This is a genomic window from Cupriavidus necator, from assembly GCF_013141915.1.
Taxonomy (GTDB): domain Bacteria; phylum Pseudomonadota; class Gammaproteobacteria; order Burkholderiales; family Burkholderiaceae; genus Cupriavidus; species Cupriavidus necator_B.
On the sequence record NZ_SROX01000002.1, the window covers coordinates 1 to 57,671 of the forward strand.

Sequence of the window (57,671 nt, forward strand, 5' to 3'; positions counted from 1 at the left end):
CCCCGGAACGCTCGTGATGAACTGAATCTCTCTGCAATGGAGGCAACGTGACCACCCCCGCCACTACCCCAGCAGATCTGCTGCCGTGCCCGTTTTGCGGCGCAGGCGAAACTGTTCTGCACGTCAACAAGGGGACATGGAACGGCCAGGGATATGGCGAGCCCGTGAGTATCGAGATTCGCCATTGGTGCCCGCAGGAACCTGGGCAGCCATCCCGCCCAATCTTGCGCATCGGCCGCGACGAAGCATCGGCCATCGCCGCGTGGAACCGCCGCGCCACCCCCTCACCGGGGAAGGCGGATGCAGAGATGGAGGAACGCCCGAGCCTCAGCAACCCGCTGACCGCATACGGCATGCTGGTGCGCGCGCTGCGCATGGTGGCTAACACCAGCCTTTACGAAATGGCCCAAGCCCATGGAGTCAAGCCTTCCGATCTGTCAGCCATGGAATTTGGGCGCAAGCCTGTGACGATTGAGGACGTAGCGATGGCGGATCGATTCTTCGCTGACCGCGGCGTGCAAGGGACCATTTGGCCTTTGACCGCTGCAATGCATGCCGACGCCGCCATCCAGCAGGAGCGGGACAAGCAGTGACCCGCACAGCCCAACGCCTGTATTTTCGATTTACAACGTATCGCCTGTGAATGCAGCAAGCAGCAGAAGAGATCATCGAGACGACCCGCCGGGCATGGCTCGGCGCAGAAACTGGTACGGACAAATGACACTTGCCTACAACGCCATGATGTTCGCCCGCGAGGTCCACAAGGACCAGCGGCGCAAGTACACGAACAACCCATACGCAGACCATCTGGCGGAGGTTGCCGGGATCGTGGCCACTGTCGGTGAAAACGACGATGTGTGGCTGGAGCAAATGATCGCGGTCGCGTGGCTTCATGACTGCGTCGAAGATCAAGGCATCACGTCGACCGAGTTGCTGGAACGATTCGGACTGAAAGTAACGGAAGGCGTGTGCTTGCTGTCCGACCTTGAGACTGGCAACAGGGCCGAGAGGAAGGCCGCATCCCGCGCGCGCCTTGCCGCTGCTCCTGGCTGGGTCCAGACCATCAAATGCGCCGACCTGATCAGCAACACGTCGAGCATCGTCATGCATGATCCGAAGTTCGCCGTCGTCTACCTGGAGGAAAAGCGCCTGCTGCTAGACGTGCTGACGAAAGCCGATCCTCGGCTAGTTGCGATCGCGCGGGAGCAGGCCGGTTATGAGGTGGAGTAACTCCGGACGCCGGTTCGATTCCCGATCCGGAATCGAATTGACCGGCCTGAACTTCCAGCCGCCGTGGCATTCAACTTATTTGGGGCCGGGTGGATGCGCGGGCCAAGGGCTGGGGCGGCTTTGCGGCGATGGATTCAACTTGCGGCGATGCATCATTGAAGATACTAACGGCCACAGGGTGTTAGCAACGGGGCTTCGGCCTCGTTTTTCATGGCTCGCCCAAGTTTCGCCCAAGTATTCGGGCGAAGTAGCGAAACCATAATCAGATCAAAGACTTACGCGGATTGACGTGGCGGGTTCGATTCCCGCCGGCTCCACCAGTATTCAGTCCGATGCAGTACCAGCAGGACCAGAAACCCGCGACAGCCCCGGCTGCGCGGGTTTTTCTTTGCCTGGCGGCGCCACCATGGCACCGGCACAAGCGCCATCCCCATATTTGGGGATGCCAGGTGCGTCAGGCAGGCCCATCATGCGATACGGGCGATCCGCGACTCGCCCGCTGCCACTTGAAGCCCTCGTCCACCCTGGCCGAGGGCTTTTTCTTTGGCGCCGGGTCTCCATCGGTGGAAAGTTCCGACCCAAAAATAGGGCAAGCCTTATCGCTTCATGCGTGTGCTGCTCATATCGTAGCGGCAGACGTTGGCATAAAGATGGTTGCCAGCGGCCGCAACCCATGACCCCTGCTATGAACGGAACACACTTTCTTCGAACGCTGCGTCGCTGGCTCGTCGTGTTGGCGTGCATTGCGGCGCCGCACTATGCCTGCGCCGCGTGCAGCTCCACCCCCGCGATGCCCTATTTGCAGACGCTCGACACCATGGCGGTCGCCGCCAACCTGGCGGTGGGCAGCACGATTCCGGGAACCGTGCGCAGCTACCAGATCAGCGGCGCCTGCACCTATGTGCAACCGTGGGTAGTGCCGGGCGCGCCCATCGTCTCGTGCTATTACGGTTCGGGTACCGAGGTCATGCCCGGCGTCTACTCCACCGGCGTGCCGGGCGTCGGTATTCGCCTGCGCAATGCAGCCGGCCAGCCGATGACTAATGCTTCAGGCGTCTGGTGCGACACGCGTTCGGCAAACCTTGGCTTTCTCAATCCCGATCTGACCTATTCCATCGCGGTAACGATCGAGTTCGTCAAGACCGGCGCGATCTCCACCGGCAGCCTGGATCCCTCCCAGACCCGATTTGGTTTTGGCGTCTACAACGGCTCCCTGGATGGCGCGTTGGGGGCAACCAGCAACAATTACATCGGCTTTTCCGGTGTGATCGCGCTGCGCGAAATCGCCTGCAATATCAACTATCCCACCACCGTCAACTTGCCCACCATCAGCGCCAGCACGCTCGCAGGCCGGGCCGTGAGTGGCAGCACCCCGTTCGCCATCCAGTTGACCTGCAACGACAATGCCATTGTCGGCATGACGCTGGACGGCGCCGCGGGCACCCCGGTGATTTCGGCCGCGACCGGCATCCTGGGCATTGCCAATGCCGGCACTGCCGGCATTGCCAGCGGCGCGGGCGTGCAAATCGTCGATGCCAGCGGAACGAGACCGGTACCGCTGCAGACGCGCAATGCCATGGGCAACATCCTGGGCCAGCTTCCTGCAACGTACCGCTTCGGCGCCCGCTATGCCGGCCTCGGCGGCATCCCTTCGCCGGGCCAGGTGACCAGCGCGATGATCTTTACGATGGACTACCAGTAGCCGCAACGAATCGCGCATCGGCAAAAAATTGCCGGCGCACGATTCACCGCTACAGCGCGGGCGAAAGACTACAATAACCGGTTGCAGTCATTGAAGGCTTTCGCGATGTCCGACCATCCCCGCTTCACCATCAACCGCTCCATGATCGCCCTGGTTCCGGAACAGCCGTTCCTGGAATGGATCCAGGCAGTCGATCCCCAGCCCGTGGCCGGCCTGACGCTGGAGCAGGTGCGCGAAGACCAGAGCGTGTTCCTGCTGCCCGAGGAACTGGCCGATACGCACGAGAACGCCGTACATTGGGTCGAGAAGCGCTGGCAGGCGTTCTTCGAATTCATGCTCGGCGAATGGTTCGACGATTCGGCGTGGCCCGAGGAACTATCGCTGCAGATGTTTCGCGAGTGGTTCAGCGTGCGCTATCACTCGATGGTGTTCGACATGGCGCCTGACGTACCGGTGATGCACGACGACTGGGACGACGAGGACGATTCGTCCGAGCTGCTGCACTGATCTCCCGGCCGCCCCTCAAAGGAAGCGGTCAAGTATCTTGCGGCTGTGCTTGTCCAGCGCCATCAGGTCGCGGATCAGGTAATGGATGCCGTGCGTGTCCGAGACCAGCAGCGTGCTGCCGGCCAGGCGCCGGATCGCCTCTTCGCCGCGCAGCACCAGGTCGGTCTGGCCGCGGTCGGTCTTCACCGTCCACACGCTGGGCGTGGCGTAGGTCGACACACTGACGATACGCTCGATCTCCGGCATGAACTCGCGCGAGGCCAGTTCCGCCTCGATCATGTCGCGCTCGGCGATCGGCAGGTCTTCCAACCGCGGGATCCATACCACCTCATGCCCGTCGGTGCTCATCATGCCAATGCCGCCCCGCGGCGCCGAGATCGGGAAGGCGCGCACCGGAACCACGCCCTCGTGGACGGTGCCGTCCTCGGCAATCAGCACCAGGCGGCCGAAAGGATTGCGGTCGAGCGTAAACACAGGGGCCGGCGCGGCGGCGGCGATGTCATTGGGCATGGGCGGTCTCCGGGATCTCGATGGCCTCTTCTGCGTCGTCGTCTTCGGTATCGACATTGCGCGCCTGCGCCTGGTAAAGCTTGTAGTACGCGCCTTCGCGCAGCAGCAATTCGTCGTGGCTGCCCACTTCGACAATCTGGCCGCGGTCCATCACCACCAGCCGGTCGGCCTTGCGCAGCGTCGACAGACGGTGCGCAATGGCAATGGTGGTACGGCCCTGCACCAGGTTGTCGAGCGCCTTCTGGATTTCCTTCTCGGTGGCGGTATCGACCGACGAGGTGGCCTCATCCATGATCAGGATGCGCGGGTTGATCAGCAGCGCGCGCGCAATCGAAATGCGCTGGCGCTCGCCGCCCGACAGCGCCTGGCCGCGTTCACCGACCAGCGAGTCATAGCCGTGCGGCAGCCGCAGGATGAACTCATGCGCGTGGGCGGCCCGCGCGGCGGCAATGATCTCTTCACGCGTCGCGTCCGGCTTGCCATAGGCGATGTTGTCCGCGATCGTGCCGAAAAACAGGAACGGCTCCTGCAGCACCAGGCCGATATGGCGGCGGTACTCCGAAACCGGCAGCGAGCGGATATCGACACCGTCGACACGGATCGCGCCCTCTGACACATCGTAGAAGCGGCAGATCAGGTTGACCAGGGTGCTCTTGCCCGAGCCGCTGTGGCCGACCAGCCCGATCATCTCGCCCGGCGCGATCGACAGGTTCAGCCCGCGGATCACCGCGCGGTTGCCGTAGCGGAAGCCCAGGTCACTCATGTCGATGGCGCCCTCGACCCGATCCAGCCGGGCCGGCCGCGCCGGCTCCGGCACGCTCGACACATGGTCGAGGATGTCGAAGATGCGCTTGGCCCCGGCGGCGGCCTTCTGCGTCACCGAGACGATGCGGCTCATCGAATCCAGCCGCGTATAGAAGCGGCTGATATAGGTCAGGAACGCCACCAGCACGCCCACCGTGATGGCACTGTGCGAGACCTGCCAGATGCCGAACACCCATACGATCAGCAGCCCGATCTCGGTCAGCAGCGTTACGGTCGGCGTGAACAGCGACCAGACCGCGTTGACGCGATCGTTGATCGCGAGGTTATGCTTGTTGGCTTCGCGGAAGCGCGAGACTTCGCGCTTCTCCTGGGCAAAGGCCTTGACCACGCGGATGCCCGGGATGGTGTCAGCCAGGACGTTGGTGATTTCGGACCAGATCCGATCGATCTTCTCGAAGCCGTGGCGCAGGCGATCGCGCACCAGGTGGATCATCCACGCGATAAAGGGCAACGGCACCAGCGTCACCAGGGCGAGCCAGGGGTTGATCGACACCAGGATCGCCGCTGTCATCACGATCATCAGCACATCGGTGGCGAAATCCAGCAGATGCAACGACAGGAACACGCAGATGCGGTCGCTTTCTGAGCCGATGCGCGCCATCAGGTCGCCGGTGCGCTTGCCGCCGAAATATTCCAACGACAGCTTTAGCAGGTGTTCGTAGGTGGTCGTGCGCAGATCGGCGCCGATACGCTCCGATACCCGCGCCAGCAGATAGGTGCGCGCCCATCCCAGCGACCAGGCCACCAGCGCCGCCCCGAGCAACCCGGCGAGGTAGAGGCGCACCAGGCCATAGTCAATCGGGACGCCGTTCTGGAACGGAATCAGGACCTTGTCCATCAGGGGCATGGTCAGGTATGGCGGCACCAGCGTGGCGGCGGTCGACAGCAGCGTCAGCAAGAAGCCGCCCAGGAGCGGCCAGCGGTAGGGCCGGGCAAAGCGCCAGAGCCGCAGCAGCGCCCAGGTCGACGGCGGCGTCTCGAGTTCGCGGCTGCATTGGGGACACTGTTCCTCGTCGGGCGGCAGCGGCGCCTTGCAGGTCGGACACAACACCTCTCCCGCCGCGGCGGCCGGACGCGAAGCGGCGGCGTCGCGCTGGGCCTCGAACTGGTCCGCCAGCCGCAGGGCCGCCGGATTGTAACCAAGCGTATATCGCCAGCTGGCGAGCCGGCCTGCCGGGCCGCTCAATTCCAGCGTGCCCACCCCTGCGTGATCGGTGTGCGACAGGCGTAGCGTGGGGGCGATGTTCCATTCCCGCACATTTTTTTCACCGGGGGCGCGGGCAACCATGCGCTGGTCCGTCACAACCAGCCACCCTTGGGTAAAATGCAGCCTCGCGTCGAGGTCCAGTGCCAGTCCGGCCAAGACAGTCTCGCCGGGTCGGAGCCACGATCCGGCTTCAGCCCGCCAGGGGTCATCGGCGGCAAGGGCAGTAGGGACAGGCAGGGCGGACTGGGTCATGGATGGCGCGGCGTGCGTCCGGGAGTTGCGGACATTTTGAAACAATTTAGGCCGGGCACGCGCTGGCGGCCCGTGAATTCGCCCGCAGTATACATAACGATGAACATGCGGGTGGCCTGATGCGTTGCACAATCACTTTTACACCAAGAAAGTCAACCCGCTCTGTGCTGTAACGTTACTGAAAGGTTAGGCTTCCATTTCTCGGGCGTTCCGCCCACTGCCTCAAGCTAATTCAATGAAAAAGAAGGACATTGAGATTTTCGATGTCATGTCGCTGCGCGGCCCGAATATGTGGACATATCGGCCCGTCTTGGAGGCATGGGTCGATATCGGGGAACTGGAGGACTTTCCCTCCAACACGATTCCGGGGTTTTACGAGCGCCTGTCGGCCTGGCTGCCGTCGCTGATCGAGCATCGCTGCAGCATCGGCGAGCGCGGCGGCTTCCTGCAGCGGCTGAAGGAAGGCACCTGGCCGGGCCATATCCTGGAACACGTGACGCTTGAGCTGCAAAACCTGGCGGGCATGCCGGGCGGCTTCGGCAAGGCACGCGAGACGCCGGTGCGCGGCGTCTACAAAGTGATCGTGCGCGCCTGGCACGAGGAAGTCACCCGCGCCGCCCTGTTCGCCGCGCGCGACCTGGTCATGGCCGCGATCGAAGACCGTCCGTACGACGTGCCGGCCACGGTGGACCACCTGCGCCGCCTGGTCGACAAGCATTGCCTGGGTCCCAGCACCGCCTGCATCGTCGACGCCGCGGATGACCGCGACATCCCTGCGATCCGCCTGTCGGACGGCAACCTGGTGCAATTGGGCTACGGCGCGCGCCAGCGCCGCATCTGGACCGCCGAAACCGACCGCACCAGCGCCATCGCCGAAAGCATCTCGCGCGACAAGGACCTGACCAAGAGCCTGCTGGAATCCTGCGGCGTACCGGTGCCGGAAGGCCGCCTGGTCGAATCGCCGGAAGACGCCTGGGATGCCGCCGAGGACATCGGCGTGCCCGTGGTGGTGAAACCCTATGACGGCAACCATGGCCGCGGCGTGTTCACCAACCTGATGACCCGCGAAGAAGTGGAAACCGCCTACGGCGTGGCCATCGAGGAAGGCAGCGGCGTCATCGTCGAGCGCTTCATCCCCGGCAACGAGCACCGCCTGCTGGTGGTCGGCGGCCGCCTGGTCGCCGCTGCCATGGGCGAGACCGCCAGCGTGGTCGGCGACGGCAAGTCCACCATTGACGAACTGATCGAGCTGCAGATCAATTCCGATCCGCGCCGCGGCAGCACCGAGGACCACCCGCTCAACTGCGTGCGGCTCGACTCCGCCGCGCGGCTGGAACTGAAGCGCCAGGGCATGGACGGCAGCACGGTGCCGCCGCAGGGCCGCCCCGTGCTGATCCAGCGCAACGGCAACGTCGCCTTCGACGTCACCGACCGCGTGCACCCCAGCGTCGCCGCGCATGCCGCGCTGGCCGCGCGCGTGGTCGGACTGGATATCGCCGGCGTGGATCTGGTGGCCGAGGACATCTCGCGCCCGCTGCACGAACAGCGCGGCGCCATTGTCGAAGTCAACGCCGGCCCCGGCCTGCTGATGCATATCAAGCCCGCCGAGGGCACGCCGCGCCCGGTGGGCCGCGCCATCGTCAACCACCTGTTCCCCGAGTCCGAAGACGACCAGGGCCGCATCCCGGTGGTCGGCGTGACCGGCACCAACGGCAAGACCGTGGTGGCACGCCTGGTGGCGCGCCTGCTGCAGCTGTCGGGCAAGCATACCGGCCTGGCCTGCAGCGATGGCCTGTTCCTGGACCGCCGCCAGGTGGAAAGCGGCGACCGGTCCAACTGGGAAGCCGCCCACCGCATCCTGATGAACCGCGCGGTCGAGGCCGCCGTGTTCGAGAACGACAGCGGCAGCATCCTGTCCGAGGGCCTAGCCTATGACCGCTGCCAGGTCGGCGTGGTCACCAACTTCGACCAGCCCGACCATCTCGGCGACTATTACGTCGAAGACGAAGACCGCATGTACAACGTGCTGCGCACGCAGGTCGACGTGGTGCTGCAGAATGGCGCGGCCGTGCTCAACGCGCGCGACCCACGCCTGGTGGAGATGGCCGAACTGTGCGATGGCGACGTCATCTTCTTTGGCCTGACGCCGGAGCTGCCTGCGATCGTGTCGCACCGCGCCGCGGGCAAGCGCGCGGTGTACGTGCGCGAAGGCAAGATCGTGCTGGCCAGCGGGACCAGCGAGACCGCGCTGGTGGACGTGGCCGCGGTGCCGCTGACCTATGCCGGCCGCGTCGCGTTCCAGGTCGAGAATGTGCTGGCCGCCGTGGCCGCCGGCTGGGCGCTGGGCATCTCCAATGACCTGATCCGCGCCGGCGTGGTGACCTTCGATGTCGGCCAGGTCGACGTGCCGGGCCGGTTTACGCTGTTCGAGCGCAACGGTGCCACGGTGGTGATCGACGACGCCCACAACGCCCCCGCGCTGGAAGCGCTGGCGACCGCGCTGGACCGCTTCCCGGCCGAGCGCCGCATGGTGGTCTACGGCGCCGGCGCGCAGCGCCGCGACGAAGACCTGGTGCGCCAGGGCAAGGCCCTGGGCCAGCATTTCGACCGCGTGTTCCTGTGCGAGGACCGCAGCGTCAAGCGCGCCCTGGCCGACGCCGAGGCGCGCGCGCTGCTCAAGCAGGGCCTGTACGAAGGCCGGCGCGTGACCAAGATCATCGACGAAGGCACGCGCGCCAGCGCCATCGAAACCGCCCTGAGCCAACTGGTACCGGGCGACCTGCTGGTGTTGCAGTGCGACGAGGCTGCTACCGGCGCGACCGTCGACCTGGTGCACCACTGGATGGGCCAGCCTGCCCGCCGCGCCTGACGCCCCCAGCCCAACCGCGCATAGAAGACACGGAAACCGTTCTATGGAAGTCTCCCGTATCCGGGCCCTGCGGGGCCCGAACCTGTGGTGCCGCCACACCGCCATCGAGGCGATCGTGGCCTGCCAGGACACCGCCAACATGCTGTCGGCGCTGCCCGGCTTTGAAGACCGGCTGCGCGCGCGCTTCCCCGAAATCGGGCCGCTGCGCCCCGACGAGGAATCGGGCGAGCTGTCGCTGGCCCACGTGCTCGAAGTCACGGCGCTGCGCCTGCAAGCGGCCGCCGGCTGCCCGGTGACGTTCAGCCGCACCGCGCAGACGGTCGAGCCCGGCATCTACCAGGTGATCGTGCAGTACAGCGAGGAAGAAGTCGGCCGGCTCGCCTTCGAGCTTGCCGAAGCGCTGTGCAACGCGGCCCGCCACGACACCGCGTTCGACCTGGCCGACGCGCTGCACCGCCTGCGCGAGCTCGACGAGGACGTGCGCCTGGGGCCGAGCACAGGCTCCATCGTCTACGCGGCGGTCGCGCGCGGCATCCCGTACCGGCGCCTGACGCAGGGCTCGATGGTGCAGTTCGGCTGGGGCAGCAAGCAGCGCCGCATCCAGGCTGCCGAGACCGACCGTACCAGCGCCGTGGCCGAGTCGATCGCTCAGGACAAGGAACTGACCAAGACCCTGCTGCACGCCGCCGGCGTGCCGGTGCCGCTGGGCCGCTCGGTGCGCAGTGCCGAAGAGGCCTGGGCCGCGGCGCAGGAAATCGACGCGCCGGTGGTGGTCAAGCCCCGCGACGGCAACCAGGGCAAGGGCGTGGCGGTGCGCATCCGCACCCGCGAGGAAGTAATGACCGCCTACGAGGTGGCCTCGGACATCAGCTCGGACGTGATCGTCGAGCGCTATATCCCGGGCCACGATTTCCGCCTGCTGGTGGTCGGCAAGCAACTGGTCGCGGCCGCGCGCCGCGATCCCCCCCAAGTCATCGGCGACGGCATGCATACCGTGCGCCAGCTGGTCGAGGAAGTGAACCGCGACCCGCGCCGCGGCGAAGGCCATGCCACCTCGCTGACCAAGATCCGCTTTGACGACATCGCGCTGGCGACGCTCGCCAAGCAGAACCTGACCGCCGATTCCGTGCCCGCCAACGGCACCCGCGTGGTGCTGCGCAACAACGCCAACCTGTCCACCGGCGGCAGCGCCACCGACGTGACCGACGACGTCCACCCCGACATCGCCGCGCGCGCTGTCGCGGCCGCGCAGATGGTGGGCCTGGACATCGCCGGCGTCGACGCGGTCTGTGAAACCATGCTCAAGCCGTTCGAGGAACAGGCCGGCGGCATCGTCGAAGTCAACGCCGCGCCGGGCCTGCGCATGCACCTGCAGCCGTCCTACGGCAAGGGCCGCGCGGTCGGCGAGGCCATCGTCTCGACCATGTTTGCCGACGGCGACGACGGCCGCATCCCGGTGGTGGCGGTCTCGGGCACCAACGGCAAGACCACCACGGTGCGGCTGATCACCCATATCATGGCCAGCAGCGGCTTGCGCATGGGCATGACCGGCACCGACGGCGTCTATATCCAGGGCGAGCGCATCGATACCGGCGACTGCAGCGGCCCGCGCAGCGCGCGCAATGTGCTGCTGCACCCCGACGTGGACGCCGCCGTGTTCGAGACCGCGCGCGGCGGCCTGCTGCGCGAGGGCCTGGCCTTTGACCGCTGCGATGTGGCGGTGGTGACCAACGTCGGTGAAGGCGACCACCTCGGCCTGTCCTACATCAACTCGGTGGAAGACCTGGCAGTGCTCAAGAGCGTGATCGTGCAGAACGTGGCGCCGCACGGCATGGCCGTGCTCAACGCCGCCGATCCGATGGTGGTGCGCATGGCCGACGCCTGCCCCGGCAGCGTCACCTTCTTCGCGCACGACCCCGACCAGCCGGCCATGGCCACGCACCGCGCGCAGGGCAAGCGCGTGGTGTTCGTCGACGGCGCCGACATCGTCGCCGCGGAGGGCGACGCCGAAGTGCGCATCGCGCTGGCCGAGATCCCGCTGACGCGCAACGGCACCATCGGCTTCCAGGTCGAGAACGCGATGTCGTCGATCGCCGCCGCGTGGGCGCTGGGCGTCGACTGGTCGGTGATCCGTCGCGGGCTGGCCACCTTCGTCAACGATGCGCAGACCGCGCCCGGACGCTTCAATGTGTTCGACTACCGCGGCGCCACGCTGATCGCCGACTATGGCCACAACCCGGATGCGATCCTGGCGCTGTGCAACGCGATCCAATCCATTCCGGCCAGGCGGCGGGTGGTGGTGATCAGCGGCGCGGGCGACCGCCGCGACGACGACATCCGCCGCCAGACCCAGATCCTGGGCGGCGTGTTCGATGAAGTTGTGCTGTACCAGGACCAGTGCCAGCGCGGCCGCGCCGACGGCGAGGTGCTGGCGCTGCTGCGCGAAGGCCTGCAGGGCGCGCAACGCGCCAGCCAGGTCGAGGAAATCCACGGCGAGTTCCTCGCCATCGATACCGCGCTGTCGCACCTGCAGCCGGGCGACCTGTGCCTGGTCCTGGTGGACCAGGTGGAAGAGGCGCTGGGGCATATCGCCGGTCGCATCGCGCAGGGGTAAGTCCTTCCGCAGTGCCGCGGGGCGCTCCCCTCTCCCATAAATGGGAGAGGGGAGCGCCCCGCGCAAGGTGAACTTCCTCAGCAACAAAAAAGCCGGTTCCAGGGAACCGGCTTTTTTTGCGCACAGGCAAGCTTGATCTCAATGCCTTCCCGGCAACGACAACCTCCGCTCCAGCCTGTGCTGCAGCCCGGACAACCCCGTGCTCAACACCCAGTAGATCACCGCCACCGCCAGGTACAGCGGCAACGGCTGGTACGTCGCCGCGATCACCTCCTGCGCGGTGCGCAGCAACTCCGTCACGGTAATCACCGACACCAGCGAGGTATCCTTGATCAGGCTGATCAGGCTGTTCGACAGGCTCGGCACCGCCAGCCGCAGCGCCTGCGGGCCCACCACATAGCGTAGCGCCTGTGCCGGCGTCAACCCCAGGCTGTATGCGGCCAGCCATTGGCCGCGCGCCACGCCGACGATGGCGCCGCGCATGCTTTCCGACAGGTACGCCCCCACATTCAGGCTCAGCGTCAGCACGCCGGCCGGGGTGGGCTCCAGCGCGATGCCAACGCCCGGCAGCCCGTAGTACACCACAAAGATCTGCACCAGCAGCGGCGTGCCGCGCATGACGCTGACATAGGAGCGCGCCACCGCCTTGAGCGCGCGGCTGTGGCTGATGCCCATCAGCGCCACCACGGTGCCTATCATCAGCCCGAACAGCATCGACCACAATGCAAACTTGATGGTCAGCAGCGTGCCCTGCAACAGCACGGGCAGGGAATCGATGACGAGCTGGAGAGCGGACATGGGCGTGGCGGCGGACAATGGGTAAGAAAACAAAGCGGCGCGGCAGCCATGCAGGCCGCCGCGCCGCGACATGATACCGCCCGGCTCGCTGGCCGGCTTACTGGATCGGCTTACTTGATCGGCTTGCCAACGGGCTTGGTCACGTCGGTGCCGAACCACTTCACCGAGAGCTTGCCGAGCGTGCCGTCCTTGCTCAGGTCTTCCAGCGCACGGTTGATGGCTTGCGCAAACTTGGGGTTGTCCTTGCGGAACGGGATCGCCACCTGCGTGGTGGCGCCCGCCACGATGGCGCCCGGCCGCAGCGGCAGGTTGGCGGTCTTGACCAGGTAGGCGACCATCAGCCGGTCATTGAGCGCGGCGTCGACACGCTGTGCCGCCAGGTCGCGCAGGTACTCAGGCGCGCCGGGATAGGTCTTGACTTCGATGCCGGCCACTGACTTGGCCAGGTCGTTGTAATTGCTGCCCAGGCTGACGCCGAGCTTGTGGCCCTTCAGGTCTTCCAGCGACTTGAACTGGCGCTTGTCGTCCTTGCGCTGGATCAGCTGCGCATCCGAGTAGACGTAGGGCGTGGAGAAGTCCAGCACCTGCTGGCGTTGCGGCGTGACGTTGACCTGGTTGACGATCACGTCAAACTTGCCCGCCTGCAGGCCGGCGATGATGCCGCTCCATTCGGTGGTGACGAACTCCGGCTTGACGCCAAGCTTGCCCGCCACCGCCCGCGCCACGTCCACGTCGAAGCCTTCCAGCTCGTTCTTTGCGCCACGGAAGCCGAACGGGGGATAGGTGCCCTCCAGCCCGATCTTCAGCACGCCGGCCTGCTTGACGGTGTCGAGCAGGTCGGCGGCATGGACCGCGGTGGCCGCCAGGCCGGCGCCAGCCACCAGGGAAGCGGCCAGCAAGGATTTGAACCAGCCAGTACGAAGCGATCGCATATGTTCTCCAGTCGATGCGGATAGGCAATATGGGGCAGCGCCGGCAGGCCTCTTTTGGGGGCCGCCGGTCGGTTGTGCTGCTATGAGCCTATATCGGGCTCAACACTACCGCAAACCCTATCGAAGGCAAAATATCGATTCATCATGGCTAAATAACCGCGAGGCCCGGTTCCCCCGCCCGCCGCCCTGCCCTACTGGTAGGCCTTGTCGTTGGGCGCCGCGAACAGCGCCTTCATGTCGGCCGACAGCGGATAGTTCATGTTGATGCCGCGCGGCGGAATCGGCGACATGAACCACTTGTTGTACAGCTTCTCGGCCCGGCCGCTGGTCTGCAAGTCGGCGATCACGCCGTCGGCCAGCTTCTTGAACGAGGGGTCGTCCTTGCGGAACATGCAGGCGTAGTTTTCGGTCTGCAGCGGCGCGCCCACCACCACCCAGTCGGCCGCATTCTTGGCCTTGGTGCGCTCGCCATACAGCAGCGGCTCATCCATCACGAACGCCGCGGCACGGCCGGTTTCCAGGATCAGGAAGGACTGGCCGTGATCCTTGGTGCTGATCAGGTTCATGTTCATCGCCTTCTCGCCGTTCATCTTGACCAGCAGGCGCTCGCCGGTGGTGCCGGCGGTGGTGACCACGTTGCGGTCCTTCAGGTCGGCAAACTCCTTCACGCCCGAATCCTTCTTGGTCAGCATCTTGATGCCGTAGACAAACAGGCTGTTGGAGAACGCCACCTGCTTCTGCCGCTCCAGGTTATTGGTGGTGCTGCCGCATTCGATATCGATGGTGCCGTTCTGCACCAGCGGGATCCGGTTTTGCGAGGTGATCGGCGTCAGGCGCACCTGCAGGTTCGGCATCTTCAGTTCGCTTTTTACCTTGTCGACGATCTGCAGCAGGATCTCGTGCGAATAGCCCATGACCTCCTTGCCGTCGGTGTACGAGAACGGGATCGACGATTCACGGTAGCCCAGCGAGATCACGCCGCTGTCCTTGATCTTCTTCAGCGTGTCGCCGTCGGCGGCCTGGGCAGCGCCGGCGGCCAGCAGCAGCGTGGCGGCCGCGAGTGCGCGGCGGGTCGTGGATCGGTGGGGGTGCAGCGTTTGCATGTGGCGCTCCTTGTCGTGGGGCTTGGTCATCGAGGCATGTTTCGTGGACAGCTTCAGGTACTGCGGACTTACCGGTACGGCAACAACCCATGCTCGGCCGCGGCGCTATGCGCGCGCGGCATCGAAATCTTCTGCGTCGATGGCGGGGCGCCGCCCCGCCAGGCGGTCGGCCAGCAGGCCGGCACTGCCCATCGCCAGCGTAAACCCGAGCGCGCCGTGGCCTAGGTTGAGCCACAGCCCCGACACCCGCGACGGACCCACCAGCGGCAGGCCGTCGGGCGTGGCCGGACGCAGCCCGGCCCACGGCTGCAGTTGCGCAAGCGGCTGGTCCGGCACGATGCCGGGGAACAGCGCACGGGTCTGGGCCACCAGCGTGCCGACCCGCTCCGGGTCGATACGGGTGCCGCCGCGCACCAGGTCGGCCATGCCCGCCACCCGCAGTGTATTGCCGATCCGGGCATAAACGATCTTGTTGGCGAAATCCGTCACGCTGATATGCGGCGCGTGCGCACCGCTGGCCAGCGGCACCGTGATGCTATAGCCCTTGAGCGGCCACAGCATCGGCCGCACGCCCAGCGGACGCAGCAGCGGCACGCTGCCGATGCCGCCCGCCACGATGACCACGTCGGCGGGGACGATTTCCGCCTGCGTGCGCACGCCGGTGACGCGCCCGCCCTGCTGCACCAGCCCTTGCACGACGGTGCCAAAGCGCATCGACACGCCCGCATGGGCTCCGTCTCGCAGCAACCGTGCCAGCGACAGGCAGAAGCGATGGCAGTCACCCACCTCCTCGCTCGGGGTGTGGATGGCGCCGGCAATCTGGTCGCGGATGCCGGCCAGCGCCGGCTCCAGCGCCACGCAGGCAGCGCGATCCAGCGCCTGCTGCTCGCAGCCGAGGCTGGCCTGGTAGTCCAGCAGCCGGCAGGCCGAATCGAACGCAGCCGCGTCGCGGTGCACCACCAGCTTGCCGCGCCGCGCAAAATTGAAGCCGGCGCCGCCGTCGTCATGCTGGTGCCGGGCAACAAAGGCCTGCATCAGGTCGCGCGAATAAAAGCCCAGCCGTAGCAGCTTGCGTGTGGTGGCCTCACTGGTGGCGGCGTTGCAGGCGGCCATGAAGGCGGCCAGCCAGCGCCACTGCGCCGGATCCGCCGTGGGCCGGAAGCGCATCGGCGAATCGCGCCGCAGCAGCCAGCCCGGCACCTTGGCCATCACGCCCGGGCCCGCCAGCGGCGCCACGTAGCTGTAGCTCAGCTGCCCGCCGTTGGCAAAGCTGGTTTCTTCGCCCGGGCCGTCGTGGCGTTCCAGCACCGTCACCTGGTGCCCGTCCTCGGCCAGGCGCCATGCCGTCGTCATGCCCACCACGCCCGCGCCCACGATCACCACCCGCATTGCCATTCCTTTGCCTGCATCCATCAGACAGAGCGTAGTGCAACCGCGCCGGCTTGCCCAATGCGAATACGTGCCAGAATATGTCCTCAGGCTATGGGCGCCTGCCCGCCTTTTGATTGACTGAGATGCCATGCGCTTGCGCCAGATCGAAGTGTTCCGCGCCGTGATGCTGACCGGCACCGTCAGCGAGGCCGCGCGCCTGCTGCACGTGTCGCAGCCGGTGGTCACGCGCGTGCTGCAGCATGCCGAGGCCTCGCTTGGCTTCCGCCTGTTCGAGCGGGTGCGCGGCCGGCTGCAGGCCACGCCCGAGGCCAACGCGCTGTATGGCGATGTCGAAAGGCTATATGGCGAGATCGAACGCGTGCGCCGGGTCTCGGAAAGCCTGCGCCACAAGGGCGCCGGCCGGCTGCGCGTGGCGGCCACCCCGAGCTTGGCCAACCCGCTGCTGGTGCCGGCGGTGCGGCGCTTCTGCGCGCGCCACCCCGACACCCAGGTGCAGGTGCTGACGCACCATACCGACGAAATCGTCGGCGCGCTGCTGGCCAACCAGATCGACCTGGGCTTCGCTTTCGCCCCGCCCCGCCACGAAGCGATCTCGAGCGAGCCGGTGGCCAGCGGCCGCATGCTGCTGGCGGTGCCGCGCGCGCAGCCGCTGCCCGCCGGCGGGCGCCGCCGCACGGTGCCGATGCAGCGGCTGATGGAGCGCGCCTTCATCGGCTATGACGACAACAGCTCGCTCGGCCTGCTGGTGCGCCAGACCCTGGCCCGGCATGCGCTGGAACCGCGCTCGACGCTGGAAGTGCAGACCTACTCGCTGGCGCTGGCGCTGGTCGACGCGGGGCTGGGCATGACGCTGCTGGACCAGTACACCGCGCTCAGCGCCAGCGCCGAGCGCGTCGCGCTGCATGACGTAGCGCCGGTGCTGCCGTTCGAGATCCAGATGCTGCGCGCCAGCCACCGCGCCGGCTCGAGCCTGGCCGACGACCTGCGCGACCAGTTCGCGCAGGCCGCGGCAGCGCTCGCCGCAACGTTGCCGCAGCGCCTCGAAGCGCCCACGGCAAGCTTCGACGCCACGCCCGCCAGGCGCCGCGACTGAGCGGCGGACCGATTGACAGCCGCGCGCGCCGTGCACCATCATCAAGCCGCCTGCAGGCACAACCTGCCAGCGCCATCCTGCCTATGTTCGTCCTGACCCTGATCCTGCTCGTCCTAGTCAGCGCCTTTTTCTCGATCTCCGAGATCGCGCTGACCGCTGCCCGCCGCACCAAGCTGCAAGTCCTGGCGGAGCGCGGCGACGGCCGCGCCACGCGCGTGTTGCGGCTCAAGGAAGAGCCGGGCAATTTCTTCACCATCGTGCAGATCGGGGTCAACAGCGTCGCCATCCTGGCCGGTATCCTCGGCGAGAAGCATGTGTCCGACCTGCTGCTGGAAGCGCTGTCGCCCTACATGCAGGTGGTGCACGCGCAGCGAACCGCCAACATCGGCTCGTTCCTGATCGTGACACTGCTGTTCATCCAGTTTGCCGACCTGATCCCCAAGCGCATCGCCATGACCTTTCCCGAGGCCTGCGCGCTCGCCGTGATCGACCCGATGCTGACGCTGCTGCGCGTGCTCAGGCCGCTGGTCTGGATCTTCAACGCCGCCGCCGATGCCATGCTGCGGCTGATGCGGCTGCCGACCAAGCCGGTCGACCAGATCACCACCGAGGACATCGCCGCGATGGTGGATGCCGGCGCCGAGGCCGGCGTGCTGCACAAGCATGAGCTGCACCTGATCGAGAACGTATTCGAGCTCGATTTCAAGGGCATCACCGCGATCATGACGCCGCGCGACGAGGTGGTCTACCTGAGCCTGGACGAGCCCGCCGACAGCGTGCGCCGCAAGCTGGTCAACCAGCCGCACGCGCAATACCCCGTGTGCGGCCACGATCTCGACGACGTGCAGGGCTATATCGATTCCAAGGACATCCTGCAGTTGCTGCTGGCCGATGAAAGCGCGGCGGTGATGGGTAATATCGGCCGCCACCACGACAAGAACGTACTGGTGATTCCCGACACGCTGACCCTGTCCGAGTCGCTGACCCGCTTCCGCGAGATGCACCAGAGCTTTGCCGTGGTCATGAACGAGTACGGGCTGGTAGTGGGCATCGTCACGCTGGACGATATCGTCGGCGCGCTGATGGGCGACATCCTCTACTCCAGCGAAGACGAGCAGATCGTGCGGCGCGATGACAGTTCGTGGCTGGTCGATGGCCTGACGCCGCTGGTGGACCTGAAGAAAGCGCTGGAGCTGGATGCGCTGCCCGGCGAGGACTATGTCGATACCGCGGCCGGGCTGGTGATCTATGCGCTCAAGCGTATCCCGAAGAAGTCGGAGTCGATCACCGTGGCGGGCTATCGCTTCGAAGTGCTGGACATCGACCATCACAAGATCGACCAGTTGCTGGTGTCGCGCCTGCCGCAAACATCGGAGGCTGAAGCGGCGTCGCCAGCGTAGCGTCGCCGGCCAGACGATAGCGCTCGAGCGTATCCGGCAGCCGGAACCACGCTACATAGCCGAACGCCGCCACCACCGCAACGGCCGCCACCGTGCCGAGCCGCGACGGCGCCACGGAGTCCTGTGCCGCCGGCCCGTGCAGCGTGATGTAGGCCGCGCCAAGCAGCGCGATCCACGCCAGCCCGAGCGCATAACCCGCGGCCACATCGGAAAGCCAGTGCATGCCCAGGTACAGCCGCGACACGCCGATCGCCGCCACCGCCACCACGGTCAGCGCCAGCACCGGAATGCGCACGCGCCATGGCTGGCGCAGACACATCAGGAAGGCCAGGAAGCCGTACGTGACCATGCTGCTGGTGGCGTGGCCGCTGGGGAAGGAATACGACTCCAGGCCGCTGTAGATACTGGCCGGACGCACGCGCGCCATGGCCAGCTTGAGCGCCATCACGCAGGCGCGCGCGCCGAGCAGCGCGCCGGCCCAGTACAGCGCCACGACCCACGCGCGGCGCCAGCACAGCCACGCGAACACCGCCACGCCCACCGCCACGGCAACGCGCCCGCCGCCCAGTTCAGTCACGGCCACCATCGCCAGGTCGAGCCAGTCGGAGCGCAAGGCGCGCAGCCCCGCGAACACGCGCTGGTCAAGGCGCACCACCTGCGCATTTTCTGCGACCTCGCCGGCCAGCCAGAACAGCGCGCTGCCGCATCCCAGCAGCACGGCGCCGGCCAGCAGCACCAGCAGCAACTCGGCCACGTCGCGCTCGAGCACGCGCAGCGTGATCGCGCCCAGCCGCCGCGGCCGCGCGGCCACGCGCGCCGACAGTGCGCCGGCGCCCCACACGCGCCAGCGCTCCAGCCAGCGCACGAGCGGCCGCAACAGGGCCACCAGCAGCGGCACCAGGCTCAGCAGCAGCAAGGTCACCAGCGCAAACAGCGCGAGCAGGCCCAGCGCCGCGCCCGGCGTGAGCCAGTGCTGGGCGAAGGCGCCGGCGCGCGCCGGCATGTCAGTCACCGGATGCCTCCGCCGCGCCGACGATGCGGGCGATATTGGCGCGGGCCGGCGCCTCGCAGTCGGCGAAGGCCGCGGTCAGGAACAGTTGCGGGCGCTGCGCAAGGTGGCTCAGGAATGCCGCGCGCCGGCGCATGAATTCGGCCAGCAGCGCATCGCCCTGCAAGCCGGTGCGCGCCGCCAGCAGTGCGCGGTTCTCGGCAAAGACGTCCCGGCTGTGGCTGTCGAACACCTTCGGCGGCGCGGCCAGCCGCAGCAGGTCGAGATCGAGCACGGTGTCCGCGCCCTCGGCGCTCGGGCGATGGCCACGCGTATCCAGCACGATCCGCGCGGCACGCTCCAGCAGCGCGCGCGCCTCGCCAGGCGCGACCGTTTCGATCAGGGCGGCCGAGGCAGCTTCCTTGTGCTCGCAGCCTGCCACATAGACCGCGTCGTGGCACAGCACCGCCAACGCCTGCGCGCGGTCCAGCGCCACGCCGCGCGCATGGGCGGCCTCGAACATCTCGAGGATATGGCGGCGGTCGTGGTAGCGGCGGTACGGCGTGTCGTGCAGCGCCAGCACGTCTAGCACCGCCTGGCGCGGCAGGAAGTCCAGGCAGGCCAGTGCCGCGGGCCAGTCGGGCGCGAAGCGCGGCACTTCGCCCCGCGGCGTGGCCACCGGTTCGCTGAACACATCGGCGCGGCGCACCCACAGCAGCGACGGGTCACGCATGGCGCGGTAGACCACCACCGGCGCCAGGTCGGCCTCGAAGCGCCCCACCCCTACCGCCGTGTAGGCGCCGCCCTTGTAATGCCGGTACGGCATGCCGGCGACGAGATTGGGATCGGTCGGCAGTTCGGACGGGTCGCCGTGAAAGGCCGGCGCGGTCGCCGGGCGGTCGGGTGGCTGGGTCATGGTGCGGCATCCTGCGTTGCGGATCGCCATGATAGTGCACCAGCCGGCGCGGCCGATGGCGTCCGCCGCGCGGTCCGGCTACCGTGCCAAAGGCGGCGAACACAATAGCGAGCGCGGAAAAAACAAAACCGACGCGCACTGTCGTGGGCGTCGGCCTGAGTCTTACTACACTGTTGTTGCCTGCCGGTGGTCGAGACCGGGCAGCTTCTTGTCTGGCGGAGAGGGTGGGATTCGAACCCACGGTACCGTCGCCGGTACGCCTGATTTCGAGTCAGGTACATTCGACCACTCTGCCACCTCTCCGGTAACTGCTTTGCCGTGTGGCGAAACCAAGATTATAGCCACACGGCACTGGCCCGTGCAAGAGGCCGGCAGCAGATTTTTTACAGTTCGGGTTCCAGGCGGGTGACGCCGCCCATATACGGCTGCAGCGCGGCCGGCACCGTGACCGAACCGTCGGCGTTCTGGTAGTTCTCCAGGATCGCCACCAGCGTGCGGCCCACGGCCAGGCCCGAGCCGTTCAGCGTGTGCACCAGTTCCGGCTTGCCCTGCCCGGTGCGCATGCGGGCCTGCATGCGGCGCGCCTGGAAATCGCCCATGTTCGAGCACGAGCTGATTTCGCGGTAGGTATTCTGCGCGGGGATCCACACTTCGAGATCGTAGGTCTTGGTGCTGCCGAAGCCCATGTCGCCGGTGCACAGCACGATGGTGCGGAACGGCAGCTCCAGCTTCTTCAGGATGGCCTCGGCGTGGCCGGTCAGCTGCTCCAGCGCGTCGAAGGACTGGTCGGCCGGCACCACCTGGACCAGCTCGACCTTGTCGAACTGGTGCTGGCGGATCATGCCGCGGGTGTCCTTGCCGTACGAGCCGGCTTCGGAGCGGAAGCACGGCGTATGCGCGACAAAGCGCAGCGGCAGCTTCTCGCCGGCGACGATGGCGTCGCGCACGATATTGGTCAGCGGCACCTCGGCGGTGGGGATCAGGTAGAAGTTCTCGATGCGCTCGCCTTCCTCGCTGCCCACCTTGCGCGGCACCTTGAACAGGTCTTCCTCGAACTTGGGCAACTGGCCGGTGCCGCGCATCGACGCGGCGTTGACGATGTACGGCACGTACATCTCGGTGTAGCCGTGTTCCTGCGTATGGGTGTCGAGCATCAGCTGCACCAGCGCGCGATGCAGGCGCGCCATGCCGCCGCGCAGCATCGAGAAGCGCGAGCCGGTGACCTTGACCGCGGTGTCGAAATCGAGCCCCAGCTTTTCGCCTACGTCGACATGGTCGCGCACGGCGAAATCGAACTGGCGCGGCTCGCCGACGCGGCGCACCTCGACGTTCTGGGTTTCATCGTTGCCCACCGGCACGCTGTCGTGCGGCAGGTTGGGAATCGACAGCATCAATTCGGCCAGGTGCGCCTGGATCTCGTCCAGCCGCGCGGCCGAGGCCTTGAGGGTGTCGCCGATGCCGCCCACTTCGGCCATCACGGCCGAGGCATCCTCGCCCTTGCCCTTGAGCATGCCGATCTGCTTGGACAGGCTGTTGCGGCGCGCCTGCAGTTCCTCGGTCTGGGTCTGCAGTTGCTTGCGTTCGGCCTCGAGTGCCTGGAACGCCGCCACGTCGAGTTGGAAGCCGCGCGTGGCAAGGCGTTGCGCCACGGCGTCGATGTCTTTGCGGAACAGCTGGATGTCGAGCATGTTGCTAAGGTGAAGTGCAGGGCCAGCGACATGCCGGCGGACCCGCCATTTTACTGCACGCACGTTAGCAGGCGATCAATCCGGTTCGCCCGACTTGCCACCCTTGCCGCCGTCCTTGGGCTTGGCGGCACGCTGTTCGCGGTGCCAGGCCTGGTCGAGCTCGCGCAGGTGGCGCAGTTTCTCGGCAATCTTGCCTTCCAGCCCGCGCGGCACCGGCTGGTACCAGCCCTGCGCCTTGAGATCATCCGGGAAGTAATGTTCGCCGGCGGCATAGGCCTCGGGCTCGTCGTGCGCGTAGCGGTAGGCGTGGCCGTAGCCCAGCTCCTTCATCAGCCGGGTCGGGGCGTTGCGCAGGTGCACCGGCACCGCGCGCGACTTGTCCTTGGCGACGAAGGCACGGGCGGCGTTGTAGGCGTTGTAGCCGGCATTGGACTTGGGCGCCACCGCCAGGTAGATCAGGGCCTGGCCCAGCGCCAGCTCGCCCTCGGGCGAGCCAAGGCGCTCATAGGTCTCGGCCGCGTCCAGCGTGATGCGCGCCGCGCGCGGGTCGGCCAGGCCGATATCCTCCCACGCCATGCGCACGATGCGGCGCGCCAGGTAGCGCGGGTCGGCGCCGCCGTCGATCATGCGGCAGAACCAGTACAGCGCGGCGTCCGGGTCCGAGCCGCGCACCGACTTGTGCAGGGCGCTGATCTGGTCGTAGAAGGCATCGCCGCCCTTGTCGAAGCGGCGCAGGTTTTCCGACAGCGCACTGCCCAGCAGCGCGGTATCGATCTGTGCCGCGCCGGCTGTGCGCGCGGCGCGCGCGACGATCTCGATGTTGTTCAGCAGCTTGCGGCCGTCGCCATCGGCCGAGGCCACGATCAGCTGCAGCGCCTCGTCCTGCCAACTCAGTTTTCCCTGCTTGCCGCCGAGTTCTTCGCTGGCGCGCAGCGCCAGCTGCGTCAGCTCGGCATCGTCCAGGCTCTTGAGCACGTAGACCGCCGCGCGCGACAGCAAGGCGCCGTTGACCTCGAACGAAGGGTTCTCGGTGGTGGCGCCGATAAACGTGAACAGGCCGCTTTCCACGTGCGGCAGGAACGCGTCCTGCTGGCTTTTGTTGAAGCGGTGCACCTCGTCGACGAATACCAGCGTGCGGCGGCCATGGGCGCGGAACTGCTCGGCGCGCTCGACCGCCTCGCGGATGTCCTTGACGCCCGACAGCACCGCCGACAGCGCGATGAACTCGGCGTCGAACGCATCGGCCATCAGCCGCGCCAGCGTGGTCTTGCCCACGCCGGGCGGGCCCCACAGGATCATCGAATGCGGCTCGCCCGACTCGAACGCCACGCGCAGCGGCTTGCCCGGGCCCAGCAAATGCTGCTGCCCGATCACCTCGTCGATGGTGCGCGGGCGCAGGCGCTCGGCCAGCGGTTGCCGGGAACGGTCGGGAGTATCGGAAAAAAGCGAGTCCGCCACGGTAGTCAGAACCTGTCTATACGCAAGATGCAGAGCGCCACAGTGTAGACCATTGGTGCGCCTCGCTTGCGTTGGCCCCTAGGCGGCAAACGCCACCACGTCCTCGATCTCGACGCGGATGCCGATGCGCTCGCCCACGGCGTGGTTGTGGTGCGAGGGCACCAGCGCCAGCACGCGGCCGCCGCTGGCCAGGCGCAGCGTGTACAGGATCTCGGCGCCGCGGAAGGCCTTGTGCACCACCTCGGCGCGCATCGGGCTGGCGTCGTCGTGGATGATGTCATCGGGACGCACCAGCACTTCGACCGCGGCGCCGGCCGGCAGGTCCAGCGGCACGGCTGGGCGCAGCAGGCCCAGCTCCAGTTCGATCTCGCCGGCAGCGCGCAGCCGCCCCGCCATCAGCACGCCCTGGCCGATAAAACCGGCGACAAAGCGCGACGCCGGCCGGTGGTACAGGTCGTGCGCGCTGCCCCATTGCTCGATCACGCCGTCGTGCATCACGCCGATCTCGTCGGCCATGGCAAAGGCCTCGTGCTGGTCGTGCGTGACCAGGATGGCGGTGGTGCGCTGCGCCTTCAGGATCGCACGCACCTCCAGGCTGAGCCGTTCGCGCAGGTCCACGTCGAGGTTGGAGAACGGCTCGTCGAGCAGCAGCAGTTCCGGGCGCGGCGCCAGCGCGCGGGCGAGCGCGACGCGCTGCTGCTGCCCGCCGGACAGTTCGTGCGGGTACTGGCGGCCAGCGCCGTCCAGGCCCACCAGCCGCAGCACCTCATCCACCCGCGCCGCGCGCTCGGCCCGGCTGGCGCGCGTCAGGCCGAAGCCGACGTTGGCCGCCACGTCCAGGTGCGGAAACAGGGCGTAATCCTGGAACACCATGCCGATGCGGCGCTGCTCGGGCGCCAGCAGCGTGCCCGATGACGACACGGTCTGCCCGTCCAGCACAATGCGCCCGTCTTGCAGCGGCTCGAAGCCGGCAATGGCCCGCAGCACCGTGGTCTTGCCACAGCCGCTGGGCCCCAGCAGGCAGGCGATATGGCCGCGCCCCACCGCGAACGACAGGCCCTTCACCACGGCATGGCGGCCGAAGGCGTGGCGGATACGCTCCACCTCGATCACGGCCGGGGCGGCCGGGACCACGGGGACCGCGGCGCCCGGGGCAGTGGCTCGTGGAGCCGGACGGCTGCCGGTCTCGACGCCAGGCAATCGTGAATAGGAATCGGTTCGCATGTGCGCATTATAGGGAGATGGCGGGCACCCGCGGCCCGCGTCCACCCTGTGGCGGCGCGCCGGCGGCGACGGCATTGCTAGAATGCGTCAGCCCGCACACCGCGCCGCCAGGCAACGGGACGGCGGGCGGCTCTCTGCTCACCGTTCCCGCGCATGCTTCTGTCAAGCCGCCGCCGCTTCCATCCATTGACCGTCGCCACCGTGGCCATGGCGCTGCTGATCGCCGTGCCGGTGCTGGTGATCGCCTCGGCCGTGCTGCTGCCCGCGGGCGATACCTGGCGCCATCTGCTCGACACGGTGCTGGCCGAGTACGTGCTAAACACCGTCTGGCTGCTGTGCGGCGTCGCCGCGGGCGTGCTGCTGCTCGGCGTGAGCACCGCCTGGCTGGTATCGACCTACCGCTTCCCCGGACATGCCGTGATGGAATGGGCGCTGGTGTTGCCGATGGCGATGCCGGCCTATGTCATCGCCTACGCCTACACCGACGCGCTGCAGTTCGCCGGGCCGGTGCAGGGCTGGCTGCGCGAACTGACCGGCTGGCGTGCGCGGGAATACTGGTTCCCCGAGATCCGCTCGCTGGGCGGCGCGATCGCGCTGTTCTCGCTGGTGCTGTACCCGTACGTCTACCTGACCGCGCGCGCCGCCTTCCTGCAGCAGACCCAGAACACGCTGGAGGCCGCGCGGCTGCTCGGCCACAGCACCTGGAGCCGGCTCTGGCGCGTGGTGCTGCCGCTGGCGCGCCCCGGCATTGTCGCCGGCACCACGCTGGCGCTGATGGAAACACTGGCGGACTTCGGCACCGTGGCCTATTTCGCCATCCCGACCTTCTCCACCGGCATCTACCGCGCCTGGTTCTCGCTGGGCGACAAGAACGCCGCGGCGCAGCTGTCGGCCTGCATGCTGCTGTTCGTCGCCGCCATCCTGCTGATCGAGCGCGCCAGCCGCGGCCGCGCGCAGGTGTTCGGCAACCAGCGCCGCGCCGCGGCCTGGACCCTCGACGGGGCGCGCGGCTGGCTGGCGCTGGCGGCATGCCTGGTGCCGGTGCTGCTGGGCTTCCTGGTGCCCGCGCTGATGCTGTGCCGGATGGCCTTTACCGATGGCGACGCTCAGTTCGGCCCGCGCTTTGCCGGCCTGGTGCGCAACAGCTTCCTGCTGGCCAGCGCCACCGCGCTGGCCGCGGTGGCGGTCGCGCTGACGGTGGGCTATGCCGCGCGCGCGGTCAACGGCAAACGCAGCTGGCTGATGCGCGGCCTGACGCGGCTGTGCGGCATGGGTTATGCGCTGCCGGGCTCGGTCATCGCGGTGGGCGTGCTGGTGCCGGTAGCGCGGCTGGACAATGCGCTGTCGGCCTGGCTGCAGCAGCAGTTCGGGGTCTCGGTGGGGCTGCTGCTGACCGGCGGCATCGCCGCGCTGGTCTATGCGCTGCTGGTGCGTTTCCTTGGAGTGGCGCTGCAGACCGTCAATGCCGGGCTGGGCAAGATCACGCCCAGCATGGACGCCGCCGCGCGCAGCCTCGGCCACGGCCCCGGCGCCACGCTGCGCCGCGTGCATCTGCCGATGCTGCGCGGCAGCCTGCTGACCGCGGCTCTGATCGTCTTTGTCGATGTAATGAAGGAGCTGCCGGCGACCTTCGTGATGCGGCCGTTCAATTTCGACACGCTGGCGGTGCAGGCCTACAACCTGGCCGCGGACGAGCGCCTGACCGAGGCCGCCACCGCCTCGCTGGTGATCGTGGCGGTCGGGCTGCTGCCGGTGATCGTGCTGTCGCGCACGATCCGCCGCCAGGCGCAGCGCTGAGGCCGTGCGCGCACCGCGCTAAAGTCGCGCCGCCTGCGGGCCGATAGCCTCTTATGGCCCGGCCCCCGCCCGGGCGCGACCCGCGGCATGACCGCCGCGCAAGAGCCTATGCTGCGATATCACATCCTGCTGTTCAAGTTGAACCGGCTCAGCCGCAACAAGCTGAGCGGCGTGGAAGAAGTCTCGCTGGCCGGACAGCTGGCCGAGATGATCGGCTCGGCCGACAGCGCCGCACGCGTGATCGACGACCTGTTCGACCATGCCAACCCGCAGGTGCGCCGCATCGCCCTCAATGCGGTCCGCCGCGCGCGGCAACTCGCTGCGCCCGCGTTGCAGCCGGCGCTGGTGCGCCGCATGGCCGATGCCGAAGCGGCGGTACGCCACGACGCCGTCTGGATCGTGCAGGAAACCGGCATGGACGGCGCCGAACTGCGCGCCGCGCTGCGCCGCCTGGCCGGCAAGGTGCAGCTGCCGTGGGACGCCGAGCGCGCCCGCGCCAACCCCGGCGATCCGGCGCTGGCCGCGCAGGTGCGCGCGCGCATGGCTTTGGACAAGCTGCTGGAAAAGAGTGCGGCAGAGCGCAACCAGGCGCTCGCGGCAATGGCGCTGGGCGCAACCGCGGACCAGCCCTATGCCGAAGGCACGGTCGGCCACAAGGGTCTGCTGCAGCGGGCGCTGGTACGGCGCCAGGCGGGGCGGCGGCTCCACAGCAGCGTCAAGCTGACGTTCCGCAAGGTCGAGACGACGCAGGTGACGGGGAACAAGCGGTTTTTGCTATGACAGCGACGTCTGGCTGCTGATAACTCAGCAACCGCTTGTTTGCTCCCTCTTCCGCGTGCGGGAGAGCAACCGTGTCAAGTCGGGATCTGGTTTTGCCAAGGCTGCCGCTATTGCCACCGCCGGCCCTCTCCCCCGCCCCTCTCCCGCAAGCGCGGTCAGGGGAGAAAACACACGCAGCTTGTCTTTACTTGAACCCCGGCCGATCCACCAGCTTCTGCGCCTGCGGCTGGTACTTGCCCAGCTCGGCCACGTTGATGGTGTCGGACTTGAACTCGCCCAGCGCTTCGAGCACGGGGTTGCTGACCTTCACGCCCTTCACCACCGGCCATTCGTTGTTGCCGTCGGCAAAGTAGCGCTGCGCCTCGTCGCTGGCCAGGTACTCCAGGAACTTGACCGCCGCTTCCTTGTTGGGCGCGTGCTTGAGCATGCCGCCGCCCGAGACGTTCATGTGCACGCCCTGGCTCGACTGGTTGGGCCACAGCACGCCCAGCTTGTCGGCCACGGCCTTGTCTTCGGGCTTGGTCGACTTGAGCAGCCGCGCGATGTAGTAGGTGTTGGCAATGGCCACGTCGCACTCGCCGGCGGCAACCGCCTTGAGCTGGTCGGTGTCGCCGCCCTTGGGCACGCGCGCCAGGTTGGCGGCCACGCCGCGCGCCCATTGCTCGGTGCGGGCCTCGCCGTCGTGGGCGATCAGGCTGGACACCAGCGACAGGTTGTAGACATGGCCGCTGGAACGCGTGCAGACCTTGCCCTTCCACTTGGGATCGGCGAGGTCTTCATAGCTGGCGATATCGCCGGCCTTGACCGCGGTCTTGTTGTAGGCGATCACGCGGCCGCGGGCCGAGAAGCCGAACCACTCGCCATTGGGATCGCGGTAGTTGGCGGGGATGCGCGACTCCAGCACCTTCGACTTCACCGGCGCGAACACGCCGGCCTGCTGGGCGCGCCACAGCCGCCCGATATCCACCGTGATGAACACGTCCGCCGGGCTGTTGGCGCCTTCATTGCGAATGCGTTCCAGCAACGGGTCTTCCTGGCCTTCGATGCGGTTGATCTTGATGCCGGTTTGCCTGGTGAAGTTGGCGTACAACGCCTCGTCAGTCTGGTAATGCCGCGCGGTGTAGAGGTTGAGTACCTTTTCCTGGGCCGCGGCCGCAAGCGGCAGCGTCAGCAGGGCCAGCGCCGCGGCGCGCGGCAGCAAGGTTCGGAGGGTGGTTTTCACGCGGTGGCTCCCCAGCATGGTTTGGGCAGCCGCCGGGCACCGCCAAGGCCGCCCGGTGATTGGATTCCGGTTAGCGGAAAACAATATTGATTCTTGTTCAGGCGGTCAAATTACATTTCTGTCATGTTGGGCGGCGCTTGCGCAGGGTCAAGATGACAGCTCAACACCGGCATGCCGGCGGGCTCAGCCGCGGCGCACCCACACCACCTTGCCGGCCTGGATCCCGAGCGTGCGCCGCTGCGGGTTGTAGTCCATGGTGCCGGGAAACTGCTGGCCGTCGCGCTCGCCCAGGCGCCATGCACAGCCTTGCAGCAAGCCGATGGCTTCGGCCTCGGGCTTCCCGACCAAGGCGTCGTCGGCAAGCTTGTCGGCAGCGCAGCCCGCCGGCGTGCCGCGCGAGCCTTGCGGGCCAGACGCCGGTGCGGGGGCTGCCGGCTCTGTCGGAGCGGCCGCGCATCCGGTCAGCAAAGCGCCGCCGGCGGCCAGCCACAGCAGTTGATGGGTCCGGCTGCGGATCATGGCAAGCATCGCGCTCATGTGTGCTCCTGTCAGGGTTGGTGAGGCTGTGGATTCTGGGACACATGGCGTCCGGCGCGGTTCAGTTTCTTTTCGGCCAGATCTGAAACTTTTGGTGGATGGGCGCCGGCCCGGCACTTTTACTGTCTGGCTTGCGCTTGACCTGGATAAACCGCGCTATAACCCAGGCGTGCTATCAAGGTTCACGCAGGCCCGGCCGGCGCCAGGCCCGTTTGCCCAACCCGTACCCAATGGGAGAAACGCATGCCCGCAATGATGAAAGCCGCAGTCTTTGTCGAGCCCGGCCGGATCGAACTGGCCGACAAGCCCATCCCCGATGTCGGCCCCAACGATGCGCTGGTGCGCATCACCACCACCACGATCTGTGGCACCGACGTGCATATCCTCAAGGGCGAATATCCGGTCGCCAGGGGCCTGACGGTAGGCCACGAGCCGGTCGGCGTGATCGAGAAGCTGGGCAGCGCGGTGGCCGGCTACCGCGAAGGCCAGCGTGTCATTGCCGGTGCGATCTGCCCCAACTTCAATTCCTACGCCGCCCAGGATGGCGTGGCCTCGCAGGACGGCAGCTACCTGGTGCCGCAGGGGCTGTGCGGCTGCCATGGCTACAAGGCCACCGCGGGCTGGCGCTTCGGCAACCTGATCGACGGCACGCAGGCCGAATATGTGCTGGTGCCCGATGCGCAGGCCAACCTGGCGCCGATCCCCGACGGCCTTACCGACGAGCAGGTGCTGATGTGCCCCGACATCATGTCCACCGGCTTCAAGGGCGCGGAAAATGCCAACCTCCGCATCGGCGACACTGTCGCGGTCTTCGCCCAGGGCCCGATCGGCCTGTGTGCGACGGCCGGCGCGCGGCTATGCGGCGCGACCACCATCATCGCCATCGACGGCAACGACCACCGGCTCGAGATCGCGCGCAAGATGGGCGCAGACGTCGCGCTCAATTTCCGCAACTGCGACGTGGTGGACGAAATCATGAAACTGACCGGCGGCCGCGGCGTCGATGCCTCGATCGAGGCGCTCGGCACCCAGGCGACCTTCGAGCAGGCCTTGCGCGTGCTCAAGCCCGGCGGCACGCTGTCCAGCCTGGGGGTGTACTCCAGCGACCTGACCATCCCGCTGGCTGCCTTTGCCGCCGGCCTCGGCGACCACAAGATCAACACGGCCCTTTGCCCCGGCGGCAAGGAACGCATGCGCCGGCTGGCCAATGTGATTGAATCGGGTCGCGTCGACCTTGGATTGCTGGTGACCCACCACTACAAGCTGGAGGATATCGTCGCGGCGTACGACCTGTTCGCCAACCAGCGCGATGGCGTGCTGAAGATCGCGATCAAGCCGCACTGAGCCGGCGCGCGCCAGCCTCAGCCTTTGGCGCGGTCGGCCAGCTTCTTCATCGCATCGGCCGGCAAGGGGCCGTGGCAGGTGCGTTCGCCACCGGCTTCGCTGACCACCAGCCATACGTGGCCCGGCTTGTCTTTCGGGTGCAGCAACCACGCCGGGCCGCGCGCATTGCTGCTCGGCGGCAAATCTTCCAGCACGCCGGTGCTGGCCGATTGCAGCATCACTGCGCATTCGCCGGCGGGCACGAGGGTGGCCTTGAGGAAGGCCGGATTGCCGAGCACCTCGGGCAACGCCGAGTCCGACGCGCGCAGGAAGGAATCGACGTCGAACTTGCTGGCGCCGCCGCCACTGCTGGCGCATGCCGCCAACGCGAGCACCCCGGCGCCTGCCAGCACCGCCGCGCCAAGGCGGCGATACGTCGGGCCCGATCCTGCTGACACCTGCTGCGCATCCATCATGGCGGCCCTCATTGCTTCATCACATCGGCACCCTTGGGCACCGTGAACCGGAATGCATCGGCTGCCAGCGGCGGGTTCTTCTGCATGCCGGTGAAGGTCAGCAGCGTGGTGTTGCCGAACGCGTCGCGCAGTTCCATGGCCTCGAGATTGCCGGCCTTGAAGCCGATGCCGATGCGCTCGAACTGCGTGTCCTTGGCCTTGGGCGTCAGTTCGAGCCATTCCACGCCATCGCGCGTCGGTCCGTTCTTGACCACGAAGTTCTTGTCGAGGTCGTTGCTGCCGAACAAGATCGCCGCCGGGCTGGAACCGAGCGCGCCGTCGAGCTTGCGCTCGGTGACCTGGTTCAGGTCCTTGTCATAGATGTACAGGGTCTGGCCGTCGGCCTGCAGCAGCTGCTCGTAAGGCTTGGTATAGCGCCAGGTGAACTTGCCGGGGCGCGCGAACACGAAGGTGCCGCTGGAAGTGCCGGTGACCTTGACGTTGTCGCCCTGCCCCTTGACCTGGCGCTGAGTGAATTCGCCGCGGGCGCTTTTCACGCCGGTGACAAAGCTCTGCAGCTGGTCGGTGGCGGCGGCATGGGCCGGCGCCTGCAGGGCAAACATCGCCAGCGCGGCGCAAGCCGACACGAGGATGCGGTTTCGCATGGTTCGGGTCCTGGTAGTTGTAGGGATGTTGCCGTGCTCAGTCGGGCACTGGCAACCTGTCCTTTTAGAGCAGCCGGCTGCGCGGGGATTCCGCGCGCCGCGCGTCGCCGGGTAACGGGATATTACGAAGGCTGCGCGAGCGGCGCTCAGTCATCTTCGCGCGCGGCGCCGCCGCCCTGCACCAGGATGTCGCGGTTGCCGTTGCCCGACATCGCCGAAACCAGCCCGGCCTTCTCCATGTCCTCGAGCAGCCGCGCGGCGCGGTTATAGCCGATGCGCAGGTGGCGCTGCACCAGCGAGATCGACGCGCGCCGGTTCTTCAGCACCACCTCGACTGCCTGGTCGTACAGCGGATCGGCTTCGCCGCCGCCACCGCCGATGCCGGCCCCGCCACCAAACCCGTCGCCACCGCCGGCGTCATCGCTCAGGCCGCCTTCCAGGATGCCCTCGATGTAGTTGGCCTCGCCGGATTCCTTGAGCTTTTCCACCACGCGGTGGACTTCCTCGTCGGAGACAAAGGCGCCATGCACGCGCACCGGCAGGCCGGTGCCCGGTGCCAGGTATAGCATGTCGCCCATGCCCAGCAGCGCTTCGGCGCCCTGCTGGTCGAGGATGGTGCGCGAGTCGATCTTGCTGCTGACCTGGAACGCAATCCTGGTCGGCACGTTGGCCTTGATCAGCCCGGTGATCACGTCCACCGACGGGCGCTGCGTCGCCAGCACCAGGTGCAGGCCGGCGGCGCGCGCCTTCTGCGCGATGCGGGCGATCAGCTCTTCCACCTTCTTGCCGACCACCATCATCAGGTCGGCCAACTCGTCGATGACGATGACGATGGTGGGCAGCTTGTCCAGCGGTTCCGGCGCGTCCGGGGTCAGGCTGAACGGGTTCGGGATCTTCTCTTCGCGGGCCGCGGCCTCGTCGATCTTCTTGTTGTAGCCGGCCAGGTTGCGCACGCCCAGCTTGCTCATCAGCTTGTAGCGGCGCTCCATTTCGCCGACCGCCCAATTCAGCGCATTGCCGGCCTGGCGCATGTCGGTCACCACCGGGCACAGCAGGTGCGGGATGCCCTCGTAGACGCTCATTTCCAGCATCTTCGGGTCGATCAGGATCAGGCGCACGCTTTCGGCCTTGGCCTTGTACAGCAGCGACAGGATCATCGCGTTGATGCCCACCGACTTGCCCGAGCCGGTGGTGCCGGCCACCATGCAGTGCGGCATGCGCGCGAGGTCGGCCACCATCGGCTTGCCGGCAATGTCCTTGCCCAGCGCCATGGTCAGGCTCGACGCGCTCTCGTTATAGACCTGCGAACCCAGGATTTCCGACAGGCGCACGGTCTGGCGCTTCGGATTGGGCAGCTCCAGCCCCATGTAGTTCTTGCCCGGGATGGTCTCGACCACGCGGATCGACACCAGCGACAGCGAACGCGCCAGGTCGCGCGCCAGGTTCACCACCTGGCTGCCCTTGACCCCGGTGGCGGGCTCGATCTCGTACCGGGTGATGACCGGGCCCGGATAGGCCGCCACTACCTTGACCTCGACGCCGAAGTCCTTGAGCTTTTTCTCGATCAGGCGCGAGGTGAATTCCAGCGTCTCGGCGCTGACGGTTTCCTGGTGCGGCGGGATCGGGTCCAGCAGCGACAGCGGCGGCAGGTCCGAGTCCTGGATATCGGCGAACAGCGGCTGCTGCTTCTCGCGCTCGACGCGCTCATGCTTGGGCACCGCCTGCGGGCGCACGATCTGCACCGGCGCCGCCTCTTCGATGCGCACGCGCTGGACCTCGACGGTTTCCTTGCGCTCGGTCTTGGCGGCCTCGCCGATGATGCGGTCCTGCTTGCTCTCGCGGCGGGCCTTGAAGCCGAGAAACAGGGTCTCGACAAAGCCGCCTATCTGCTCGGCCACGGTCAGCCACGAGAAATGGAAGAACAGCGACAGCCCGATCGCCAGCAGCAGCAACAGCAGCAGCGTCGCGCCGGTAAAGCCCAGCGCCACCTGCAGCCAGCCGCCGAGCAGGTCGCCCAGCACCCCGCCCGGGGCGCGCGGAAGCGCGGCACGCAGCGGGTACATGCGGATTGCCTCCAGGCCCATGCTGGAGAACAGGGTCAGCGCAAAGCCGATCCAGCTGACGGTTACGCCCTGGCGGTGCAGGCCGTGGTCGGTGCGCTCGGGCAGCTCGGCGGTCAGCGTGCGCCAGCCGCGCCAGCAGCGGCGCACCAGCAGCACCGCCAGCCAGTAGGCGGAAAAGCCGAAGATAAAAAACAGAACGTCTGCCACCCAGGCGCCGACGCGGCCACCCAGGTTGTGGATATCGGCAACCTGGTTGGCGTGCGACCAGCCGGGGTCGGTCTTGCTGTAGCTGGCCAGCACGCACAGGAAACCCAGCGTGACGGCCAGCAGCAGGAACCAGCGGACTTCGCCCAGCAGTTTGCCGATGCGGGATGGCAAGGCTGAGGGATCGGTGCGGGTGGTCGTGGTAGCTCGGGCCATGCCTGGTGAGACTCGCGTGTTAGGTGATTCCGGGTGGGTGTTGGACCGATGCCGCCTTCGGTCAGTGGTCGCTCGCCAGGTGACCGACAGGCATCGTGGCGGCCATTTTAACGTGGCCCGAGACTATCGCGCCCATTGGAATTTGCAACAGTGAGCAAATGCGGCTCCTCTTATAATGTCGCTTTCGAGCAATGCCGGTGGGCACCGTGCCGCACCGGCCACAGGAACGCATCATGGCAAAACACGCAAAAGTGCTGATTCTCGGTTCCGGTCCCGCCGGCTACACCGCCGCGGTCTACGCGGCCCGCGCCAACCTGGAACCGGTGCTGATCACCGGCCTGGCCCAGGGCGGCCAGCTGATGACCACCACCGACGTCGAGAACTGGCCGGGCGATGCCAAGGGCGTGCAGGGCCCCGAGCTGATGCAGCGCCTGCTGGCGCACGCCGAGGAATTCAAGACCGAAATCATCTTCGATCACATCCATACCGCGAAGCTGGTGGATGAAAAAGGCCAGCCGGCCCGTCCGTTCACGCTGATCGGCGACGCCGGCGAATATACCTGCGACGCGCTGATCATCGCCACCGGCGCTTCCGCGCAGTACCTGGGCCTGCCGTCCGAAGAGTCCTTCATGGGCCGCGGCGTGTCGGCCTGCGCCACCTGCGACGGCTTCTTCTACAAGAACCAGGAAGTCGCCGTGGTCGGCGGCGGCAATACCGCGGTGGAAGAGGCGCTGTACCTGTCGCATATCGCCAGCAAGGTCACCGTGATCCACCGCCGCGACAGCTTCCGCGCCGAGCCGATCCTGGTCGATCGCCTGCTGCAGCGTGAAAAGGAAGGCCGCGTGGTGATCCGCTACGACAGCGTGCTGGACGAAGTGCTGGGCGACGATTCCGGCGTGACCGGCATCCGCGTGCGCGGCGCCAAGACCGGCCAGACCGAAGACCTGAAGCTGGCCGGTGTCTTCATCGCCATCGGCCACAAGCCCAACACCGACCTGTTCACCGGCCAGCTGGCCATGGAGAACGGCTACCTGGTGACCAAGTCCGGCCTGCAGGGCGACGCCACCGCCACCAGCGTGCCGGGCGTGTTCGCCGCCGGCGACGTGCAGGACCACGTCTACCGCCAGGCCATCACCAGCGCCGGCACCGGCTGCATGGCGGCACTGGACGCGCAGCGCTTTGTCGAAGCCTTGAAGTAAGCACTATCCCTTCCGCCGGCCGGGCCGTCGCCCGCCCGCCGGCGCGTCCCCCCGGCGCCGCCCCGCCCGCGGGCCCGCCAGTCGATATAATCGGCGCCGAGCCTCCGGAGATTTTTTCAATGACGCACGGCGCCCGCAAACCCGACCGACCGCCGCAACGCCTCGGCCTGAACGACCTTGCCAGGCTGCGCGACACCCTCAAGGCCGATACCGAGCGCCGCGAAGCCGAGCGCATTGCCGCCGAGCAGGCGGCCCAGCGCGCGCGCGCCGAAGCCGATGTCTTCCGCACCAGCGTCGGGCAGGTCAGCCAGCTGCGCGACCGCAACCGCGCCCACCATCCCCCCAGCAAGCCCGCGCCGGTGCCGGTGCAGTCGCAGCGCAACGACCAGGCCGTGCTGCAGGCGTCGCTGTCCGACGAGTTCGATGTGGAAAGCCTGCTGGAAACCGACGAGACGCTGTCGTTCCGCCGGCCCGGCATCGGCATGGACGTGGTGCGCAAGCTGCGCCGCGGCGAATGGGTGCCGCAGGACAAGGTCGACCTGCACGGCCTGCGCAGCGACGAGGCGCGCGAGGCGCTGGCCGAGTTCCTGCGCCGCTCGGTGCGCAACGGCGTGCGCTGCGTGCGCGTAATTCACGGCAAGGGCCTGGGCTCGCCCGACAAGCTGCCGGTACTCAAGGGCAAGGTGCGCAGCTGGCTGGTGCAGAAAGAGGAAGTGCTGGCCTTCGTGCAGGCGCGCGAAGCCGAAGGCGGCGCCGGCGCGCTGATGGTGCTGCTGCGCCCGCCGCGCACCTGACGCCGCGCCCGGATGCACGTTCCGCTCGAGTTGCTGATGGGGCGGCTGCCCCTGATCCTCCACATCATGGAGGTGATCGGCGTGCTGGCCTTCGCGGTCTCGGGCGTGGTCGACGCGCGCAAGCAGCGCCTGGACGTGGTCGGCACCTTCGTGGTGGCCTTTGCCACCGCCTTTGGCGGCGGCACCTTGCGCGACGTGCTGCTGGACCGACGCCCTTTTTATTGGGTCGACCACGAAGGCTATGTGCTGCTGATCTTCGCGATGTCGTTCGGCGCATCGTTCGTGCTGCGCGTCGTCAGCCGGGTGGCTTCGGACCGGACCATGATCGTGGCCGATGCCATCGGGCTGGGGCTGTTCTCGGTGACCGGCGCCTCGCTGGCGCTGGTGGCGCAGATGACACCCACCGTGGCGGTGATGATGGGCATCATCTCGGCCGTGTTCGGCGGCGTGGTGCGCGACGTGCTGTGCAATGAAGTGCCGATGATCCTGCGCGACCGTTCGCCCTATGCCACCTGCTCGTTCATCGGCTGCTGGATCTATATCGGCCTGACCTGGGTCGAGGTCCGGCAGGAGGCGGCGTTGCTGACCGGCGCGCTGGCGATCATCGCGATGCGCCTGGCGTCGGTGCGCTACGGCTGGAAGCTGCCCAGCTAAGCCGCGCCTGAAGCGTCGGCTCCAATGAAAACGCCGCCCTGCAAGGCGGCGTATCGCTGAGCTGGCCGGTGGCTCAGACCGCGGCTTCGTCCTGCTCGCCAGTGCGGATGCGGATCACGCGCTCGATCTCGGTGACGAAGATCTTGCCGTCGCCGATCTTGCCGGTGTGGGCGGCCTTGACGATGGCATCCAGCACGGTGTCCAGCTGGTTCTCGGCCACCACCACTTCGATCTTGATCTTGGGCAGGAAGTCGACCACGTACTCGGCGCCACGGTACAGCTCGGTATGCCCTTTCTGGCGGCCAAATCCCTTTACTTCGGTCACCGTCAGCCCGGTCACGCCAACGTCAGCCAGGGCTTCACGCACCTCGTCGAGCTTGAACGGTTTGATGATGGCGGTAATCTGCTTCATGACTGGCCCCTGTTTATCGTTTGTTCACGCGCCTGAAGGCGCATCGCCGCGGACGCGGCGCTCTCCGGGTGGCATTTTAACAGTCATTGGCGCCGTGCATCCCCCGCAATCCCTCGCCTGGCGCGGCCTGGGCGTTGGACAGCGCGCATCCCGGCGCGCGGCAATGTCGTTCGCGCCTGTGGACAACCTTGTGGAAATCCCTGCGGAAATGCTGTGCAAAGCCTGTGCATAGCAGGTGCTTGCCCATGATCACGCCGCGTTGAGGAAGCGGCGGCGGTAATCCGAGGGCGCCACGCCGATCCGGCGCAGGAAGGCGCGCCGCAGGTTATTGGCGTCGCCAAAGCCGGCCAGCGCCGCCACCCGCTTGAGCGGGTGACGCGAGCCTTCCAGGAGCCGGCGCGCGGCGTCGATGCGCGCCGCCTCGACAAATTCGGCCGGCGTCACCCGGCATTCCTGGCGGAAGACCCGGGCGAAGTTGCGCGTGCTCATGCCCGCACGTGCGGCCAGCGCATCGACCGAGAGATCGTCCGCAAGATGCTCGACCAGCCAGTCCTGCACCTCCCGGATGGCATTGCGCTCCGCCGTCTGCGCCGCCAGGTGGGCGCTGAACTGCGACTGGCCGCCGGGCCGCTTGAGGAACATCACCAGTTCGCGCGCCACGCGCAGGGCCACCACGCGGCCGAAATCCTCCTCGACCAGCGCCAGCGCAAGGTCCAGGCCGGCGGTCACGCCGGCGGAGGTGTACACGTTGCCATCCTTGACATAAATGCGGTCCGGCTCGACCTGGACCCCGGGAAACATGCGGGCCAGCTGATCGGTGGTGTTCCAGTGCGTGGTGGCGCTGCGCCCGTCGAGCACGCCCGCATGCGCAAGCATCATCGCGCCGGAGCAAACCGAGCCGATGCGTCGCACCGTGCGGGCCTGCCGGGCCAGCCATGCGCCGATAGTTGCATCCTGCGCCTGCTGCCAGAGCGCCGGGCCTCCGGCGACGAGCAGCGTGTCGATGTCGTCACTGGCGGTCTCGAGCGTCGCGTCCGGCTCGATGCGCATGCCGTTGGAGGCCCTCAGCATGCCCGGCCCCGGCGCGATGATCTCGAACTGGTAGGCCCCGGGCTGACCGGCCTGGCGCGCGCCTTCGTGAAAGACATCGAGGGGGCCGGCCAGATCCAGCATCTGGAAGCCTGGAAAGGCGACGACGGCAATTTTCATGGAGGGTATTGGCAAAGACCGCCCCGGGACCTCGGGATGGCGGGATATTGCAAGTGTAGGCAAATTCAGCCAACGGTGCATCGCTCCAAAGACATCGGGTCGAGGGCCACCCATGACGGAGCCCGCCCAGGGTCCTTTCGGGTGGAGTGGCGCGGCGCGGCGGCCGTGTTGCGCAAGTTTCGATACAACGGCCGCAGTCTAGGCAGGAACTACCGCGCCGCTACTGGCAGCAAGCGCCGTGCCGTTGTCCGGATTTGACGCCTATATCTACTATCGGCCAAAACCCGCGGCAAACCATAATTCCCTTCACCAGCCGCTCCCCTGCCGACGGGATTGGCGGCCCCTCTATCCCGCCCGTCCCTACCGGGCTTACCGACACGCCATACGCCATGACGCCTGCCACCCACCCCGCCACCACGCTGCCGATGCCCCGCAGTTCGGTCAAGCATCTCCCGGTCAACCTGTTCGCCGCCGTCATGGGCCTGTCCGGGCTGTCGATGGCCTGGCGCGGCGCTGTCACTGCCTTTGGTGCCAATCCGGCCATCGGCGACGCCATTGGGGTGGTTGCGGTGCTTGCCTTCGTGGCCCTGGCCGCCGGCTACCTGGCCAAATGGAAGCGCTACCCCGAAGCCGTGCGTGCCGAGTTCAGTCATCCGGTCGCGGGCAACTTCTTCGGCACGGTCGCCATTGCCATCCTGCTGCTGTCGTCCGTGGTTGGCGTGCACCATGCAGGGCTCGGGCAGGCAATCTGGACGGTGGGCACGGTGATCACCGTGGCGCTGTCTTTCCTCATCGCCGGCCGGCTGTTCCGCGGCCGCACCGAACCGGCCAATGTGGTGCCCGCCTGGCTGATCCCGGGCGTGGCGACGCTGGATATCGCCGTGGCCGGCGGCACCATGCCGATGGCCTGGGCGCATGAGGTCAACCTGTTCGCGGCCGCCGTCGGTACCGTGATCGCGCTGGTGTTCTTCACCATGATCTTTTCGCGGCTGGTCCACCAGGATCCGCTTCCCTCCGGCATGGTGCCGTCGCTGATCATCCTGATGGCGCCGTTCGAAGTTGGCTTTCTGGCCTACGTCAACGTGACCGGCCAGGTCGACCTGTTTGCCGGCATGCTGTTCTACTTCGGCCTGTTCCTGTTCATGCTGCTGTCGTGGCGTGTGTTCCGCCGTCCAGTGCCGTTCGCCCCGTCGTGGTGGGCCATCAGCTTTCCGATGGCGGCGCTGGCGAACGCGGCCCTGAAGTATGCGGACCATGTGCAGGCCGGCGTGTTGTACTGGCTGGCCGGGCTGATGCTTCTGGTCCTGACGGTGGCGATCGCGGTGCTGTCCGTACGCACCCTGCATGGCTTGTTCACGCATCGCCTGCTGGCCGGCTGACCGATGTCCTGGACCCTGCTGTTCGTGGCCGGCGTGCTCGAGATCGCCTTCGCCTTCGGCATGAAATGGTCGGCTGGCTTCAGCCGGTTCTGGCCCAGTGTCTATGCGGTGGCGACCGGGCTGTCCAGCATTGTCCTGCTGACCCTGTCGCTGCGCGCGCTGCCCGTGGGAACGGCCTATGCGGTATGGACCGGCATCGGCGCGGCTGGCACCGCGGCGCTCGGCATGCTGTGGCTGGGCGAGCCGGCATCGCTGGCGCGCGCGGCTTGCATCGCGCTGATCCTGTGCGGGGTGGTAGGACTCAAGCTGGTCTCCGGGCCGGCCGCCTGAAGGCCCGCCCGGATGAAAACAGCCCGCACCGGGCGGGCCATTTCACCGCGCAGAAAACCCTGCAGCACTAGGCCGGCACCTTGTCCAGGTCCGCCAGCCACACCACCGACTCCGAGTCGCTCGGGGCGCGCCAGTCGCCGCGCGGCGACAGCGAGCCACCCGAGCCCACCTTGGGCGCATTCGGCACGCAGGATCGCTTGAACTGGCTGGTGCGGAAGAAACGGTCCAGGAAGATCGCCAGGTTGCGCTTGATGTCGGCCAGGCCGTACTGGTTGCGGACCACATGCGGGCCGTTGGGCCAGATGCCGCGCTCGCGGTCGCCCCATGCATGCTGCGCCAGGAAGGCGATCTTGGACGGGGTAAAGCCGAAGCGCAGCGTGTAGTAGAGGTTGAAGTCCTGCAGCTCGTACGGGCCGATAGTGCTCTCGGTCTTCTGCTCGGGGCCATGGTTGCTGTCGCCGGGGATCAGTTCCGGGCTGATATCGGTATCGAGCACCGCCAGCAGCACGTCCGAGCCCCCCTCGCCCACTTGCCCGGTCTCGGCCACCCAGCGCACCAGGTGCGAGATCAGCGTCTTTGGCACGCTGGCGTTGACGTTGTAGTGCGACATGTGGTCGCCCACGCCGTAGGTGCACCAGCCCAGCGCCAGTTCGCTCAGGTCGCCGGTGCCGATCACGATGGCATGGTGGAAGTTGGCCAGCCGGAACAGGTGGTTGGTGCGCTCGCCCGCCTGCACGTTCTCGAAGGTCACGTCGTAGACCTTCTCGCCGGCGGCATACGGATGGCCCAGGTCTTTCAGCATCGCCAGGCACGACGGCCGGATATCGATCTCGGTCGCGGTGCAGCCCACCACCTGCATCAACTGGCGCGCCTGCTGCAGCGTGCGGCCGCTGGTGGCAAAGCCGGGCATGGTGTACGCCAGGATATTGGCGCGCGGCAGGCCGAGCCGGTCCATCGCCTTGGCGCAGACCAGCAGCGCGTGGGTGGAATCCAGCCCGCCCGAGACGCCGATCACCACCTTGCTGATGTTGCTGGCCGACAGCCGCTGCACCAGCGCCTGCACCTGGATGTTGTAGACCTCCATGCAGCGTTCGTCGCGCTGGCGCGGATCGGCCGGCACGTACGGGAAGCGTGCCACGTTGCGCTCCAGCGGCAGCGATTTTTCCAGCGTCAGGTCGAGCGGGAAGCGCACCACGCGGAACTGGTCCACCTCGGCCTTGTGCCGCCGTACCGAGTGGCCGAAGGTCACCTGGTGCATGCGCTCGCGCGACAGCCGCTCGACGTCGATATCGGCGAACAGCAGGTGCGAGGTATCGGCAAAGCGCTCTGACTCCGCCAGCAACTCGCCGTTCTCGCAGATCAGCGCCTGGCCGTCCCAAGCCAGGTCCGTAGAAGACTCCCCCTTGCCGGCCGAGGTGTACAGGTAGGCTGCCAGGCAGCGCGCCGATTGCTGCGACACCAGCTGGTGCCGATAGCCCGACTTGCCGACCACGATATTCGATGCCGACAGGTTGACCAGTACCGTGGCCCCGGCCAGCGCCGCGAACGACGACGGCGGGATCGGCACCCAGACGTCCTCGCAGATTTCGGCATGGAAGCGGAAGTCGGGGATGTCCTCGAGGTCGAACAGCAGGCCGGCGCCGAACGGCACCTCCTGGCCCAGCAGCTGGATCGACGCGACCACGGCGTTGTCGGCGGCGCTGAACTGGCGCGCCTCGTAGAACTCCCAGTAGTTGGGCAGGTAGGTCTTGGGCACCACGCCCTGGATACGGCCACGCGCCACCACCACGGCGCAGTTGAACAGCTGGTGCTCGACCCGCAGCGGCATGCCGACGATCAACGCCGCCGGCAGCTTGCGCGAGGCCTCGACGATGGTCGCCAGCGCCGCCTGGCAGGCGTCGAGCAACGCGCGCTGGTGGAACAGGTCATCGCAGGTATAGGCCGACAGCCCCAGCTCCGGGAACGCGACCAGCACGGCGCCGCGCTGCGCCGCCTGCGTCGCCAGGGCAATGGTCTCGTTGGCGTTGAAGGCCGGGTCGGCCACCCGGCAGACCGGCACGCCCACCGCGACGCGCGCAAAGCCATGCGAATACAGGTTGAAAAACAGGTTTTTCATATCGGGCCTTGGTATTGGAATCCTGCGGTGGGCCGGCGCAGCGGGCCGCAAGCATGCGCCCCGCCTCCGACGCATCCTTGGATGCCTGGAACAGCACTATTGACCGGGATGCTCCATTCTACGACGCCCGCCCGGCGCCTGCCGCGCAGCGCAGCCATCGCGCGGCGTTTCCGGTAGACTCGACCGATCACAGACGGAAACTGGTGCAATGCAGTCTGAATCATGCGTGCCGGGACACGGACACCCGGCACGGCAAAAGCGCGACGGGGCGGGCAATGCTGCCCCCGAATACCGTACCGAAATCGTCTCCGACCTGACCCGGATCGACGCCGCCGCCTGGGACGCCCTGGTGGCCCGCCACGCCGACGCCACGCCCTTCCTCAGGCATGCCTTCCTGCACGCCCTGCACGCCAGTGGCAGCGCCTGCGCCGCGACCGGATGGCATCCGCGCTACCTGACCTTGTGGGCGCCGCCGGCGGCGGGCCGCCCGGAACGGCTGGCGGCCGCCATGCCGCTCTACGCCAAGGATCACTCCTATGGCGAGTACGTCTTCGACTGGGCCTGGGCCGACGCCTATGCCCGCAACGGCATCGAGTACTACCCCAAGTGGCTGGCCGCGATCCCGTTCACGCCGGTGCGCGGCGCGCGGCTGCTGGCCGAAGACGCCGATGCGCGCCGGCTGCTGCTGCAGATAGCGCTGGCGCTCGCCGCTGAAAGCCAGATGTCGTCGCTGCACATCCTGTTTCCGGACGAGGCCGAAGCCGCGCTGATGCAGCAGGCCGGCATGCTGATGCGGCACGGCGTGCAGTTCCACTGGACCAATGGCGGCTACAGCAACTTCGACGACTTCCTCGCCACGCTGTCGCAGAAGAAGCGCAAGAACATCCGCGCCGAGCGCAGGCAGGTAGCCCAGGCAGGCATCACCTTCCGCCGCCTGCGCGGCACGGAGATCGACGACGAGGCGTGGAAGTTCTTCAACCGCTGCTATCGCCAGACCTACCGCGAGCACCATTCCACGCCCTACCTGAACCTGGACTTCTTCCGCCGCATCGGCACCGCCATGCCGCAGCACCTGCTGCTGGTGATCGCCGAGCGCGCGGGCCAGCCGATCGCCAGCGCGCTGCTGGTCTATGACGATGCGCCCGAAGTCAGCACCCTCTATGGCCGCTACTGGGGCGCGCTGGAATACCACCCCTGCCTGCACTTCGAGACCGCGTACTACCAGCCGCTCGAGTTCTGCATCGAACAGGGCATCGGCACCTTCGAGGGCGGCGCACAGGGCGAGCACAAGATGGCGCGCGGCTTCCTGCCGGTGGCCACGCGCTCGGCCCACTGGCTGGCGCACCCGGCCTTTGCCGATGCTGTCGAGCGCTTCCTGGCGCGCGAGCGCCAGGGCATCGACGCCTACCTGGACGAACTGGGCGAGCGCAACCCGTTCGCGCGCGCCTGATGCGGGGACGCTGCGCTCAGCGCCACATCCGCCGCAGCGTGTGGTCGCCCAGCATGTAGTGATGGAATAGCGCCGCCATCGCGTGCAGGCCGATGACCAGGTAGAACGCGGTGCCCAGGGTCTCGTGGAGTTCCTTGACGGTGTCCTTCAGCGCCGGGTCGGCCGCGACCAGCGCGGGCACTTCGAGGCCCAGCGCAGGCAGCGACAGCAGGTGGCCGCCGGCGTTCATCGCCAGCAGGCCCAGCAGCGGCTGGGCCAGGATAAACAGGTACAGCACCCAGTGCATGGCCGCGCCGGCCCGCTGCATCCAGCGCGCGCCCGGTTCCGGCACGGGGGCGCCGTGCACCAGGCGCCACAGCAAGCGCGGCACGGCCAGCACCAGCACCAGCGCGCCGGCCCATTCATGCACCGCCATGGCCAGCGCGCGCGGCGGCGTGCCCTTGGCGAAGTTGCCCTTCAGTTCGATCGCGGCATAGGCCAGCGCCACCAGCCCGAATACGATCCAATGGAAAGACACCGCGAGCCGGTCATAGCGGGGCGACGACGTCAGGGTCTGCGGCGATGTCTGGACTTTGGTGACGGGATGCATGGGGACTCCTGTTGTCAGTACCCGCATAGCGTAGCGCACGCCATTGGGGCGGGTCCTAATGCGCATCAAGCGCGCGGCAATAAAAAAACCCCGCCTAAGCGGGGCTGCCGGGGGCGGTTCAGCTTACTTCTTGTAGTTCGCCACGCCGTCGGTGATTTCCTTGTGGGCTTCCTCGATGCCGGCCCAGCCTTCAACCTTCACCCACTTGCCAGCTTCCAGTGCCTTGTAGTGCTCAAAGAAGTGCTTGATCTGGTCGAGCTGGTTCTGCGGCACGTCCGACAGGCCCTTCATGTAGGCGGTGGCCGGCGACAGCTTGTCGAGCGGCACGGCCACCAGCTTGGCGTCGACACCCGACTCATCGGTCATCTTCAGCATGCCAAGTGCGCGGCAGCGCACCACGGCGCCGGCCAGGATCGGGAACGGCGACAGCACCAGTACGTCGACCGGATCGCCGTCGCCCGACAGCGTCTGCGGGATGTAGCCGTAGTTGGCCGGATACCGCATGCCGGTGCCGATAAAGCGGTCGACGAACAGCAGGCCGGTTTCCTTGTCGGCCTCGTACTTCACCGGATCGCTCTGGGCCGAGATCTCGATGATGACGTTGAAATCGTTGGGGATGTCCTTGCCCGGGGATACGAGATTGAAGCTCATGCGGTTCTCCAGATGCGTGCGGTGTGTGTTGGATGGCGGGCATTATAGCGGCTCATGCCTGACCGCAGGCTGACAGGCCGGCCCGCCGCGGCGCCTTGCGGGCCGGCCGGCGTCGGCGATAATGGCGCATTCTTCAGCCGTCGCTGAATAGCGCAGCGCCCCCGCTGCCCTGCCCTCTGTTGTTGCACCCTGCTGCCCCGGAGCCATCCATGCACGCCCAGCACTTCGTCGCCAACCGCCTGATCGCGCCCGACAACGGCCTGCGCATCAAGGTGTTCGATCCGTCCAACGGCGAGCCATTCGCCGAGATTGCGCGCGGCAACGCCACCGATATCAATGTCGCCGTCCATGCGGCGCGCCAGGCCGCCGACGGCGCCTGGGGCCAGATGGCCCCGGCCGAGCGGGTGCGCCTGCTCAACCGCGTCGCCGTGGCGCTGATCGCCCACGAGGAGGAACTGGCCGCGCTCGAGGCCCGCGACACCGGCAAGCCGCTGCGCCAGGCGCGCGCAGACGCGCGCGCGGTGGCGCGCTATTTCGAGTTCTACGCCGGCGCGGTCGACAAGCTGCACGGCCAGACCATTCCCTACAACCCCGGCTACACCGTGCTGACGGTGCGCGAGCCGCACGGCGTGACCGGCCACATCATCCCGTGGAACTATCCGCTGCAGATCTTCGGGCGCAGCGTGGGCGCGGCGCTGGCCGCGGGCAACGCGTGCGTGGTCAAGCCCGCCGAGGATGCCTGCCTGTCCTTGCTGCGCGTGGCCGAGATCGCCGCGGAAGCCGGCCTGCCCGAAGGCGCCCTCAACCTCATCACCGGCTACGGCCACGAGGCCGGCGCCGCGCTGGCGCGCCACCCCGGCATCAACCATATCTCGTTCACCGGCTCGCCCCAGACCGGCAGGCAGGTGTCCCAGCTGGCCGCCGAGAACCACGTGCCGGTCACGCTGGAACTCGGTGGCAAGTCACCGCAGATCGTGTTTGCCGATGCCGACCTCGACGCGCTGGTGCCGGTGGTGGTCAACGGCATCGTGCAGAACGCCGGCCAGACCTGCTCGGCCGGCAGCCGCCTGCTGGTGGAGCGCCCGGTCTACGACCTGCTGCTGGACAGGCTGGCGTCGGTGTTCGAATCGCTGCGCGTGGGCCCGTCCGAGCTGGACCTGGAATGCGGCCCGCTGATCAGCCGCAAGCAGCAGCAGCGCGTATGGGACTTCGTCTCGGATGCGCAGCACGCCGGCGTGGCGGTGATGGCTCAGGGCCAGATCGTGGCCGAGGCACCCGAGGCCGGCTACTACCAGGTGCCGATGCTGTTCCGCGACGTGCCGCCGGCGCACCGGCTGGCGCAGGAAGAAGTGTTCGGCCCGCTGCTGGCGGCGATGCCGTTCGACACCGAGGCCGAAGCCATCGCGCTGGCCAACGGCACGCCCTACGGGCTGGTGGCCGGGGTCTGGACCCGCGACGGCGGGCGCCAGCTGCGCCTGGCGCACAAGCTGCGCGCGGGCCAGGTCTTTATCAACAACTACGGCGCCGGCGGCGGCGTGGAGCTGCCCTTCGGCGGCAGCGGCCAGTCCGGCTACGGCCGCGAGAAGGGCTTCGAGGCCCTGTACGGATTCACCACACTGAAAACCATCGCCATTCAACATGGGTAACATCAACTTCCTGTCCGTCGCCTTCGCCATCTTCTTTTTCTGGATGGCATGGCATGTCCGCAACAAGCGCGCCACCAATCCTTCGGGCATGCCGCGACTGCAGGTGTTCAAGCGCAAGTGGGGCGATGTGGTGGGCGACCGCGTGCACTGGTGCCTATACGTGGCGCTGCCCTTCCTGCTGGCGCTGATGATGGTGGCGAACGCGCTGCGGGGGCGTGGGCCGTTTTCGCATTGAGCGAACGAGCTCCAATCATGGATGGCGCTTGAACGGGCCAACGCCCGTCGTGGACGCTCCCCTCTCCCGCGAAGCGGGAGAGGGAGCAACCCGCAGGACTTGATCACTCAGCAGCAAACACAGTACGCACACCAATAAAGGAGACAAGCCATGAGACTGGCCAACAAGGTCGCGATCGTCACCGGCGGCGGTTCCGGCTTCGGCGAAGGCATCGCCCATACCTTTGCGCGCGAGGGCGCCAACGTGGTGGTGGCCGACCTGCGCGAGGATGCTGCCGAGCGTGTCGCCGCGGCGATCCGCGACGCCGGCGGGCGCGCCCGCGCGGTTCGCGCCGACGTCTCGCGCGAAGCCGACACCGAGGCCATGCGCGAGGCAGCGCTCGCCACCTTCGGCGACGTGCATATCGTGGTCAACAACGCCGGCACCACGCATCGCAACAAGCCCATCCTGGAAGTCACCGAAGACGAGTTCGACCGCGTCTACGCCGTCAACGTCAAGAGCATCTACTGGTCGGCGCGCGCCTTTATCCCGCATTTCCGCCGGCGCGGCGGCGGCGTGTTCGTCAATATCGCTTCCACCGCCGGCATCCGGCCGCGGCCCGGACTGGTCTGGTACAACGGCAGCAAGGGCGCGGTGATCACGGCGAGCAAGGCCATGGCCGCGGAACTCGGCCCGGACAATATCCGCGTCAACTGCGTCAACCCGGTGATCGGCGCCACCGCGCTGCTGGAAGAATTCATGGGCATGCCCGACACGCCCGAGAACCGCGCCCGGTTCCTCGCCACCATCCCGATGGGACGCATGTCCACGCCGCAGGACGTGGCCAATGCGTGCCTGTACCTGGCTTCGGACGAAGCCGCCTTCATCACGGGCACCTGCATCGAGGTGGACGGCGGCCGCTGCGTCTGAACCCGCGCCGGCCGCTTGCCCAGTCGTACGGTAGCTGTAAGAACGCGTCACACAGAAACGCCATTTCCTCAGGAGACAGCATGACAACGACCGCAGTGAACCCCGGCGTCAACGACGCCGCCTTTGAAGACGCCATCTACCGCAAGGTCAGCTGGCGCCTGGTGCCCTTCCTGCTGCTGTGCTACGTGGTGGCCTACCTGGACCGCGTCAACGTGGGCTTCGCCAAGCTGCAGATGCTGAACGCCCTGCAGTTCAGCGAGACTGTCTACGGGCTTGGTGCCGGCATCTTCTTCATCGGCTATTTCCTGTTCGAAGTGCCCAGCAACGTGATCCTGCACAAGGTGGGCGCGCGCATCTGGATCGCGCGCATCATGATCACCTGGGGCGCGATCTCGGCGGCGATGATGTTCGTCACCACGCCGACCATGTTCTACGTGCTGCGCTTCCTGCTGGGCATTGCCGAAGCCGGCTTCTTCCCCGGCATCATCCTGTACCTGACCTACTGGTACCCGGCCAACCGGCGCGGGCGCACCACCACCTTCTTCATGACCGCGATCGCGCTGTCGGGCGTGATCGGCGGGCCGCTGTCGGGCTGGATCATGCAGTCCTTCGACGGCCACAACGGCTGGTTAGGCTGGCAATGGATGTTCCTGCTGGAAGGGATTCCGTCGATCCTGGTGGGGCTGTGGGTACTGGCCTACCTGGATGACCGCATCACTCACGCCAAATGGCTGTCGGCGGAAGAAAAGGCGCTGCTCGAGCGCAATATCGCCAGCGAGAACGCGCACAAGGAAGACCCGCCGATTCGCACCGTGCTGTCGAGCCCGCGCGTGTGGCTGATGAGCGCGATCTATTTCTGCTTCGTGATGGGCCTGTACGGCGTCAGCTTCTGGCTGCCCACCATCATCAAGCAGACCGGCGTCAAGGGCGCGCTCGATATCGGCCTGCTGACCGCCATCCCCTACGGCTGCGCGGTGATCGGCATGGTGCTGGTGGCCTATAGCGCTGACCGCAGCGGCGAGCGCCGCTGGCATATCGCGCTGCCCGCGCTGGCCGGTTCGGTGGGACTGCTGCTGTCGGTGCAATGGCACGGCGATACCACGCTGGCGATGGTGGCGCTGACGCTGGCCACGATCGGCATCCTGACCACGCTGCCGCTGTTCTGGAGCCTGCCCACCGCCTTCCTCGCCGGCACCGGCGCTGCCGCGGGCATTGCGCTGATCAACTCGCTGGGCAATCTTGCCGGCTTCCTGAGCCCGTACGCGGTGGGCTGGCTCAAGGACCTGACCCACAGCACCGATTCCGGCATGTACCTGCTGGCCGCATGCCTGGTGGTGGGCGCGGCGCTGACCCTGTCGGTGCCGAAGCGGCTGGTGAGCCAAAAGTGAAGTCGCCCGGGCGCCGCTTGGCGTCCCGAAAGCGCCGTCGACTGACGCGGTTGTAGGACCACGCCCGGCAGTGTCGGCCATCGGTGGGCCCTAGCATGGAAAAGAGACACCCGGAGTGATCCCGAGGGGGTCCTCCGGGGCATCTGATTCCGAAGCTTGCCAAGGAGGCCACGATGCCGCAACTGCCCCCGTTTGCCCCTACCCGTTCGCTGGAGGTCGTGGAAGCGCGCCTGGCCCGCCGCTCGCGCGTGAAGCGCCTGGTGCTCGCACTCGGCGCCGGCGTGGTCGCGCTGCTGGCCATGCTGCCGGCCGCCAGCCATGCCCAGGCGCCCGTGGTCGATGCCGCCCCCGCGCCGGCAACGCCCGCCGCGGCGCCAGCGCCCGGCACCATCGCGCCAACCCCAGGCGTCACCACGCCGGCGGCACCGACCGAGCCGCCCGCCGCCACGGCCCCGCCATCCACCACCGTACCGCCGGCGGCGACCATGCCGCCTGCCACCCAGCCCGCGCCCGGCATAGCGGCACCAGCCCCGGCGGCCCCGCCGCCGATGGCCGCGCCGACGCCCGCGCCAGCCGGCACGCAGCCCGCGATGCCCGCCCCGCCGCCCATGGCAGCTCCGGCGCAACCGCGGCCGCCCGTGGCCGTGCCGCCCGCGCCGCCGCCACGTGACGCGATGGTGCAGCGCCAGGCCGGCCCGGTGGCCTATATCTGCGGCGGCGTCGCCGAGGACGAGCAGGTCGCGCTGCAATCGCAGGCACGCAAGTACAACATGAGCCTGCTGTTTACCCAGGGCGCCCGCGGCGAGTACCTGTCGGATGTCGACGTCAAGCTGATGCGCGGCGGCAAGGAAGTCGCCAGCTTTGTCGCCGACGGCCCGCGCTGCCTGCTGAAGGCGCCGTCGGGCACCTACAACGTACGCGCGACGTACCAGGGCCGGACCAAGACCATGACGGTCAGCACCAACAGCAAGAACGCGCAGATGCGGTGGTAGTGCCGCTGCAGTGCCGCCCCTTGCATGACCGCTTGGGTACTCCCTCTCCCGCACGCGGGAGAGGGAAGCAAAGCAGCAGCACAGGGGCAAGTGAGCGGCGATAACCGCCCCTACCCCCCCTGCCCATCCCCCAGCATCTGCGCCACCGATCCCGCCGTCCCCGCCGCCCGCTCGCCTAGCAGGCGGTGCAGCGTCCCCAGCAGTTCATCCTCGTTATAAGGCTTGCCCAGGTACACGTTGACGCCGATTTCCTCGGCGTAGCGGCGATGCTTGTCGGCGGTGCGCGAGGTGATCATCACCAGCGGCAAGTGCGCGGTGCGCGCGTCAGAACGGATGTTGCGCGTCAGGTCGAAGCCGTCCATGTGCGGCATCTCGATATCCACCAGCATCGCGTCCGGCATCGTGTCCTGCAGCTGCTTGAGCGCGTCCACGCCGTCGCGCGCCAGCACCACGTGGTAGCCGGCGCGGCCCAGCAGGCGCTGGGCGGCCTTGCGCACGGTCAGTGAGTCATCCACCACCATCACGGTGGGCTGCACCGCCAGGCCGCGCACGGGTTCTGCGCTGCCATCGCCCGCCAGTTCCGCGACCGCGCCCAGCTGCGCCGTCACGGCGGCTTGTCGCGGCGCTGGCTGGGTCGCCGGCAGCAGCGCCGGCGGATCCAGCGGCAGGGACTGGCCACGCTCGCGCACGAAGCGCTGCGCCAGCACCACCGGGTTATAGATCAGCACGATCTCGCCATCGCCCAGCGTGGTGGCGCCGGCGATGCCCTCCAGCCGCGCCAGATGCGGGCCGATGTGCTTGACCACCACTTCGCGGTTGCCGGCCACGTCGTCCACATGCACGGCGACGCGCTCGGCGCCGCTGCGCACCACCACCACCGGCGAGTACTTGCGCCCCGCGCTCGCGGCATGGCCCTGTTCCAGCAAGGCGCCGAAGTAGAAGAATGGCACCTCGGCGCCGGCCACGTTCAGCCGGCCCTGGTTATACGCGTCCAGCAGCGCCGGCGCCCGCAGTTGCTGCACCTGGTCGATCATGCCGCTGGGCACCGCATAGCGGCGCGCGCCCAGCGCGATCACCAGCACCTGCGTGATGGCCGTGGTCAGCGGCAGGTGCAAGGTAAAGGTGGTGCCCTGCCCGCGCTGCGAAGCCAGGGTGACGCGCCCGCCGAGCGCCACGGTTTCAGCGCGCACCACGTCCATGCCCACACCGCGGCCGGCCAGTTCGGACACCGCCTCCGCGGTGGAGAAGCCGGGGGTGAAGATCATCTCGGTCAGGCGCGCCTCGCTGGCGTCGTCGTCCGGCGCCAGCAGCCCGCGCTCGACCGCGCGGGCGCGGATGCGCGCCAGGTCCAGCCCGCCGCCATCATCGATGAAATGCAGCACCACCTCGTTGCCTTCCTGCTGCACCTCCAGCGTCAGCGCGCCGGTGGCCGGCTTGCCCGCGGACCGGCGCTGCGCGGCAGGCTCGATGCCGTGCGCCACCGCGTTGCGGATCAGGTGCTCGATCGGGCCGGCCATGCGGTCCAGCACCGAGCGGTCGATCTCCACCGTACCGCCCTTGATCAGCAGCCGCACCTCCTTGCCGGTCTCGGCCGCGGCCTGCCGCGCGACGCGGTAGAGCCGCTCGGCCAGCGCGTCGAACTGCACCATGCGCGCCTGCATCAGCCCGCGCTGCAGCCCGCGCGTCAGCCGCGCCTGCGCGGCCAGGTCTCCCGCGGCGCGATCGAAGCCGCGCTGCAGGTTCTGCTCGACCGTGGCCACGTCGTTGACCGACTCGGCCATCATCCGCGTCAGCTCCTGGAACCGGGTGAAGCGGTCGAACTCGAGCGGATCGAATTCCTGCTTGTGCTGCGCGTCGGCAATGCGCGACGCCATCTGCGATTCGGCCTGGATCTCGATCTCGCGCAGCTGGCCGCGCAAGCGCGCGACGTTGTCGTTCAGTTCGCCGAGGTAGGCGCGCATTGCGTCCAGCTCGCTGTCCAGGCGCGCACGCGTGGCGCCGACTTCGCCGGCCTCGTTGATCAGCGTGTCGAGCGCGCGCGCCTGCACGCGGACCAGCGCGCGCTGCGCCTCGGCCGGCGCCAGCGGAGCAAGCGGGGCCAGCGCAGCGGCCGGCGGCCTCGGCACCATCACGCCGGCCGGCCCCGGCACCGGCACCGGCCCCGGCACCGCTTCCGCGGCCGCCGCCGCGGAAGCGTCGGGAGCTTCGGTGGCTTCAGGCTGCGGCATGGCGGCGTCTGCGGCCTGCAGGGGATCGGCCAGCCCGTTGACCACATCGGGATCGTCGGCGGGCAGCAAGCGGCCGGCCTGCAAGGCCTCGGCATGCGCCAGGATGCGGTCGTACCAGGTGTAGAGCCGCTCGAATACTTTCGGCGCAACAGGCTGATGTCCCTGTCCGCGCAGGCTGGTATCGAGCAGCGTCTCCATCTCGTGCGCGGCCTGCCCCAGCGCCATCGCACCGGCCATGCGCGCGCTGCCCTTGAGCGTATGCAACGCGCGCAGCACCAGTCCGCCATGGCGCCCGTCGTCGGGCGCGGCTTCCCAGCCGCGCAACAGCTTGCCCAGTTCGGGCAGCGAGCCCTGCGCCTCTTCCAGGAAGATCTGCACCAGCGCCGGATCGGGTGCGTTGCCGGCGTCGGCGGTGGGTGCGTGTGCCGCAGGCGCCTCGGGCGCACGCTGCGCCGTGCGCAGCCCGATCACGACCGCGTCAGGCGCGGTGGCCGGCTGCGCCGCCGCGGCTCCGGCCGCTGGCGGCACCTCGGGTGAAGCCGGTGCCGCGGGCGGCAACCGGCCAAACCCTTGCGCCATCGCTTCATCGGCCTCTGCCGGCGGCTGCGGTGCGGGCACCGCCACGCGCGGGCGCAGCAGTGCGCGCTCGCCGAATTCGACCAGGCTGCGGTGCAGCGCGCCGTCGGCCTGCGGCCAGATGCCGGCCGCAAACTGGTGCAGCATGCCGCGCATGCGCTCGGCCGCCTGCTCCAGCAGGCGGAAATCGCCCCCATGCATCGCCACCGGATGCGAGCCCAGCTGCAGCAGCAACGCTTCCAGCGCCTCGGCAATCTCGCGCACCGGCTCCAGGCCCACGGTCGACGCGCTGCCCTGCAGCGTGTGGGCGACGCGCAGCGCCAGCTCGCTCGGGCAAGGGTGGGCTTCATGCCGCCATTCAGAGATATCGGTGGCGAACTGGCGCAGCAGGCCGTCGGCCTCCTGCAGGTAGACGTTGTACAGCGCCAGGCCGATACGCACCGGGCCGATGACCTTGTAATGGTCGTCCTCGTCCGAGAGGCCGCCGGCCAGGCGGAAGGGAATCACGTTGGCGTCGGGCGTGTCGGTGTCGGCATGGTTGCCGGTGGGGGCGTGGTCCTCGGTGTCGACGCCGTCGCGCGCCTCGTTGTCCGTGGGTCCGGCGGCCGCTGCCTGGTCGTGCGGCACGTCGTCGCCAGCCACTGCGGGCGCAACGGGCGATGGCGCCATGTCATGGGCGGTGCCGGCATCGCGCACCGCTGCGGCGGCCGCGACCAGCGGCGCGATGTCGTGCCACGCCGCGGCATCGCCATGCAGCCGCGCCACCCATGCCGACAGCTCGGCATGCGCGCGGCGCAGCAGCGCCAGCAGCGCCGGCGCGGGCTGGCGCGCTTCGGCAAGCCACAGGTTCATCACCTGCTCGACCGCCCACGCCGCTTCGCCATAGCGATGCAGGCCAACCATGCGGCTGGAGCCTTTGAGCGTATGGAACGCGCGCCGCAGCCGACTGAGCAGGTCGGCATCGCGCAGCGCCTCGACGCCAGCGCCGAGGTCGCCGGCGATGCCGGCCAGGACTTCGTCGGCCTCGTTCAGGAAGATGTCGAGCAGTTCGGCGTCGATGGCGGCGTGGTCGCCGGCGGCGGGCACGGCCGCCGTGCCGGCGCCGGCCGGGACCGGCGCGGGATCCGCCGGGATGGCGGCCAGCGCCATCACCATGCGCGCGCCGGCATCGTCGCTGCCGGCAAGCCAGGCGTTGCACTGCGTGATGGCGTCGGCAGCCTGGCGGCGCAGCGCGGCATCGTCGTCGATGGCGGCCTGGTCGGCCAGCGCCTGCAGCGCGGCACGCAGCCGCTGCAGCGCCGGCGTATCCGGGGCGGCGCCAGCGCGCAGCGCTTCGTCGGCGGCGGCACGGGCCGCGGCCAGCGGATCGTGCGGCGCCTGCGCGTCGCCGGTGGCCTCGGCATCGGGCAACGCGTCGGCGCGGCGTGCGCGGCCGAATTCAAGGGTATCGGCAAAGGCATGGACCACGCCCAGTTCCGCCGCCACCGTGCGCAGCAGCGCCGAGCGCGCGTTGGCGTCGGCAAGCTCGCCCGCATCGGCAAGGCGCGTCATGACGGCCGCCACGGCAGCGCTGGCCTGCGCGGCCTCGCTGGCCAGCGCGGTGGGCAGCGCCGCCGACGCCTGCAGCTGCGCCAGCGTTGCCGCCAGCGCGGCGAAGGCCTGGCGCGCGTCGCGCAGGTGTGCGGCGCCGTCGGCGCGTACCGCATTGCGGTCATAGCTGTCGAGCCAGGATTCGCCGCTGTCCAGTTGGGCGCGCAGTTGCGCCACGGCTTCGCTGCGCAGCGCCTGTGCGCGCGCCTCTTCGACCATGCGCGCCAGCCAGGGCGGCGCGGCAGCGGCAGGGTCCGCCAGGCAGGCGGCCAGCGCATCGCACTGCATGGCAAAGCGCGTTGCGGCCGCATGGGCGGACTGTCCGTGCACGCGCCACGGCAGCGCCAGCGCACGCGACAGGAACAGCGCGATGCCGGCGGCGCCCAGCGCATCGCCCGCGCCGCGCTCGCGCCCCGGCAGGGCGGCCTGCGCCAGGCAACGCTGCAGCGGCGGCTGCGCCAGCGGCTGCGCCGCCTCGGCCAGCGCAGCCAGCGCGCGCTCCCAGGCGGGGTGGTCGGCGGCGGCGGCATGCTCCAGCCCGGCCGCGGCCTGTTGCAAGTTGCGCGTATCGATCGGGTCAAGCCAGCCGTAGTAGCGCCGCCGGAAGTCGGCGTCGGCCTGCGCATGGGCGGCATCGAGGCGGAACGTCGCCAGCGTGCGCGCGATATCGGCGCGCAGCGCCGCTGCGTCGTCATTGCCGCCATCGGCCTGCGCGATGCAGACCAGCAGGAACACGGCATCGTTCAGCAGCGCCTGCGGCACGCGCACATGGCCCTGCTGGTACTGGCGCAGCAACAGGTTAACCCGCCCGGCAAGGCGCTTGGCCAGCAAGTCCGACGGCAGCAGGCCCAGCGCCAGCGCGCGGCACACCAGCCCCAGCACATGCCAGACGCCGCGGTCGGGATGGTCGGCGGCGCGGCGCGCGCCCTGCTCGTTGGCACGCAGTGCTTCCAGCGCCGCGTGCAGCGGCAGCCAGGCTTCGCGCAGCAGCACCGCGTCGGCGCACGGCGTGGGCAGGCGCAGCGCCTTGAGCAGGGCCGACTCAAACTGCTGGCGCGCGCGCGTGACCGCGGCGGGCCCCTTCGGCGGCAGCAGCATGCCGGGCAGCATCTGCAGCTCGTCGAGCCACAGGTCGGCGGGATGCACGCGCTCCTCGCCCAGCCTGGCGAGTACCGCCGCATAGGGCTGGAACAGGCGCAGCGGGGCTTCGTCGTCGCCGGCCATCAGGTCGTCGACATATTCGGCCAGCGCCTGCACGCCGGCACGGAAAACTGCCAGCGCCTCGGGGCCGGCGGCAACGGTGCCGGCGTCGATGCCGTCGAGCAGCCGGCGCAGCGCCTGGCAATACGGATCGGTCCCGCGCAGCCCGACGATATGCACGGCGCCGGCGGCCTGGTGCAGATGCTGGCCGGCCAGCCGCAGCGAGGTGGTGTCGCGCGCGCCCAGCGCCTCGGGCGCCTGGCGCACTTCCTCGACATAGTGGCCGAGTTCCGCGGCGGCCTCTTCCAGCGCGCTGCGCAGGCTGGGCGCCAGCCACGCCAGCCCGGACAGGTCGCGCGCGGCGCCGCCGGCATCGGGCGCGGCCTGCGCGCCGGCCGGCAACGGTGCGGGTTCGGGTTCAGGCAGGGCGTCGGCTCCGGCCGGCATACCGGCTGCGGCAGCGTCGCGCGGGACGGGAACATTCAGGGACATGACGGCTTCCAGTGCGGCGCCGGCACGGCAGCCGCAGTCCGCCCGCCGCAACGGGCGGCGGGCGCGGAGTTGGCATAAATCGCGGGGCCGCGGTGCGCGGAAGCGGTCGCAGGCGTCATCCGGCCGCTCAGGCGATCTTGAAGCGCGACACCGAGTTGCGCAGCTCCTCGCTCAGCAAGGTCAGCTGGCGCACCGACTGCGCGGTCTGGCGCGTGCCGGTGGTGGTCTGCTCGGTGACCTGCAGGATGCGTTCGATATGGCGCGCGACGGTGGTGGCCAGATCAGCCTCGTGCGAGGTGGACTGCGAAATCTGCTCGATCAGCTCGGCCAGCTGGCGCGACACGCGCCCGATCTCCAGCAGCGCGGCCCCGGCGTGGTCCGACAGCCGCGCGCCTTCGACCACGCCCTGGGTGCTGCGCTCCATGGCGTGCACCGCGTCCTGAGTATCGGTCTGGATAGTGCGGATCAGCGCGCCGATCTGCTTGGTGGCCTCGCCGGAGCGCTCGGCCAGGCGCTGCACTTCTTCCGCCACCACCGAGAAGCCGCGCCCGGCTTCGCCCGCCGAGGCCGCCTGGATGGCGGCGTTCAGCGCCAGCACGTTGGTCTGCTCGGTAATGTCCGAGATCAGCTCGACGATTTCACCGATCTCCTGCGACGACTCGCCCAGCCGCTTGATCCGCTTGGAGGTCTCCTGGATCTGCTCGCGGATGTCGTTCATGCCGGCAATCGCGTTCTGCACCGCCTGCTGGCCCTGTTCGGCGGCGGACAGCGAAGCGCGCGCCACGTTGGCGGACTCGGCCGCGCCGCGCGACACCTGCGTGATGCGGTCGGCCATTTCCACCACCGACTCGCCGGTCTGGCGGATCTGGCGCGACTGCTCTTCGGTGGTCGACACCAGCTGGGTCGAGGTGGCCTGCACCTGCCCCGACGCCTGCGTCACCTCGCCCGCGGTCTGCTGCACCCGGCCGACCAGCTCGCGCAGTTCTTCCACGGTGTAGTTGACCGAGTCGGCAATCGCGCCGGTGATGTCCTCGGTCACGGTGGCCTGGCGCGTCAGGTCGCCGTCGGCGATGTCCTGCAGCTCGTTCATCAACTGCAGAATGGCCTTCTGGGTGTTGTCGTTGTTGCGCTTTTCGTCGAGCCGGCGGGCCTCGGCCTCGCGCTCGCGCGCCTCGGCTTCGAGCGCGCGCATGCGCGAATCGCGCAGGTACAGCGCCGCCAGGCCGACCAGGCACAGCAGCGTCAGCGCGGCCGACACCACGGTAGCGCCCAGCGTCACCGGGCGGCTTCGCGCCGATTGCGCATAGGCGCGCTGCAGCGCCGACAGTTCGCCGCGCAGCGCTTCGTTGTCGTTGAAGATCTGCTGCTGCGCGCGCTTGGCCGCGATCAGGCCGGGCAGATTCTGCAGGATGGTCTGGGTGGTCTTCTGCACCGCCTCGAAGCGCTGCGACAGCTGCTGCAGGTAGCCGCGCGTTTCCTCGTCGGCGGCGGCCGACAGGCGCAGCGCCTCGCTGCCGTTGAGCAGGCCGTCCAGGGTCTCGCGGAACGTGTTGGTGTCCTTGCCGAGCAGGAACGCCGTCTCCGGGTTGACGCCTTCGCCGGCGAGGAACTCGTTCAGGTTCTTGCCCAGGCGCTGGGTCAGCATCACCAGCTGCGCGGAGG

At 68.1% G+C, this 57,671-nt stretch carries 45 protein-coding genes and 1 tRNA gene (1 of these 46 running past the window's edge); 22 read left to right on the plus strand and 24 right to left on the minus strand.

The features are described from left to right. Positions 1-47 precede the first annotated feature (47 nt). From E5S69_RS04985 to E5S69_RS05000, 4 genes are all read left to right on the plus strand, one after another. Complete coding sequence (locus tag E5S69_RS04985; RefSeq protein WP_171513935.1) at positions 48-593, plus strand: Lar family restriction alleviation protein; 546 nt, start codon at positions 48-50, stop codon at positions 591-593. Between the two features lie 124 nt (positions 594-717). After that, positions 718-1,230 (plus strand): HD domain-containing protein, encoded by a 513-nt coding sequence (locus tag E5S69_RS04990; protein WP_171513936.1) that lies wholly within the window; start codon positions 718-720, stop codon positions 1,228-1,230. A gap of 790 nt (positions 1,231-2,020) precedes the next feature. Further along, positions 2,021-2,932, plus strand: a complete 912-nt coding sequence (locus tag E5S69_RS04995) for a fimbrial protein (RefSeq protein WP_236901229.1) — start codon at positions 2,021-2,023, stop codon at positions 2,930-2,932. Between the two features lie 105 nt (positions 2,933-3,037). Continuing rightward, positions 3,038-3,439 (plus strand): hypothetical protein, encoded by a 402-nt coding sequence (locus E5S69_RS05000; RefSeq protein WP_171513937.1) that lies wholly within the window; start codon positions 3,038-3,040, stop codon positions 3,437-3,439. 15 nt (positions 3,440-3,454) lie between these two features. On the opposite strand, the gene E5S69_RS05005 is transcribed toward E5S69_RS05000, so the two are convergent. Together E5S69_RS05005 and E5S69_RS05010 are read right to left on the minus strand one after the other, a co-directional pair. Continuing rightward, positions 3,455-3,949, minus strand: coding sequence for a DUF1854 domain-containing protein (locus E5S69_RS05005; protein ID WP_171513938.1), 495 nt, complete (start codon positions 3,947-3,949; stop codon positions 3,455-3,457). Then, positions 3,939-6,233 (minus strand): ABC transporter ATP-binding protein, encoded by a 2,295-nt coding sequence (locus E5S69_RS05010; protein WP_171513939.1) that lies wholly within the window; start codon positions 6,231-6,233, stop codon positions 3,939-3,941. Before E5S69_RS05010 ends, E5S69_RS05005 begins: the two co-directional genes overlap by 11 nt. A 235-nt stretch (positions 6,234-6,468) precedes the next feature. Here E5S69_RS05010 and cphA (E5S69_RS05015) point away from each other — a divergent pair, with 235 nt between their 5' ends. Together cphA (E5S69_RS05015) and cphA (E5S69_RS05020) are read left to right on the plus strand one after the other, a co-directional pair. Continuing rightward, the gene (gene cphA, locus E5S69_RS05015) at positions 6,469-9,102 is read left to right on the plus strand and encodes a cyanophycin synthetase (RefSeq protein ID WP_171513940.1); all 2,634 of its coding nucleotides are present in this window, start codon (positions 6,469-6,471) and stop codon (positions 9,100-9,102) included. A gap of 43 nt (positions 9,103-9,145) precedes the next feature. Beyond that, positions 9,146-11,716 carry a cyanophycin synthetase gene (gene cphA, locus E5S69_RS05020; protein ID WP_171513941.1) on the plus strand — a complete coding sequence of 857 codons (2,571 nt, stop codon included), beginning with the start codon at positions 9,146-9,148 and terminating at the stop codon, positions 11,714-11,716. A 138-nt stretch (positions 11,717-11,854) separates the two neighbouring features. Here cphA (E5S69_RS05020) and E5S69_RS05025 read toward each other — a convergent pair whose 3' ends face one another. The 4 genes from E5S69_RS05025 to E5S69_RS05040 form a co-directional block, all read right to left on the minus strand. Beyond that, positions 11,855-12,514, minus strand: a complete 660-nt coding sequence (locus E5S69_RS05025) for an amino acid ABC transporter permease (protein ID WP_171513942.1) — start codon at positions 12,512-12,514, stop codon at positions 11,855-11,857. Between the two features lie 110 nt (positions 12,515-12,624). After that, positions 12,625-13,446: a transporter substrate-binding domain-containing protein gene (locus E5S69_RS05030; RefSeq protein WP_171513943.1), complete on the minus strand. Its 822-nt coding sequence runs from the start codon at positions 13,444-13,446 to the stop codon at positions 12,625-12,627. Positions 13,447-13,637: 191 nt separating this feature from the next. Next, entirely contained in the window at positions 13,638-14,549 is a 912-nt protein-coding gene (locus E5S69_RS05035; RefSeq protein WP_171514434.1) for a glutamate/aspartate ABC transporter substrate-binding protein, read from the minus strand. 105 nt (positions 14,550-14,654) lie between these two features. Beyond that, a complete protein-coding gene (locus E5S69_RS05040) occupies positions 14,655-15,938 on the minus strand; it encodes a D-amino acid dehydrogenase (RefSeq protein ID WP_171514435.1) in 1,284 nt (427 codons plus the stop codon). A 130-nt stretch (positions 15,939-16,068) separates the two neighbouring features. Between E5S69_RS05040 and E5S69_RS05045 the strand changes: the two genes are divergently transcribed. Beyond that, positions 16,069-17,034, plus strand: a complete 966-nt coding sequence (locus E5S69_RS05045) for a LysR substrate-binding domain-containing protein (protein ID WP_171513944.1) — start codon at positions 16,069-16,071, stop codon at positions 17,032-17,034. An 83-nt stretch (positions 17,035-17,117) separates the two neighbouring features. Then, on the plus strand, positions 17,118-18,434 hold the full coding sequence (locus E5S69_RS05050) for a hemolysin family protein (protein WP_171513945.1): 1,317 nt from the start codon (positions 17,118-17,120) through the stop codon (positions 18,432-18,434). On the opposite strand, the gene E5S69_RS05055 is transcribed toward E5S69_RS05050, so the two are convergent. The 6 genes from E5S69_RS05055 to E5S69_RS05080 all read right to left on the minus strand — a co-directional run bounded on the left by E5S69_RS05055 (position 18,319) and on the right by E5S69_RS05080 (position 24,708). Further along, positions 18,319-19,437 (minus strand): phosphatase PAP2 family protein, encoded by a 1,119-nt coding sequence (locus E5S69_RS05055; protein ID WP_171514436.1) that lies wholly within the window; start codon positions 19,435-19,437, stop codon positions 18,319-18,321. The genes E5S69_RS05050 and E5S69_RS05055 overlap by 116 nt on opposite strands. Before the next feature lies 1 nt (position 19,438). Next, entirely contained in the window at positions 19,439-20,368 is a 930-nt protein-coding gene (locus tag E5S69_RS05060; protein WP_171513946.1) for a DUF1653 domain-containing protein, read from the minus strand. Positions 20,369-20,551: 183 nt separating this feature from the next. Further along, a tRNA-Ser gene (locus E5S69_RS05065) sits at positions 20,552-20,641 on the minus strand. 80 nt (positions 20,642-20,721) lie between these two features. Continuing rightward, on the minus strand, positions 20,722-22,026 hold the full coding sequence (gene serS, locus E5S69_RS05070) for a serine--tRNA ligase (protein WP_171513947.1): 1,305 nt from the start codon (positions 22,024-22,026) through the stop codon (positions 20,722-20,724). 75 nt (positions 22,027-22,101) lie between these two features. After that, on the minus strand, positions 22,102-23,484 hold the full coding sequence (locus E5S69_RS05075) for an AAA family ATPase (RefSeq protein ID WP_171513948.1): 1,383 nt from the start codon (positions 23,482-23,484) through the stop codon (positions 22,102-22,104). A gap of 78 nt (positions 23,485-23,562) precedes the next feature. Further along, complete coding sequence (locus E5S69_RS05080) at positions 23,563-24,708, minus strand: ABC transporter ATP-binding protein (protein ID WP_171513949.1); 1,146 nt, start codon at positions 24,706-24,708, stop codon at positions 23,563-23,565. Positions 24,709-24,861: 153 nt separating this feature from the next. Here E5S69_RS05080 and E5S69_RS05085 point away from each other — a divergent pair, with 153 nt between their 5' ends. Further along, positions 24,862-26,505 carry an ABC transporter permease gene (locus E5S69_RS05085; protein WP_171513950.1) on the plus strand — a complete coding sequence of 548 codons (1,644 nt, stop codon included), beginning with the start codon at positions 24,862-24,864 and terminating at the stop codon, positions 26,503-26,505. Positions 26,506-26,613: 108 nt separating this feature from the next. Next, positions 26,614-27,285: a hypothetical protein gene (locus tag E5S69_RS05090; RefSeq protein WP_171513951.1), complete on the plus strand. Its 672-nt coding sequence runs from the start codon at positions 26,614-26,616 to the stop codon at positions 27,283-27,285. A gap of 184 nt (positions 27,286-27,469) precedes the next feature. Here E5S69_RS05090 and E5S69_RS05095 read toward each other — a convergent pair whose 3' ends face one another. Further along, positions 27,470-28,507: an extracellular solute-binding protein gene (locus E5S69_RS05095; protein ID WP_171513952.1), complete on the minus strand. Its 1,038-nt coding sequence runs from the start codon at positions 28,505-28,507 to the stop codon at positions 27,470-27,472. Between the two features lie 183 nt (positions 28,508-28,690). Then, positions 28,691-29,044, minus strand: a complete 354-nt coding sequence (locus E5S69_RS05100; RefSeq protein ID WP_171513953.1) for a hypothetical protein — start codon at positions 29,042-29,044, stop codon at positions 28,691-28,693. A gap of 243 nt (positions 29,045-29,287) precedes the next feature. On the opposite strand from E5S69_RS05100, the gene E5S69_RS05105 reads away from it, so the two are divergent. Then, positions 29,288-30,388: an NAD(P)-dependent alcohol dehydrogenase gene (locus tag E5S69_RS05105; RefSeq protein WP_171513954.1), complete on the plus strand. Its 1,101-nt coding sequence runs from the start codon at positions 29,288-29,290 to the stop codon at positions 30,386-30,388. Positions 30,389-30,405: 17 nt separating this feature from the next. On the opposite strand, the gene E5S69_RS05110 is transcribed toward E5S69_RS05105, so the two are convergent. From E5S69_RS05110 to E5S69_RS05120, 3 genes are all read right to left on the minus strand, one after another. Further along, entirely contained in the window at positions 30,406-30,843 is a 438-nt protein-coding gene (locus E5S69_RS05110; protein WP_171513955.1) for a hypothetical protein, read from the minus strand. An 8-nt stretch (positions 30,844-30,851) separates the two neighbouring features. Next, a complete protein-coding gene (gene lolA, locus E5S69_RS05115) occupies positions 30,852-31,487 on the minus strand; it encodes an outer membrane lipoprotein chaperone LolA (RefSeq protein WP_171513956.1) in 636 nt (211 codons plus the stop codon). Between the two features lie 146 nt (positions 31,488-31,633). Continuing rightward, entirely contained in the window at positions 31,634-33,970 is a 2,337-nt protein-coding gene (locus E5S69_RS05120; protein ID WP_171513957.1) for a DNA translocase FtsK, read from the minus strand. Between the two features lie 233 nt (positions 33,971-34,203). On the opposite strand from E5S69_RS05120, the gene trxB reads away from it, so the two are divergent. The 3 genes from trxB to E5S69_RS05135 all read left to right on the plus strand — a co-directional run bounded on the left by trxB (position 34,204) and on the right by E5S69_RS05135 (position 36,617). Then, positions 34,204-35,169 (plus strand): thioredoxin-disulfide reductase, encoded by a 966-nt coding sequence (trxB, locus tag E5S69_RS05125; protein ID WP_171513958.1) that lies wholly within the window; start codon positions 34,204-34,206, stop codon positions 35,167-35,169. 119 nt (positions 35,170-35,288) lie between these two features. Beyond that, positions 35,289-35,963, plus strand: coding sequence for a Smr/MutS family protein (locus E5S69_RS05130; RefSeq protein WP_171513959.1), 675 nt, complete (start codon positions 35,289-35,291; stop codon positions 35,961-35,963). A 12-nt stretch (positions 35,964-35,975) separates the two neighbouring features. Further along, the gene (locus tag E5S69_RS05135; RefSeq protein WP_171513960.1) at positions 35,976-36,617 is read left to right on the plus strand and encodes a trimeric intracellular cation channel family protein; all 642 of its coding nucleotides are present in this window, start codon (positions 35,976-35,978) and stop codon (positions 36,615-36,617) included. A 73-nt stretch (positions 36,618-36,690) separates the two neighbouring features. On the opposite strand, the gene glnK is transcribed toward E5S69_RS05135, so the two are convergent. Both glnK and E5S69_RS05145 read right to left on the minus strand, forming a co-directional pair. Continuing rightward, positions 36,691-37,029 carry a P-II family nitrogen regulator gene (glnK, locus tag E5S69_RS05140; protein ID WP_006162803.1) on the minus strand — a complete coding sequence of 113 codons (339 nt, stop codon included), beginning with the start codon at positions 37,027-37,029 and terminating at the stop codon, positions 36,691-36,693. A gap of 249 nt (positions 37,030-37,278) precedes the next feature. Then, complete coding sequence (locus E5S69_RS05145) at positions 37,279-38,238, minus strand: GlxA family transcriptional regulator (RefSeq protein ID WP_171514437.1); 960 nt, start codon at positions 38,236-38,238, stop codon at positions 37,279-37,281. A 389-nt stretch (positions 38,239-38,627) separates the two neighbouring features. On the opposite strand from E5S69_RS05145, the gene E5S69_RS05150 reads away from it, so the two are divergent. Further along, complete coding sequence (locus E5S69_RS05150) at positions 38,628-39,617, plus strand: SLAC1 anion channel family protein (RefSeq protein WP_171513961.1); 990 nt, start codon at positions 38,628-38,630, stop codon at positions 39,615-39,617. 3 nt (positions 39,618-39,620) lie between these two features. Beyond that, positions 39,621-39,947, plus strand: a complete 327-nt coding sequence (locus E5S69_RS05155; protein WP_171513962.1) for a DMT family transporter — start codon at positions 39,621-39,623, stop codon at positions 39,945-39,947. 67 nt (positions 39,948-40,014) lie between these two features. Here the strand turns inward: E5S69_RS05155 and E5S69_RS05160 are convergent, their stop codons facing one another. Continuing rightward, positions 40,015-42,063 carry an NAD(+) synthase gene (locus E5S69_RS05160; RefSeq protein WP_171513963.1) on the minus strand — a complete coding sequence of 683 codons (2,049 nt, stop codon included), beginning with the start codon at positions 42,061-42,063 and terminating at the stop codon, positions 40,015-40,017. Between the two features lie 208 nt (positions 42,064-42,271). On the opposite strand from E5S69_RS05160, the gene E5S69_RS05165 reads away from it, so the two are divergent. Beyond that, the gene (locus tag E5S69_RS05165) at positions 42,272-43,513 is read left to right on the plus strand and encodes a GNAT family N-acetyltransferase (protein ID WP_171513964.1); all 1,242 of its coding nucleotides are present in this window, start codon (positions 42,272-42,274) and stop codon (positions 43,511-43,513) included. Between the two features lie 16 nt (positions 43,514-43,529). On the opposite strand, the gene E5S69_RS05170 is transcribed toward E5S69_RS05165, so the two are convergent. After that, the gene (locus E5S69_RS05170) at positions 43,530-44,102 is read right to left on the minus strand and encodes a cytochrome b (protein ID WP_171513965.1); all 573 of its coding nucleotides are present in this window, start codon (positions 44,100-44,102) and stop codon (positions 43,530-43,532) included. A gap of 123 nt (positions 44,103-44,225) precedes the next feature. Then, positions 44,226-44,753 (minus strand): inorganic diphosphatase, encoded by a 528-nt coding sequence (gene ppa / locus E5S69_RS05175; RefSeq protein ID WP_013955799.1) that lies wholly within the window; start codon positions 44,751-44,753, stop codon positions 44,226-44,228. 209 nt (positions 44,754-44,962) lie between these two features. Here ppa and E5S69_RS05180 point away from each other — a divergent pair, with 209 nt between their 5' ends. From E5S69_RS05180 to E5S69_RS05200, 5 genes are all read left to right on the plus strand, one after another. After that, positions 44,963-46,399 carry an aldehyde dehydrogenase family protein gene (locus E5S69_RS05180; RefSeq protein ID WP_171513966.1) on the plus strand — a complete coding sequence of 479 codons (1,437 nt, stop codon included), beginning with the start codon at positions 44,963-44,965 and terminating at the stop codon, positions 46,397-46,399. Further along, positions 46,392-46,634 (plus strand): hypothetical protein, encoded by a 243-nt coding sequence (locus E5S69_RS05185; RefSeq protein WP_010813008.1) that lies wholly within the window; start codon positions 46,392-46,394, stop codon positions 46,632-46,634. The genes E5S69_RS05180 and E5S69_RS05185 overlap by 8 nt, the downstream gene beginning before the upstream one ends. A 150-nt stretch (positions 46,635-46,784) precedes the next feature. Continuing rightward, the gene (locus E5S69_RS05190) at positions 46,785-47,543 is read left to right on the plus strand and encodes an SDR family oxidoreductase (protein WP_171513967.1); all 759 of its coding nucleotides are present in this window, start codon (positions 46,785-46,787) and stop codon (positions 47,541-47,543) included. Between the two features lie 80 nt (positions 47,544-47,623). Continuing rightward, positions 47,624-48,931, plus strand: coding sequence for an MFS transporter (locus tag E5S69_RS05195; protein ID WP_171513968.1), 1,308 nt, complete (start codon positions 47,624-47,626; stop codon positions 48,929-48,931). A 173-nt stretch (positions 48,932-49,104) separates the two neighbouring features. Then, the gene (locus tag E5S69_RS05200; RefSeq protein WP_171513969.1) at positions 49,105-49,923 is read left to right on the plus strand and encodes a hypothetical protein; all 819 of its coding nucleotides are present in this window, start codon (positions 49,105-49,107) and stop codon (positions 49,921-49,923) included. A gap of 110 nt (positions 49,924-50,033) precedes the next feature. Here E5S69_RS05200 and E5S69_RS05205 read toward each other — a convergent pair whose 3' ends face one another. Further along, positions 50,034-56,009, minus strand: coding sequence for an Hpt domain-containing protein (locus E5S69_RS05205; protein WP_171513970.1), 5,976 nt, complete (start codon positions 56,007-56,009; stop codon positions 50,034-50,036). A 127-nt stretch (positions 56,010-56,136) separates the two neighbouring features. Then, positions 56,137-57,671, minus strand: partial view of a methyl-accepting chemotaxis protein gene (locus E5S69_RS05210; protein ID WP_171513971.1) — the 3' portion only. 679 nt of this gene lie beyond the right edge of the window; the window shows 1,535 of its 2,214 coding nt (coding positions 680-2,214); its start codon lies off the right edge, out of view; the stop codon is at positions 56,137-56,139.

What these genes read in the sequence shown, in the direction of transcription:
- E5S69_RS05030 (WP_171513943.1), bottom strand. Translation starts at nt 13,446, where the DNA reads ATGCGATCGCTTCGTACTGGCTGGTTCAAATCCTTGCTGGCCGCTTCC.
- E5S69_RS05090 (WP_171513951.1), top strand. Translation starts at nt 26,614, where the DNA reads ATGCTGCGATATCACATCCTGCTGTTCAAGTTGAACCGGCTCAGCCGC.
- E5S69_RS05060 (WP_171513946.1), bottom strand. Translation starts at nt 20,368, where the DNA reads ATGGCGATCCGCAACGCAGGATGCCGCACCATGACCCAGCCACCCGAC.
- E5S69_RS05135 (WP_171513960.1), top strand. Translation starts at nt 35,976, where the DNA reads ATGCACGTTCCGCTCGAGTTGCTGATGGGGCGGCTGCCCCTGATCCTC.
- E5S69_RS05190 (WP_171513967.1), top strand. Translation starts at nt 46,785, where the DNA reads ATGAGACTGGCCAACAAGGTCGCGATCGTCACCGGCGGCGGTTCCGGC.
- E5S69_RS05035 (WP_171514434.1), bottom strand. Translation starts at nt 14,549, where the DNA reads ATGCAAACGCTGCACCCCCACCGATCCACGACCCGCCGCGCACTCGCG.
- cphA (WP_171513941.1), top strand. Translation starts at nt 9,146, where the DNA reads ATGGAAGTCTCCCGTATCCGGGCCCTGCGGGGCCCGAACCTGTGGTGC.
- E5S69_RS05130 (WP_171513959.1), top strand. Translation starts at nt 35,289, where the DNA reads ATGACGCACGGCGCCCGCAAACCCGACCGACCGCCGCAACGCCTCGGC.
- E5S69_RS05145 (WP_171514437.1), bottom strand. Translation starts at nt 38,238, where the DNA reads ATGAAAATTGCCGTCGTCGCCTTTCCAGGCTTCCAGATGCTGGATCTG.
- E5S69_RS05170 (WP_171513965.1), bottom strand. Translation starts at nt 44,102, where the DNA reads ATGCATCCCGTCACCAAAGTCCAGACATCGCCGCAGACCCTGACGTCG.
- E5S69_RS05080 (WP_171513949.1), bottom strand. Translation starts at nt 24,708, where the DNA reads ATGCGAACCGATTCCTATTCACGATTGCCTGGCGTCGAGACCGGCAGC.
- serS (WP_171513947.1), bottom strand. Translation starts at nt 22,026, where the DNA reads ATGCTCGACATCCAGCTGTTCCGCAAAGACATCGACGCCGTGGCGCAA.
- E5S69_RS05110 (WP_171513955.1), bottom strand. Translation starts at nt 30,843, where the DNA reads ATGATGGATGCGCAGCAGGTGTCAGCAGGATCGGGCCCGACGTATCGC.
- E5S69_RS04995 (WP_236901229.1), top strand. Translation starts at nt 2,021, where the DNA reads ATGCCCTATTTGCAGACGCTCGACACCATGGCGGTCGCCGCCAACCTG.
- glnK (WP_006162803.1), bottom strand. Translation starts at nt 37,029, where the DNA reads ATGAAGCAGATTACCGCCATCATCAAACCGTTCAAGCTCGACGAGGTG.
- E5S69_RS05150 (WP_171513961.1), top strand. Translation starts at nt 38,628, where the DNA reads ATGACGCCTGCCACCCACCCCGCCACCACGCTGCCGATGCCCCGCAGT.
- E5S69_RS05160 (WP_171513963.1), bottom strand. Translation starts at nt 42,063, where the DNA reads ATGAAAAACCTGTTTTTCAACCTGTATTCGCATGGCTTTGCGCGCGTC.
- E5S69_RS05040 (WP_171514435.1), bottom strand. Translation starts at nt 15,938, where the DNA reads ATGCGGGTGGTGATCGTGGGCGCGGGCGTGGTGGGCATGACGACGGCA.
- E5S69_RS05005 (WP_171513938.1), bottom strand. Translation starts at nt 3,949, where the DNA reads ATGCCCAATGACATCGCCGCCGCCGCGCCGGCCCCTGTGTTTACGCTC.
- E5S69_RS05055 (WP_171514436.1), bottom strand. Translation starts at nt 19,437, where the DNA reads ATGCCGGCGCGCGCCGGCGCCTTCGCCCAGCACTGGCTCACGCCGGGC.
- lolA (WP_171513956.1), bottom strand. Translation starts at nt 31,487, where the DNA reads ATGCGAAACCGCATCCTCGTGTCGGCTTGCGCCGCGCTGGCGATGTTT.
- cphA (WP_171513940.1), top strand. Translation starts at nt 6,469, where the DNA reads ATGAAAAAGAAGGACATTGAGATTTTCGATGTCATGTCGCTGCGCGGC.
- E5S69_RS05155 (WP_171513962.1), top strand. Translation starts at nt 39,621, where the DNA reads ATGTCCTGGACCCTGCTGTTCGTGGCCGGCGTGCTCGAGATCGCCTTC.
- E5S69_RS05010 (WP_171513939.1), bottom strand. Translation starts at nt 6,233, where the DNA reads ATGACCCAGTCCGCCCTGCCTGTCCCTACTGCCCTTGCCGCCGATGAC.
- E5S69_RS05025 (WP_171513942.1), bottom strand. Translation starts at nt 12,514, where the DNA reads ATGTCCGCTCTCCAGCTCGTCATCGATTCCCTGCCCGTGCTGTTGCAG.
- E5S69_RS05165 (WP_171513964.1), top strand. Translation starts at nt 42,272, where the DNA reads ATGCAGTCTGAATCATGCGTGCCGGGACACGGACACCCGGCACGGCAA.
- E5S69_RS05050 (WP_171513945.1), top strand. Translation starts at nt 17,118, where the DNA reads ATGTTCGTCCTGACCCTGATCCTGCTCGTCCTAGTCAGCGCCTTTTTC.
- ppa (WP_013955799.1), bottom strand. Translation starts at nt 44,753, where the DNA reads ATGAGCTTCAATCTCGTATCCCCGGGCAAGGACATCCCCAACGATTTC.
- E5S69_RS05105 (WP_171513954.1), top strand. Translation starts at nt 29,288, where the DNA reads ATGCCCGCAATGATGAAAGCCGCAGTCTTTGTCGAGCCCGGCCGGATC.
- E5S69_RS05205 (WP_171513970.1), bottom strand. Translation starts at nt 56,009, where the DNA reads ATGTCCCTGAATGTTCCCGTCCCGCGCGACGCTGCCGCAGCCGGTATG.
- trxB (WP_171513958.1), top strand. Translation starts at nt 34,204, where the DNA reads ATGGCAAAACACGCAAAAGTGCTGATTCTCGGTTCCGGTCCCGCCGGC.
- E5S69_RS05045 (WP_171513944.1), top strand. Translation starts at nt 16,069, where the DNA reads ATGCGCTTGCGCCAGATCGAAGTGTTCCGCGCCGTGATGCTGACCGGC.
- E5S69_RS05185 (WP_010813008.1), top strand. Translation starts at nt 46,392, where the DNA reads ATGGGTAACATCAACTTCCTGTCCGTCGCCTTCGCCATCTTCTTTTTC.
- E5S69_RS05085 (WP_171513950.1), top strand. Translation starts at nt 24,862, where the DNA reads ATGCTTCTGTCAAGCCGCCGCCGCTTCCATCCATTGACCGTCGCCACC.
- E5S69_RS04990 (WP_171513936.1), top strand. Translation starts at nt 718, where the DNA reads ATGACACTTGCCTACAACGCCATGATGTTCGCCCGCGAGGTCCACAAG.
- E5S69_RS05180 (WP_171513966.1), top strand. Translation starts at nt 44,963, where the DNA reads ATGCACGCCCAGCACTTCGTCGCCAACCGCCTGATCGCGCCCGACAAC.
- E5S69_RS05195 (WP_171513968.1), top strand. Translation starts at nt 47,624, where the DNA reads ATGACAACGACCGCAGTGAACCCCGGCGTCAACGACGCCGCCTTTGAA.
- E5S69_RS05000 (WP_171513937.1), top strand. Translation starts at nt 3,038, where the DNA reads ATGTCCGACCATCCCCGCTTCACCATCAACCGCTCCATGATCGCCCTG.
- E5S69_RS05200 (WP_171513969.1), top strand. Translation starts at nt 49,105, where the DNA reads ATGCCGCAACTGCCCCCGTTTGCCCCTACCCGTTCGCTGGAGGTCGTG.
- E5S69_RS05120 (WP_171513957.1), bottom strand. Translation starts at nt 33,970, where the DNA reads ATGGCCCGAGCTACCACGACCACCCGCACCGATCCCTCAGCCTTGCCA.
- E5S69_RS05100 (WP_171513953.1), bottom strand. Translation starts at nt 29,044, where the DNA reads ATGAGCGCGATGCTTGCCATGATCCGCAGCCGGACCCATCAACTGCTG.